This window comes from Brevundimonas sp. TWP2-3-4b2 (genome assembly GCF_049897345.1).
Taxonomy (GTDB): Bacteria; Pseudomonadota; Alphaproteobacteria; order Caulobacterales; family Caulobacteraceae; genus Brevundimonas.
The window spans coordinates 449,592-504,135 of sequence record NZ_JAFCWB010000001.1; the positions used below are offsets into that span (position 1 = coordinate 449,592).

Here is a 54,544-nt window from a genome sequence, read left to right on the forward strand (position 1 = left end):
TTGGTGACGGTGGAGCTGGCGCGGCAGGGGCGGGTGCCGTTCTTTTTCCGCCCGCTGCAGTTCCTCGTCTTCGATCCGCTGTCGCTGTTCGCCTTCGCCGGATTGACGGTCGCGGCGATCGTGCTGCGTCGCTCGACCGAATGGCATCGACGCCTGCATTTCTGCGCCATGGCGATCCTGCTGGGGCCCGGCTTCGGGCGGCTGCTGCCGCTGCCGCTGCTTCAGCCCTGGGCCTGGGAGGCCACGTTCGCGGCGTGCATGATCTTCCCGCTGATCGGTGTCGTGGCCGACCTCCGCCGCAGCGGTCGCGTCCACCCGGCCTGGGGCTGGGGCATCGCGGCCATGCTCGGCATGGCCCTGGCCACCGAGGCGATCACCTACAGTCCGGTGGGAGACCAGATCTATCGCGCGGTCGTCGCCGGATCACCCGGTGCCGGGGTGCCGCCGCTTGCCTTCGCCCCGCCGCCCGGCGGTCCGCCGGTCCCGCCGCCGCAGTAAAGGCCCTGCCCCGCTTCGCGAGGGCGGGTCAGGTCCCCGCCGGTGTCGCCGCCTGCGCCAGCCCTTGCGCAAACGTGCGCAGCATCTGCAGCCAGATCACCGTCGGCTCCTGCAGGGGCTGGGTGCCCGTCGCCGTCAGCACCACGTCATACTGGACCACCGCCCCGGCCTCGGCGGGCGTGGCACCCGGCACGAAGAAGGCCTTCAGATAGCGGTTCTCGCGGTTCCAGGCGTTGACCTGATCGAGCGTGATCGGACCCGAGAAGACGGCGCTGTACTGGACGTCGTCGCACAGACCGGCCCCGGGGCAGTTGTAGAAGGTCAGGGTCCAGGGCAGCGGCTCGTCCGCGATCGTCAGCACCTGGGCCGTGCCGTTCTCGACCGGCTCGGCCACCGTTCCGCCCAGGCCGATCAGCCAGGCCCGGGCGTCGGCGACGGCGACGCCCTTGGGGAGGGCGGCGACCGCGGCGGCGGGTGCGGCCGGGACCGGCGTCTGGGCCAGGGCGGGCGACGTGGCCCCGAGGGCGAGAACGGCGAACAGGACGGGCAGGCGCATGGGGGAAGATCTCCGGGATCGCGAACTCTGGCCTGAGCGGCCCAGCGGAATTATGGCGGCGAGCCTACACCGGTCTTTCGCGGGCCAGCCATTCGGCCCCCGACATTTCATTCAGCCGCGACACCGTCCGCTCGAACTCGAACGCGCCCACGCCCCGCACATACAGCGCCTCCGGTCCCGCCTCCGCGAGGACCACCAGCCGCGTCCCGGCCTCGTAGAGCGCATCGATCAGGGTCACGAACCGCCGCGCCTCCTGCGGGTTGGCGGGGCCCAGCACCGGCACGTCCTCGATGAACAGGGTGTGGAACCGCGCGGCGACGGCCAGATAGTCCTGCGGCCCCAGCGCCGTGCCGCACAGCTGCGCGAACGTCGCCCGCGCCAGCCCGCCGTCGGTGCGCGCGATGACCACATCGCGGCCCGCGACCGACAGATGCGCCGGACATTCCGCCTGCTCGCCCTTGAGATCGGACCACAGCGTCTCGAACGCCGCCCGGTTGGCCGCGTCGACGGGCGTGAACCAGACCCGGTCGCCCATCAGCCGGTCCAGCCGCCAGTCGCGCGATCCCGAGACGCTGACCACCGCGCATTTCTGCTCGATCAGCGCGATGAAGGGCACGAACAGGTCGCGGTTGATCCCGTTCAGATACAGCTGGTCCGGGGCCCGGTTGGAGGTGACCGCCAGCACCACATTCTGCTCGAACAGGGCCTCGAACAGCCGGCCGAGGATCAGGGCGTCGGCGATGTCGGTGACCTGAAGTTCGTCGAAACACAGCAGCCGCGCCTCCGAGGCGATCAGCTCGGCGATCGGCCGGATGGGATCGTCACCGCGATACTGGCCGAACACCGCCTTGCGCGTCTTCGCGTCGCCCTCGCGCCACTGGCGGATCAGGCCGTGCACCCGGGCCATGAAAGCGTGGAAATGCGCCCGCGTCTTCCGCTTCTCGGGCACGCAGGCAAAGAACAGGTCCATCAGGATGGACTTGCCCCGTCCCGGCGGCCCCCACAGATAGACGCCGCGCACCTCGGGCCCGCCGCCGAACAGGCCGCCCAGCGGGGCCTTTTTCCGCAGATCCTTCTCCAGCCGCGACAGGGCCTCGACCACCGGAACCTGCGACGGATCGGGCGTCAGACGGCCATCGGTCAAACGACGGTCATAAGCGGTGCGTATGCGTGAGGGCATCGTCCCCGGGCTTAGCCGGGCAGGCTCTCGCTGAAAAGCGATTGCTTCGCGCCCGCGAAAGCCCACATAGGGCGAACCGTCACAACTCTGCGCTCAAGCAGCGAGCCGCCGCGCGGCGAGCGATAGCGCAACAAGGAAACACTTCATGGGCTATCGCGTCGCCGTCATAGGCGCCACCGGCAACGTCGGTCGGGAAATGCTGAACATCCTCGAGGAACTGAACTTCCCCGTCGAAAAAATGCACGCCGTCGCCTCGCGCAAGTCCAAGGGCGTCGAGGTCTCCTGGGGCGACAAGACGATCAAATGCGAGGACATCGAACTGTTCGATTTCTCGACCGTCGATCTGGTGCTGATGAGCGCCGGCGGCGACGCCTCGCGCCTGTGGTCGGAGAAGATCGGCGCGGCCGGCCCCATCGTCATCGACAACTCCTCGGCCTTCCGCATGGACCCGGACGTGCCCCTGATCGTGCCCGAGGTGAACCCGGACGCCATCAAGCTGGCGACGCGGAAGAACATCATCGCCAACCCCAACTGCTCGACCGCCCAGCTGGTCGTGGCCCTCAAGCCCCTGCATGACGCCGCGAAGATCAAGCGTGCCGTGGTCTCGACCTATCAATCGGTCTCGGGCGCCGGCAAGGCGGGCATGGACGAGCTGTGGAACCAGACCAAGGCCATCTACGGCCTCGGCGACGCCCGGCCGAAACTGTTCCCCAAACAGATCGCCTTCAACGTCATCCCCTATATCGGCTCCTTCCTCGACGACGGCTCGACCGACGAGGAAGCCAAGATGTGGAAGGAGACGCACAAGATCCTGGATCCCGACATCAAGCTGACCGTCACCTGCGTGCGCGTGCCCGTCTTCGTCGGCCATTCGGAATCCGTGAACCTCGAGTTCGACCGCCCCATCAGCCCCGACGAGGCCCGCGCCATCCTGCGCGACGCCCCCGGCGTCATGGTCATCGATAAGCAGGAGCACGACGGCTACATCACCCCCGTCGACGCCGCCGGCGAACACGCCGTCTATGTCAGCCGGATCCGCAAGGACCCGACCGTCGAGAACGGCCTGAACCTTTGGATCGTGTCCGACAACCTGCGCAAGGGCGCCGCGCTGAACGCCGTCCAGATCGCCCAGCTTCTGGACGAGACGGGGATGATCAAACCGGCCTCGGGGTATCGCTCGATTACCGTCTGATCTTCCACCAACCGCGTCACCCTCGGGCTTGACCCGAGGGCCGGACGTTCCGCCGCTCGGTCGACAGTCCGATCCACAACCGCGGAGCCGTCCCGACCACCCTGCCCGCGCCACCTCTGATCCTCGGGTCAAGCCCGAGGATGACGGACGAAAAGCATGACCACCCCGTCCGCCGCCCCCCGCGCCGCCCTCGTCTCCGCCTTCGGCTGCTATGTCATCTGGGGCTTCATGCCCCTGCTGTTCATGGGTCAGGCCGCGGTCGGCTTCGACTCATTCGAAATCCTCGCCCACCGCGCCCTGTGGGCGGTGGCGGTCGCCGGTCTGCTGGTCTTCCTCGCCGGTCAGGGGGGCCAGGTCCGCGCCGTCCTGACCTCGCCCAGGACCCTCGGCTGGCTGTGCCTCTCGACCCTGCTGATCGCGGTCAACTGGGGCCTCTACGTCTGGGCCACCACCCATCATTCGACGCTGGAAGCCAGCCTCGGCTACTACATCAACCCCCTGCTCAACATGATCGTGGGGCTGTGGCTGTTTCGCGAGAAGATCGACAAATGGGGCTGGGTCGCGATCGGCCTGGCCGCCGTCGGCGTGGTCTTCCAGGCCTTGGCCCTGGGCCGGCCGCCGTGGATCTCGCTGGTGCTCGCCTTCAGCTTCGCCAGCTATGGCGTGATCCGCAAACGCGTCCCCATCGACGCCCAGGCCGGGCTGCTGGTCGAATGCCTGCTGCTGGTGCCGTTCGGCCTGGCCTGGGTGCTCTGGCTTCAGCACACCGGGGCGGGCGTGGCCTTCGACAGCCCGGTCAACACCGCCTGGGCCCTGCTGAACGGGCCGGCCACCGTCCTGCCGCTGGCCCTGTTCGCCTGGTCCGCCCGTCGCCTGCCGCTGTCGACCATCGGCTTCATCCAGTTCCTCGCGCCCACCATCCAGTTCGCCATCGGCGTCTGGGCCGGCGAAGCCCTGACGCCCCTGCGCATCCTCAGCTTCGTCTTCATCTGGGGCGGTGCCGCCGTCTTCGCCGCCGCCGCCTTCCTGCGCCACCGCGCCGCCCGCGAGGCCCTGAAGCGGTGCGCAGAGCCGGTCTAGGTCCAACAGGCCCTTCGTCCCTTGTCATCCCGGATCACCGCTTCGCGGCGTCCGGGATGACAAGCTACACCACCCCGTAAAACGCCTCGATCAACCGTTGCGCCCGCGGGTCGCCGATCAGGTGCGGTGACTGGCGCGTCATCACATAGGCTCCTGACACCCGCGCGTCGGGATCGGCGAAGGCGCAGCTTCCGCCCCAGCCGCAATGGCCGACCGCGGTGGGATTGGGCCCGAAGATATGCAGGCCTTCATTGCGCATCAGGCCCGCCGCCCAGCTGACGTCGAACGGCACGACCTTGTCGCGCCCGTGAATCCGCTCGCGCAGCATCTCGGCCAGCACCCCGGGCGATAGCACCGGCTGGCCGTCCAGGTGTCCGCCGTTGGCCAGCCCCCCCATGATGCGCGCCAGGTCCCGCGCGGTGCCGTGCAGATTGGCCGAGGGGATCTCGATCGTCCGCCACTCGGTCGAGCCGCGCCCGCCGGGGGCCGAACCCTTGTCGAGGAAGGCCGCCGTCTTGACCGCATCGAGGGTCCCCAGATCGGGGGCCGAGGCGGGTTTGCGCAACGACGCCACCCGGCCGTGCTCGGCCTCGGGCAGGCCGATCCACAGGTCCAGACCGAACGGCGCGGCGAAATCCTCGCGCAGGGCCGTGCCCATGCTGCGCCCGTCCGCCAGCCGGAACAGCTCGCCGGCCAGAAAGCCGATGGTGATGGGGTGATAGCCCGACGCCGTCCCCGGCGGCCACATCGGGGCCTGGGCCGCCAGCCGGTCCAGAACCGCCTGACGGTCGAACCAGAGGGTCGGATCGACCGTCTCCGAAAACCCCGGCAGGCCGGCCTGATGGCTCATCATCTGCGCCACCGTGATCCGCTCCTTGCCCGCCTGGCCGAACGCCGGCCAGGCCGTCGCGACCGCCTCGTCATAGGCCAGCAGACCGCGCTCGACCGCCGTCGCGATCAACAGGGCCATGACCGCCTTGCCGGTCGAGAACACCGGCGTCAGCGTCGTCTCGCCATAGGCCACCGTCCGGGCCGCATCGGCCCAGCCGCCCCACAGATCGATCACGACCTCGCCCTCGACGCAGACGCTGAAACGCGCCGCCTGCTCGTTCAGCCCCTCGGGGGCGTCGATGAAATTGGCCGCGAAGGCGTCCTTCACGGCGGCGAAACGCGCCGGACAGACGCCGTGGATGTCGGGGAGGGAGGTCATGGGGATGTCCTACCGGTGCCTGACCGGTCCGTCACCCTGCCGTGTTTGCCCGCTCCGCTCAGCGAACCGGCGTGTCCGGCTCGTCCGGCCCGGTATGAGCTTCGGTCTTCGCGGGTCGGTTCTCGACCGTCATTCGGTAGAGGGCGCTGCGCCCGAGATCGACATGCGGGAAAGGCTGACGCGGCGTTCCCGGAACTTTCAGCCACAGACTGGCCCCCAGGGCGACGAAGCATATCACGGCGATGGTCGCGAAGACGCAGATGACCGGATCGAGCTGAAACCCCACTCAGGATTGTCCGAACCCGCGCCTGAACCAGGCCATGAAAAGTCGATAGAGCAAACTGCCCCGGCTCTCCGACGGCCGCACACACGCCTTTCGACCGCGGCCTTTGTAGTCATCACCAACATCAGAAAAACCCCGATTTCCAATGCTTCAATCCGGAACAGTCAACGCGGTTCCTGTGTCCGGTGTCGGACACGCATTGATCTGCGGAACCCAAGCCGTCAAAGAACGCTCCCGGCATCGGAGGTGGTTGATGCTGAAGATGTCCCGGTTATTGCGGCAGGTATCCTGTCGCCACGCGTTTCGATACAGCCAGAGCCGGCCCGGCACGCTCGTCTGCGAACGCTGCGGTCATCGCCGGCATGACTGACGGCCATGCTCCAGCATCCTATCGCGGCTCCCAGACCGCGGAGGAATTCTTGCGCCAGATCGGCAATGTCTGGATTGGCCTGATCGAGACGATCGCCGCGGAACCGAACCAGGAAGCCGCATTGGCCGGCTATTTCGGAGTCTCGCCTCAGGTGATCCGTCACTGGGTCGACGCCCGGGGCCGGACGCGATGCTTCGGCCAACGCCCGGACGGGCGTCGCTGCGCCACCCTGGTCGGTCACAAGGTCCAGTATGACCCCAAGGTCTGGGCGGATGAGCGACAGCGCTGTTCCGCGCACGGAGCCAGTGCCGCTCGTCCGTGATCCGTCGGAAACGGTCACCCAAAACGCGCCATCCGCCGTGGTGGCCCCGGACATGCTTCCTTTAGTGCTTCAGCACAGCAAGCGTCTCACCGTGGTGCAATATGGCTCAGCTTTCCCAGGGACTCGTCGGCGGCTCGGCCGGACGCGCGCCCGAGCGTGCGTCCTTCCTCGACCGGTCGGCTGCGGACCGTGACCTAGAGGACCTGATTCACTCCTGGGAGCGGCTCGAAGATCCCGCGCTCCGTCGGCTGGCGGTTCGCCTCATTCGGACGCTGGGCGAAGACCGCCGCGGCTAGCGACCGGTTCGCCATGACGGGCGACGTCCCCAGATCGGCGACGACCTCGCCTTCGATATAGACGTGAACCAGTGCGCCCTGTTCGTTCAGCCCGGCGGGCGCGTCGATCACATTGGCGGCGAAGGCGTCCTCGACCGGGTCCCGGGCCGAAAACGGACGCGTTCAATGTAGGCTACGGGTGGAAAGCGGACATGGCCTCCGTCGGCTGTCAGAGCGGGAACGCGACCTCGACAACAAGCCCTGTTGGCTCCCAGGTTCGGGAAATTGTGCCCTCGATTTGACGAACAACGCTGGCCTTTAGAGACGAGCCAAAGCCTTCTCGCGTGGGTGCGACGACTTGTGGTCCCCCCGTCTCCCGCCATTGAAGCACCACCCTGCGCCCTTCGAGCGTCCAGGTGACCGACACACGCCCGTCGACACGGCTGCACGCCCCATACTTGTTGGCATTGGTGGCGAGTTCATGGAGCAGCATGCTGATCGGCTGCACCTTCTCTGGCGCAAGAGCGACCTCTGGACCTCTGACGTCGATGGAATCCTTGGTGCAAAGGGCTTCCAATTCCTCTCTGACCACATCTTCCAACCGCCCTCCCTCCCAACGACGATTGGCCAATGACGTCTGAGCGCGAGCAAGGGCGCTAATCCTGCCCGTGAGAACTTCCTTGTAGGTCTCCAAATCGTCGGCACGGGTAAGGCGTGTGAGCGAATGCACAATTGAGAGGACGTTGCGCGCGCGGTGATCCACCTCATGCATCAATAGCTTGCGGGCTTCCTCGTTGCGTTTTTCATCACTTAATGTCGCGCGCCTCGATGATTGTTCCAACGACCTGCGCCTCGTCATTTCGGATCGGGCTGGCGGTGAAAGCAACGGGGTAAAAGGAACCGTTCCTATGAACAAAAACCTCTTCCCCCTGCGTCCCGGAATTTTCCGGGAAAGCTCGGTCAATGGCGCATTCTGAAAGGGGAAAAGGGCGGCCGTCCGGGTAGGTGTGATGGATCACATCATGAAGCGGGCGTCCGGTCGTTTCATGAAAGGCGTAGCCGGTGAGTGTCTCGGCGGCCTTATTCATGAACGTGCACTGTTGCCTCTCATCCATGACGAACACGGCCATCGAGGTGTTGTCCAAAATCGTATCAAGGCGCCCGGCAAGCTCGCGCGTTTCTTGCTCCAGACGCCGGTGAGCGGTGATGTCCTGAATGGCTGCATAAAAAACGCAATCGCCGTCCTCCTCAAACAATTGAAGCTGGACCGCCACGTTGTAGTCGGTGCCGTTCTTGCGCCGATGGACCGTCTGAAAATCGAGTCGCTCGATATCTCCCGCGAGTAGCGGTCGAACCAAGGATAGAAATTCGTTCTTGCTAAACTCCGGTTTTAAGTCCCAAGGCGTTAGCTCGGCAATTTCAGAAGCTGAATAGCCGAGATTTTCTCGAGCACCCTTGTTGACTAGACGGAACCTGAAATCTTCAGCCGAAAAAACGTATACTTCGCTGGCAGCTTCTTCAACGATACGCCCCAGTCGTTCGTTGGTCACGCCGTTATTCTGGTTCATGGTCTGACAATCCGGTCTGGAATACTTCGCAGGCAGCTTCTCGTATGTTTCGGATTAAACCGAAGCGGAGACGATGGATATCGGCGCGCGGTGGGAAGGGAACCTGGTGCCTCCCGCCCGCCCGGCGGGCTCAGAGGTGCAACTCGACTCCGGTCGGGATGGTCGCGGTCCAACGCAGACCGTCGCGGCCGAACTCCATATCCACCTCGCCGCCTGTCGCGCCTTCAAAGACCTTTGTCAGCAACAGCGAGCCGAAGCCCCGATTGCGACCCGTCGCAAAGGCGGGCTCTGCTGCCGGGGCAGGACCGCCCCGTTCCCGCCACGACAGGCGCAATTGGTCAGGGCGGGTTTGAGCCCAGCTCACCGCTACCTTTCCGGCCCGCGCGCGGAGGCTGCCGTGTTTGAGCGCATTTGTGCCGAGCTCGTGCACGGCCAAGGAGAGATAAGGAGCAAACTTGCCCGGGAGCAGCACTTCGGGCCCGTCCAGTTCCACGCCTTCCAGATGCGATAATTGCCGAGCCAACAGGCCTTGCAGGGAAAACCTGTCGTCCGACATCGTCAGCAGTGAGTCCTGGGCGTCCGCCAGAGCGACGAGCCGGGCTTCTACAGCGTTGATGAAGGCGTCTGGCACCGGTGTTGCACGCGCGGACTGCCGAACGATGGCCTGAACGACGGCGAATACGTTCTTGACCCGGTGTCCCAGTTCCTTCGCCAGAATTTCCAGCTTTGCTTCGTTCAATCTGCGTGCGGTGACGTCCAGCGCACTGGCGACCACACCCGGCCGCCCGTCCGGCAGTGTCGAGGGCGACGCCTGAATATCCCACCACGTCCTCCCGTCGCCGATAAGGACCGAAATCTCCTCGGTCTGCATATGACCAGTCTCGATGGTCCGGCGCAGGATGACCTCGAGAGGTGCTCCAACCTCCGGCCCGACGAATTCCGAAGGGGTTCTGCCGAGGCACTCCGCCGGTACATTGTGCGCCCAAACATACTTCAGCGTTTCGTCATGCTCAGACATGGCCAGACCTGAGATGTTCGTCGCCAGCGCGAACCGATCTGCAGTCGATCGCAGTTGAACGAGGCTGTCATCCAACTGGCGATTGCGAGCCAGAAGCGCCTCGTCAGCACGGCGGAGTTCGGTCATGTCCTCATTCACTCCGACCATGCCGGCGAAGACTCCGTCTTCATTGTAATAGGGTCGGGCGCGCGTTTTCAGGATCCGCACTTCTCCGTCCGCTCGCCGGTATCGCCCTTCACAGGTGAATGCGCGCTGTGCCGCCATCGCGGCTGCAAACGGCTCGAAAACCACGGCCTGATCCTCGGCGAGCAGACTGGAGCTCCAGTCGAAGACGCCGCACTCATCGGGTTGCAAGCCCCAGAACTCACGCATTGCGCGGCTCAGAAAAACGCAACGGCCGTTGCAGTCTCCGCGCCACAACATGGCGGGAGACTCCTCAGCAAGCATGGCCAGGCTCAAGGTATCAAGCGCCGACGCAGTCAAAGGGCGGCCTTGGCAAAGCCAGCAGTGGCGTCAGGTACACTTGGCATCTTTACCCCCGTGATACAGTCAAGCTACTCGAATCTGCCAAACGCCTTTTGAGGAGAATAGTTCACAACACCATGTTGCCGGGGCTTCCGGTATCAACCGTCAACGTCCGCAGCGGGTCGGGAACAGAAAGCCTTATCGGGTCGAAAAGCGGACCCTCTGACGCCCCCTCCTACTGCCGCCGCCCCGCCGAAGCCTGCCGCGCCGCCTCGAACTCCGCGCCTGCATTCCACTCCGGCCAGTCGCCGCTGTCGGCCAAGTCGCGGCCCACGGCGTACAGCAGGTCCACGTCCACCGCTGCGGCGTCCATCACCCAGTCCGGCGTCCATTCATCCGACGGCTGGTGATAGCGGTGGGCGACATAGTCGCGGCTGGCGGCGTTGTGGCCGGTAAAGCCGGCCGCGCCGAACAGGGCCGGCACGCCCTTTTTGGCCAGGGGGAAATGGTCCGAGCGATAGAAGCCGCCGGCCTGCGGGGCCGGGTCGGGGATCAGGGTGCGGCCCTGTTCGGTCGCGCGCCGCTCCAGCCACCGGTCGGTCTGGCTCTTGCCGGCGCCCATGACCACGATCTGCGGCGAGACCTCGGTGCCGGGCAGGAAGGAATCCATGTTGATGTTGACCACCGTCGTCTCCAGCGGCCAGACCGGGTTGGCGGCATAGTATTCCGAGCCCAGCAGGCCCGCCTCCTCGGCCGTCCAGGCCGCGAACAGCACCGACCGCTCGGGCGGCGTCCCCGCCCTGAACAGCCGCGCCAGTTCGATCAGCCCGGCCACGCCCGTCGCATTGTCGACGGCCCCGTTATAGATGTCGTCGCCGTCCTTCGGCGTCGCCCGGCCGAAGGCGTCCCAGTGGGCCCCGTACATCACCGTCTCTTCGGGATGCAGGGCACCGGGGATGCGGGCCAGGATGTTGCGGCTCTCGATCCGGTCGGCGATCTGGCCGAAATCGATCGACATCGTCACCCCGTCCAGCGTCACCGGCGTGAATTCCGGCGTCCGCGCCGCCTCGCGCAGGGCCGCATAGTCCAGCCCCGCATCCCGGAACAGGGCCTGCGCCTCCGCCCCCTGGATCCAGCCCTGGGCCGCGACCCGCTCGGCCTCGGGATCGGCGCGCACAATGTCGAACTTGGGCGCGGTCGACGAACTCTCCAGCGTGCCCCAGCCATAGCCGGCCCCCGCCGTATCGTGGATCACCAGCACCGCCGCCCCCCCCTGCCGCGCCGCCTCCTGGAATTTGTAGGTCCAGCGGCCGTAGAAGGTCATGGCATTGCCGTCGAACCGCCCGGCCACCGGATGACCCTCGGGCGCGCCGAAATCGGGGTCGTTGACGATGACCAGCAGGACCTTGCCCTTCAGGTCCACGCCCTTGAAGTCGTCCCACTGCCGCTCGGGCGCGTCGACGCCATAGCCGGCGAAGACGATCGGCGCGTCGGTCAGGGTGATGTGGTTCACCGGCCGGTCGCTGGACAGCAGCACCTGCGGGCCCCGCTCCAGCGTCCGCGTCTGGCCACCGGCACGGACCGTGACCGTCGCCGGCCCGTCCTGCCGCGTCCGGCCCAGCTGCGCCGCCTGCACCCACGAGCCGTCCGGCCCGCCCGGCTCCAGCCCCAGGGCCTGGAACTGGCCGACGACATAGTCGACCGTCTTCTGCTCACCCGGCGTCGCCACGCCCCGGCCCTCGAATTCGTCCGAGGCCAGCACCCGCACGATCTCGTTCAACCGGGTGCCTTCGGCGTGCTGGGCGAGGGCGGGGGTGGCCGACAGGAAGGCCGCAACGGCGGCGGCGAGGAGAAGGCGGTGCTGGGTCATGCGACGGTTCTAGACCCTTCGATCAGAGACCGTCACTCCCTACAGGCCGTCACCCTCGGGCTTGACGCGAGGGCCGGATTTTCCGGTGCGCCGTCGACGCCGATGGTTCGCTTTCCGCGAGGCCATCCCTGCCAGCGCGTCCGCCTCCGCATCTGATCCTCGGGTCAAGCCCGAGGATGACGGCGGAGAAGAGGGAGCGTCACCGCCCCGCCAGCCACCGCACCACCCCGTCCGCCGCCACAGCCCCCGAGGCCATCGACGCCTGCAGCAGATAGCCGCCCGTCGGGGCCTCCCAGTCCAGCATCTCTCCGGCCGCGAACACGCCCGGCATCGCCGTGATCATCAACCCCTCGTCCAGCTGGTCCAGCCGCACCCCCCCCGCCGACGAGATCGCCCACGCCAGCCCTTGCACCCCGGTCAGGGTCAGCCGCACCGCCTTGATCCGCCTCGCCAGCTTGTCCGCGCCCGCCGGCAGCTCGCCGGGAATCTCGCGCAGCAGCCCGACGGCCGGGGCCGACAGCCCCCCCGCCTTGCGCAGCCAGTTGGTGACACTGTCCTTGCCGCGCGCCTTCGCCAGCCGCCCGGCCAGCGCCTCGACCGACAGGTCCGGCCGCAGGTCCACAGTCAGGGTCGCCGTCCCGTCCCGTTCGATCGCATCCCTCAGCCCCGCCGACAGCGCATAGACCGCCCCGCCCTCGATGCCGTAGCGCGTCAGCATGGCCTCGCCGCGCACCGTCTGATCCTCGTGGGTCAGGGCGACCGGCTTCAGGGGCTGACCGGCGAACCGCCCGGCGAACACCTCCGACCAGCTTACATCGAAGCCGACGTTGGACGGCCGGAACGGTGCGACCGCCACACCCTCCAGCCTCTCCGCCCAGGCTCCGTCCGAGCCCAGCCGCGGCCAGCTGGCCCCGCCCATGGCCAGCACCACGGCGTCGGGCCGCTCGACCCGCTCGCCTTCCGGCGTCTCGAACACCCACGCGCCGTCCCGACGTCCGGCCCATTTCGACCGCGTCCGCACCTCGACGCCCAGAGCGGCCAGCCGCGCCAGCCACGCCCGCAACAGCGGCGAGGCCTTCATCGCCCGCGGGAACACCCGGCCCGACGAGCCCGTGAAGGTCGCCTGCCCCAGCCCCTCGGCCCAGCCGATCAAATGCGTCGGTGAAAACTGCTCCAGCCAGGCCGCGACCGCCGCGCCCGCTGCGCCATAGCGTCCGACGAACCCCGCCATGGGCTCGGCGTGGGTCAGGTTCAGCCCGCCCCGCCCCGCCATCAGGAATTTGCGCCCGACCGACGGCATGGCGTCGTGCACCACCACCGTCAGCCCCGCCTGCGCCAGCCGCTCGGCCGCCATCAGGCCCGCGGGCCCGGCCCCGATGATGTGGACAGTCTTCGGTGAGTCACTCATGGCCGACCCACTACCCCCTTCCGGCCGCCCCGTCTCTCCGTGCATCCCGGGAGAAAAGTGAGACGGGAACACCCACATCGCGCATACGCTCATCCCCCATGAGCGTCGCCTTCACCCGCGAGGAGGATCTGGAGGCCACGGCCGCCGATCTTCCCGACCGTCCGATCTCCCCGCACCCCAATCTGGTCACGCCCCCGGGCCTGGCCGCGATCGAGGCCGCCCTGGCCTCGGCGCGCGCGGCGTACAGCGCCGCCCAGGCCCACGGCTCGATCGAGGCCGACCGCACCGCCATGGCCCGCGCCACCCGCGACCTGCGCTACTGGGCGGCCCGCCGCGCCACCGCCCAGCGGGTCGAGACCGAACCCGAAGGCCGCGTCCGGTTCGGCGGCTCGGTCACCCTCCTGCGCGAGGACGGCCGCCGCCAGACCTGGCGCATCACCGGCGAGGACGAGGCCGACCCCGCCGCCGGTTCCGTCAGCCACGTCTCGCCCCTGGCCGTCGCCCTGATGAACAAACAGGTCGGTGACGAAGCCGTCGTCGCCGGCCAGACGGTGGAGATCATCGCCGTCGATTGAGCGTCAACGGTTGCCCCCGCCCCCCGCTTGCCCCACCTTGTGGCGGACGGCGCTGGTGCAGCGCCCCCGGCGCTCAAGTAGCGCGAAGCGCGGTAGCGCAACCAAGAAGGAAGAAGCCGCCGATGGCCCGTAAGCCCAACTACAGTTTCGAGCGTCAGGAACGCGATCGCGCCGACGCCAAGAAGGCCGCCGAAAAAGCCGCCGCCAAGGCCGAGAAAAAAGCCGCCGCCGCTGCCCGCAAGGAAGCCGGCCTGCCGCCGCTCGAGGACGACTGACGCCCCAAGCCTCGCAGCTGGTTTGCCGCGAGGGAATAGGATGGCCGGTTTTCGCTGGACCGCAATGAAAAAGGGCGGCCCCATCGCCGGGGCCGCCCTCTTGATTTCAGCCGGTGACTGAAGGATTGACCCCCGCCTTACCTTGCCGAGCCTGTCGAGGGTGACGGTCTCGAGCTTGATGCCCAGGTCTTCCGAGATGACCTGGCCGTCGGTCAGGACGGCGATGTCTTCCAGCATCGACTTGCGGCGGTCGCCGAAGCCCGGGGCCTTGACGGCCGCGACGTAGAGGAAAACGGATGTGCGCCTTCATTTCGTGATGTGGATGAGTGGGCTTGAAGAATGAGGGATAACGCTTTCGCGCTATCCCTCTTAACTCATATCGCCCGTTTGATTTCTACCGACAGACTTCATTAGAGACGACGCGACCCGTTTCGGAATTCGTCGTGCTCGTCGCTACACAATCATCCGAGTTAATGTTCGCAATCGAAGAGCCTGCCGACCAACCCAAAACTCCCAACAAGAATGTAATAACGACAGCAGGGAGCCAAGGCACCCGATTAAAGCCCTCGGACTGAAAGGATTTCATCGGGAAATTCTCCACTAGGTGCAACGCTTGCTTTCCGTCACCGTGTTTCCGTTGGTCGTCGTTGTCGTAACGCAATCGTCGGAACTGAGGTGACTAACAGCGGCAATTGTCGCGACTGCAACCGTCGCTACTCCCGCCACGATGTGCGGAATGAACGGCACCAAAGCAACAAAAATTGGCCCGCCTGCCACGTCCTCGACCTCGTCAAACGTCAGTTCACGCACGTCCATTGCCAAAGCCGTCATGGCTTCCTCCTTCGGTTAGAAGTTGATGTGTGTGCAATCCGGCCAAAAAGAGCGAGATTCCAGCAGATTGGGAAGTTATGCGGGGATGTTCGGCTGCGTATCGCCGCCGTATGGACCCGTTCCGGTCGGGACAGGCTGCCCGGGAACCCACGGCCCTACGGGCGGGACCACAATATCCTCGATACCGCCGCCTGCGACGGCCTCGATCTCAGTTCGACAAAGTTCACGCACGTCCAAAGCCAGAGCCGTCATGGCTCCCTCCTTCAGCTAGAAGTTGATGTGCGCGATCCGGATCGCAACTACAGGATTGCATCCGCCCCTCCGGATGAGTCAAGCCGGAGACCGTCATTTTTCCCGCCAAGGGTGCGTCAGATTGCCCGACCTGTTTCGCAAGGAAGCCGTCACCCACGCCACCCGCCGGCTGGCGGGCGAGGTCTTGCTGGCCTCGTCCGTCCCGTCCCGCGTGCTCGCCGGGCTGATGGTCGCCGTCGTTCCAAGCGGCGCGGCTTTCGCCGCCACTGGCTCATATGCCAGGAAGGAGACTGTGGTGGGCTGGCTGACGCCCGAGGCAGGCATGATCCGGCTGGCCGCGCGCCAGGGCGGGATCGTCTCCTCCCTCCATGTGCGTGAGGGCGACACGGTCACCGTCGGCCAGCCCATCGCCACACTGACACTGTCCTCGGCGCTGGAAGGCGGTGATCGTTTCGCGGCCCTGTCGCGCAGCCTGGACGTGCAAGGCTCCGCGGCCCGGGCGCGCGCCGCCGCAGGTCTGGCTACCCTGGCCGCAGAGCAGCGCCAGATGGCCGATCGCCGCGCGGCGCTCAACCGGGAGATGTCGGAGACCCGCCGCCGTATCGGGCCGCAGGACGAGCGCCTCGCCCTCGTGCGCGCCGAAGTCGTCCGCGCCGGGACCATCGCCGCCCAGGGCTTCCTGACCCGCCGGGACCTGGAGGCACGGCGCGGTGCCGAGTTGGCTGTGCAGCAGGATGGGTTGATGAGGTGCGAGTGCGCCCAACTCAAATGGTGACCTTCTTGGCCTTGCCGAGCATGTCGATCGTGACGTTCTCCAGCTTGATACCCAGGTCTTCCGAGTTGACCTGGCCGCCGGTCAGGACAGCGATGCCTTCCAGCATCGGCTTGCGGCGGTCGCCGAAGCCGGGGGCCTTGACGGCAGCGACGCGCAGGCCGCCGTGCAGCCTGTTACTGCTGCGGCTGCGGCTGCGCACTGCCGCTCAGGCTCGCGCGAAACAGCTCATCCACCGAACCGCCATTTGCTTCGAGCTCCCGCTCTATTCGCTGACTCCGCTCGTAGAAAAACAGCCCCTGGGTCCGCCGGCCTTCAGCGATCAACTGCGACGCCGTCTCATCGGACATGCTGCGCCAGCCTGACACATAATCGGCGTAACCTTCCACAACCCAGGTGGGGTAGTAGTGATGGCTGAGAGACCCGAAGCGCTGGCGGATCAAAGTATGGGTCCGCTCGTGGGCGATGACACCGGACAGGTCCCGCGCCGGAACGGGGTCCCCACTGTACCAAACCTGGTCCTTCAAAACGTTCGATCGATTGACCACAATGGTTTCGACCACCGGCCGCGAAAGGGCCAGCGCCGTTGAGCCGAGAGTCAGCAGCCGCCAGCGGACGCCCCCGTTTGTGAGATAGACCGGCCGCTTCAGGACATCGGGCGTGAACAGCGGGCTCGTCCGCACGAGAGTGTCCGCGCGACCGACGACGCCCTCAATCTCGTCGGGGATCGGGCTTTCCGAAAAGACCGGCGTGGCACCGACCATCCTCTTATGGGGGAACAGCAGCAGAGGCGGATGAAACACGCTGGCGATCAGGTAAATGCCGGTAACTGAAGCCGTGACCGCCAGCGAAAGAATGACCGCAAACCGTATCGACACCTGGGTCTGTTCCCTACGATCTACACGAATCCAGGCCAGGACCCGGGATCCTGAGGCGAACGACAACCAAATCGCATCTCCGATCAATCATCCGGAGATTGGTTTTTCCTGCACCGCAAAACTACCGCCGCCAGCGCGCAACCAGTCTGACCAGAAAACCAGCGCCGGAATACCCCGCCGCGCCAGCCAGCGCCGCCAGGAGAAGCAAAAAGACCAACTCCGTCGTGGGCCTTTGGCCAGTTTCCAGCAGGAACTTTCCGGCATAAAGGGCCGAGCCGACTACAGCCCCTATGACCAGATCGACCTTGAGGCTTCCTCGGAACACAGATTCCACTGCCGCTTCCCCCATTCTGAAAGCCAAGGGTCATCACCAATGGACATCGCCTTCAAGCCCAAGGTGATGACCCGATAGCTGGCGTCGAGTCAGGTTTCCATCTCACTATTGGGGTTTGGTTCCGCCCCCTTCGACGCGGTCCGAACCTTCGCCGGCAGGGGTCGCCGACAACGCCAGCATGCACAGGGCGAGGAAGCCCACTGGCGTAAAGGCCATCCTCACAGCGAAAGTGACCAGTGAGCTGCCCACAGCCTCTCTGACATCATCCCACGTTATCTCCCCGCCACTAACCAGATCAATCTCTGCGAAACTCAACTCACGCACGTCCAAAGCCAGAGCCGTCATGGCTCCCTCCTTTAGCTAAAGTTGATGTGCGCGATCCGGATTGCAACCTGAGGATTGTAAGCCCCCACCGCCTCTGTCAAGGTGAATTCGTATTCCAGATTGTAGAGGGCGCAATCCATCCGTGTCCGACATGTTTCGCAAGGAAGCCGTCACCCACGCCACCCGCCGCCTCAACGGCGAAGTGGTGCTGGCCACGCCGGTGTCGTTTCGCCTGATCGCCGCCGTGGCCGTGGTGGTGGTGGTCGGGGCCGCGTTGTTCGTGGCCACCGCCTCCTATGCCCGCAAGCAGACCGTGGTCGGCTGGCTGACGCCCGACGCCGGCATGATCCGGTTGTCCGCCCGCCAGGGCGGGGTGGTCGAGACCGTGCATGTGCGGGAAGGCGACACGGTCGTGGTCGGCCAACCGGTCGCCACCCTCAAACTGTCCTCGGCCCTGACCAGCGGTGACGCGTCCGCCGCCCTGATGCAAAGCTTGGCCGCCCAGACAGCCGCCGCCGGATCACGCGCCGCCGCCGCCCGTTCAACCCTGGCCGCTGAACAGCGCCAGCTGACCGCCCGCCGCGCCGCCCTGGGGCGCGAACTGGCGGAGACCCGGCGGCGAATCGCCCTGCAAAGCGAGCGTGTGACCCTGGCCCAGGCAGAGGTCGAACGGGCGGAAACCATTGCGGCGCAAGGCTTTCTACCCCGGCGCGAGCTGGACGCCCGCCGCTCCGCCGCGCTCGGCGCCGCACAGGCCCTGTCGGAACTCGACTCCTCGGCCCTGTCGTTCGAACGTGAAACAGGCGAGGTGACGGCGCGGCTGGCGGCCATCCCCATCGATCTGCAGGCCGCCGGGGCTGAGGCCCGCGCCGCCGGGGCCGGCCTGGACCAGCAGCGCACCCAGACCGAGGCCCAGTCCACCTATGTGGTCGTCGCCACCGTGGCGGGCCGGGTCGTCGCCCTGCCGGTGCAGCGCGGCCAGACCGTGGCGCCGGGGGCCTCACTGGCGGTGGTGACGCCGCAGGGCTCGACCCTGGAAGCCGAGCTCTACGCCCCCTCCCGCGCCGCCGGCTTCGTGCGAGAAGGGCAGGAGGTGCGGCTGCTGTATCAAGCCTTCCCGCATCAGAAATTCGGTACGGGCGCGGGCACGGTGACCTCGGTCTCGCGCACCGTTCTCGCTCCGGCCGAGGTCGCGATCCCCGGTCTTCAGGTCCAGGAGCCGGTGTTCCGGGTGCGCGTGGCCCTGGCCCGCGACAGCGTCTCCGCCTATGGCGAGACCCTGCCGCTTCAACCCGGCATGCTGTTGTCGGCCGATGTGGTTATCGACCGGCGCAGCCTGCTGGAGTGGCTGCTCGACCCCCTCTATGCGGCGGGGCGGCGCTAGTGAACCTGCCGGCTGAACTGAATTTCGCCCGGCGTCGGCGACTGCCGGTCATCCAGGGGGCCGAGGCGGCGGAATGCGGCCTCGCCTGTATGGCCATGGTCGCCCGCTATCACGGGCACGATGTCGATCTGAACGGCATGCGCCAGCGGTTCTCATTGTCGATGTCGGGCGCGACCCTGCGCAGCCTGATGGGTCTGGCCGAACCGCTGGGGCTGGCCGCCCGCGCCCTGCGGGTCGAGATGTCCGCGCTCGACAAGGTGCGGCTGCCCGCCGTGCTGCACTGGGACCTCAACCATTTCGTGGTGCTGAAGAGCGTCGGCGGCGGCAAGGCCGTGATCCACGACCCGGCCATGGGCGCGCGCACCTACAGCCTGAAAGAATTCTCCAACCATTTCACAGGCGTGGTGCTGGAGCTCAGCCCGGCCGACGCCTTCGAGAAGATCACCGCCAAGGCACCGATCAAGCTGACCAGCCTGTGGTCGCGCATGACCGGGTTCTGGAGCGCCTTCTTCCAGATCTTGGGCCTGTCGCTGGCGCTACAGGTCGCGGTCTTCGCCCTGCCGTTCCAGATGCAGCTGGTGGTCGACGAGGCCATTTTCCGCGCCGACCGCGACCTGCTGACCGTGCTGGCCATCGGCTTCGGGGCGCTGGTGGTCATCCAGGCCTTGATCGAGGCCCTGCGCGGCTGGGCCTTGCAGGTGTTCGGCCATCTGCTGACCTTCCAGATGGTCGGCAATATCGTGCGCCATCTGATGCGTCTCCCGGCTGACTGGTTCGAGAAACGCCACGTCGGCGACATCCTGTCGCGCATCGGTTCGGCCGGGGCGATCCAGGACGTGCTGACCCGGGGGGTCATCGCGGCGATCATCGACGGCCTGATGGCGGTGATCGCAGTGGTGATCCTGTTCCTCTATTCGCCCATCCTGGCGGGCGTGGTGATCGGCGCGGTCGCCCTGAACCTCGCCATCGCCTTCGCCGTCTTCCCGGCGCTCAAGGCGCGGATGGAAGAGCAGATCGTCGAACGGGCGCGCGAACAGTCCCACCTCATGGAGACAGTGCGCGCCGCCAACACGATCAAGATCATGGGCCGCGAAAGCGAACGCGAAAGCTCCTGGCGCAACCTCTACGCCAATGTCACCAATGCGGCGGTGTCGGTGGGCAAATACAATATCTCGCTGGGGTTTACCCAAGGGGTGATCACTGGATTGCAGACCGTGCTGGTGATCTATCTGGGTGCCCGCACCATCATCGCCGGCGACGGCTTCTCCGTCGGCATGCTGTTCGCCTTCCTGTCGTTCCGCCAGACCTTCACCGACCGCGCCAATGCCCTGATAAATCAGGCGATGCAGTTCCGCTTCCTCAACCTGCATCTGGATCGGCTGTCCGACATCGTCACCGCCGAGCCTGAAGCGGGCCAATGGATGGCTCCGCCCATTCAGGTGCGCGGCGGGATGGAGGTGAAGGATCTGTCTTTCCGCTACGGCGCGGCCGACCCGCTCGTCCTGAACGAGATCAATCTCACCATTCTGCCGGGCGAGTTTGTCGCTATCACCGGCCCGTCGGGCGGCGGCAAGACCACCCTTATGAAGCTGATGCTGGGCCTGCGGACGCCCGGCACGGGGACCATCACCCTGGACGGCCAGCCCGCGACGCCCGAGCTGTGGCGGGCCTGGCGCGAGCGCGTCGGGGTGGTGTCCCAGGATGATCGGCTGCTGTCGGGCACCATCGCTGACAACATCGCCTTCTTCGACTCGGACCTGGACATGGAGCGCGTCCAGCAAGCCGCCATGGCGGCCCAGATTCATGGCGATATCGCCCGGATGCCGATGCAGTATCTGTCGCTGGTCGGCGACATGGGCTCGACCCTTTCGGGCGGTCAGAAGCAGCGGGTTCTCTTGGCCCGCGCCCTGTATCGCCAGCCGGCGATTCTGGTTCTGGACGAAGGCACGGCCAATCTCGATGTCGAGACCGAGGAGCTGATCGCCGAACTGGTCGCGGCCCTGCCGGTCACCCGGATTGTGGTCGCGCACCGGCCAGCGTTGCTGCGCCGGGCTGATCGGGTTCTGACCGTAAGCCAGAACCGCCTGGTCGAAATCAGGCTTGAGGCCGAAGCGGCATAGAAAAAGGGCGGGCCCGTCTCCGGACCCGCCCTCCTTGTTCGTTCAGCCTGGGCTGAGTGTGGACTAGAAGTCCATGTCGCCCATGCCGCCCATGCCGCCGCCCATGCCGCCACCGGCACCGCCGGCAGAGCCCTTCTTGGGCGCGTCGGCCACGGCCGCTTCGGTCGTGATCAGGATGCCGGCCACGGAGGCGGCGTCCTGAAGAGCCGTGCGCACGACCTTGGCGGGGTCGATGACGCCGGCCTGGATCATGTCGACATACTCTTCCGTCTGGGCGTTGAAGCCGTAGGTGGCCGAGGCGTTTTCCAGCACCTTGCCGACGACGATGGAGCCTTCGACGCCCGCGTTCTCGACGATCTGACGGATCGGGGCCTGGATGGCGCGGCGGATGATGGCGATGCCGGCGGTCTGGTCGGCGTTGTCGCCTTTCAGACCTTCCAGCGCCTTGGTCGCCTTCAGCAGGGCGATGCCGCCGCCGGGGACGATGCCTTCTTCAACGGCTGCACGCGTGGCGTTCAGGGCGTCGTCGACGCGGTCCTTCTTCTCTTTCACTTCGACTTCGGTCGAGCCGCCGACGCGGATGACCGCGACGCCGCCGGCCAGTTTGGCCAGACGTTCCTGCAGCTTTTCCTTGTCGTAGTCCGAGGTGGTGTCCTCGATCTGCTTCTTAATCTGGCCGATGCGGGCCTCGATCGCGTCCTTCTCACCGACGCCGTCCACGATGGTGGTGTCGTCCTTGGTGATGGTGACCTTCTTGGCCTTGCCGAGCATGTCGATCGTGACGTTCTCGAGCTTGATGCCCAGGTCTTCCGAGATGACCTGGCCGCCGGTCAGGACGGCGATGTCTTCCAGCATAGACTTGCGGCGGTCGCCGAAGCCCGGGGCCTTGACGGCGGCGACGCGCAGGCCGCCACGCAGCTTGTTGACGACGAGCGTGGCCAGGGCCTCGCCCTCGATGTCCTCGGCGATGATCAGGAGGGGGCGACCCGACTGGACCACGGCTTCCAGGATCGGCAGCATCGACTGCAGCGACGACAGCTTCTTCTCGTGCAGCATGATGAGGGGCTCTTCGAGTTGAACCTCCATCTTGTCGGCGTTGGTGATGAAGTAGGGCGACAGGTAGCCGCGGTCGAACTGCATGCCTTCGACGACGTCGAGTTCGGTTTCGGCGGTCTTGGCTTCTTCAACCGTGATGACGCCTTCGTTGCCGACCTTTTCCATGGCCTTGGCGATCATGTCGCCGACTTCCTGGTCGCCGTTGGCCGAGATGGTGCCAACCTGGGCGATCTCGGAGTTGGCGGAGACCTTGCGGCTCGAGGCCTTGATGTCGGCCAGGACGGCGGTGACCGCCTTGTCGATGCCGCGCTTCAGATCCATCGGGTTCATGCCGGCGGCCACGGCCTTGAGGCCTTCCTGGACGATCGACTGGGCCAGGACGGTGGCGGTGGTGGTGCCGTCGCCGGCCTTGTCATTGGTCTTGGAGGCGACTTCCCGGATCATCTGGGCGCCCATGTTCTCGAAGGGATCCTCGAGCTCGATCTCTTTGGCGACCGAGACGCCGTCCTTGGTCGAGCGCGGCGCGCCGAAGGACTTCTGGATCACGACGTTGCGGCCCTTGGGACCGAGGGTGACCTTGACCGCATTGGCTAGGACGTTGACGCCGCGCAGCATCTTTTCGCGCGCGTCGGTGGAGAACATCACTTGTTTGGCAGCCATCTGGCAGCTCCTAATTCTATTGTTTCGAAAAGAAATTCAGACGCGGGTGCTTACGACAGCACGCCCAGGACGTCCGATTCCTTCATGATGATCAGGTCTTCGCCTTCCAGCTTAACCTCGGTGCCCGACCATTTGCCGAACAGGATGCGATCGCCGGCCTTCAGCTCCAGCGCATTGACCTTGCCGCTCTCGTCGCGGAGGCCGGGGCCGACCGAGACGACTTCGCCTTCCTGGGGCTTTTCCTTGGCCGAGTCGGGGATGATGATCCCGCCCTTGGTTTTGGATTCTTCTTCCACGCGCTTCACGAGCACGCGGTCGCCGAGCGGACGAAACGCCATCTGTGTGTTCTCCCTGAGACTGTATGGGCTCCCGCGGGCTTTGGCAGCCGAAGCGCGGGAGTGCTAACGGCGGGCAGATAGGGCTGGCGAGGGGGACCGTCAAGGCGAGGCCCCGGGATCGCTTGACGTAATGTACTTTGCATTATAAAGAACTCTAACGGTTGGACGGAACCCCGCCCGGCGTTATCACCCAAGGAGAAGACCCATGCTCAAATCCCTGTCCCTGGCCGTTCTGGCCACCGCCTGCCTCGCCGGCCCGGCCCTCGCCGGTGACGTCACCGTGACCCTCACCGGCGTCCAGGCCCGCGGCGGAAACCTGCTCGCCGCCCTGCAGACGCAGGACCAGTTTCTGCAGCCCGCCGGCGCCTATGGCGACCGGGTGCGCGACCCCCGGGCCGGCACGGTCCGCGTCACCTTCCGCAATGTCACGCCGGGCGACTATTCCTTCTCGGCGCTGCACGACGCCGACGGGGACGGCCAGATGAAGATGGAGGGTGCGATGCCGGCCGAGGGCTGGGGCATGGTCAACGGCGACACCCTGCGCGCCGCCCCCACCTGGGACCAGGTCAAATTCACCGTCCCCGCCTCCGGCGACGTCGCCCTGACCGTGCCCATGTCCTACGGGCGCTGAGGCCCGCGCGGGTTCGCCAGATAATGTTATCCCGGACGCTGCGTCAGCAGCGATCCGGGAGACCGGTCCGGACTTCGCGGAACACCACCCTGTGCCCTCGCCGGACCACTTGCTGCGCGTCAGGGGAACGTCCGCTATCGGGCCAGATGCCATCGTCGGCTCCCGACCCAAAGGCGACCTTGGGGACTTTCACGGATCGGCCTTTGAGGCGGCGAACGACGACGTAGCAGTCTCGAAGGTTAGTAGACCTCCAGGGCAACATACCGATGTTCAGCCTTGCTCATCAGGTCCAATAGAATTCCCGTCACCTGTGCCCCACTTCCGTTCTCGGTGACAATCCGAAAGGACTGCTCGCTCAATGGCGTAGGGTCGGGTCGAGCCATGGCCCATCCTCTAAACAGCCGGGTCTGAACCTCCCATTCGCCCAGAACGGTCACGTCCTCATGCCGGCTATCGGCGCGGATGCGCATCATGAGCAGCCCAATATTATGCCTATCACCTTCGATAACTTGAACGAATTTTCCGTCAGGTAACGCCAGTGCGCCGGTGAGGCCGTCACGCTTGTTGTTGCGGAGCGACGTTTTAAATATTGCGTCCAGACCTGATACGTCATCATGGGAAATGCAGGAGTCGCTCCGGTAAACCATCCGGATCAGGTTCTTTTCCATAGACAGCGATTTCCCTGGGGCTCGAACCCCTCGCCCTGGAAACGCCGCACTGTTTCAGAAGTTTCGGGCAGTCCGGAAAAACTGCGGAACATCGTTCGTGCGCATATAACAAACGGAGTCCGCTTTCCCCCCGTAGCGGACATCAAGCGCGTCCGCTTCCCGCCCCGCCTCACACCATCAGCCGCTTCATCAGCTCGCTGGTCGACGGATCGAGCTCGGCCGACGGCTCGCCCGCCGCGACGTCGGCGAGAATGGCCCGGGCCAGCACCTTGCCCAGCTCCACGCCCCACTGGTCGAAGCTGTTGATGTCCCAGATCACACCCTCGACGAAGGTCTTGTGCTCATACAGGGCCAGCAGCGCCCCGACCGCCTCGGGCGTCAGGGCGTCCATCAGGATGGTGGTCGAGGGCCGGTCGCCGGGGAAGGTCTTGTGCGGGGCCAGACGGTCCGCCTCTTCAGCGCTCACACCCGACGCCAGCAGGTCCGCCCGCGCCTGCGACTCGGTCTGGCCGACCATCAGGGCCTGGGCCTGGGCCAGGGCGTTGGCCCACAGCGGCGCATCGCCCTGGCGCGCGTCCATCTCGGACTCGGAGGTGTGTCCCACGACCACGAACTCCGCCGGCACCACCTGCGGCCCCTGATGGATCTGCTGGAAGAAGGCATGCTGGCCGTTGGTGCCGGGCTCGCCGAAAACCACCGGCCCGGTCGCCGTATCGACCGGTGAGCCGTCGCGCTTCACCCGCTTGCCGTTGGACTCCATCTCCAGCTGCTGCAGGAAGGCAGGCAGGCCGCGCAGGCCGTGGGCATAGGGGGCCACCGTCCGCGCCGGCCGTCCCAGACCCTCGACATTGAACACCTGGGCCATGGCCAGCAGCACCGGCGCATTGACCTCCAGCGAGGCCTCGAGGAAATGGGCGTCCATGGCCCGGGCCCCGGCCAGCACCCGTTCGAACACGTCCCAGCCCAGCGCCACTGCCACCGACAGGCTGACCGCCGACCACAGCGAATACCGGCCCCCGACCCAGTCGCGGAACCCGAAGGTCCGGCCACAGCCCCAGGCCTCGGCCTTGTCCGGCGCGGCCGTCACCCCGACCAGATGTTTACCCAGACGCCTGGGCGACACGCTCTCGGCCAGCCACGCCTTGGCCAGGGCGGCATTGGCCAGGGTCTCCTGGGTGGTGAAGGTCTTGGACACCACCACCACCAGCGTCGTCTCGGGGTCCAGCCCGGCCAGGGCCTCGCCCATGTCGCGCGGATCGATATTGGCCACGAACCTCAGCTCGATGACCGGCTCCAGCGGGCGCAGCGCGTCCCACAGCAGGCGCGGGCCCAGATCGGAGCCGCCGATGCCGATGTGGACGATGGCCGTGAACGGCTGTTTGGCCCCGCCCGTCTCGGCCCCCGAGCCGATGTCGGTGGCGAAGGCGGCCATGGCCGCGCGCACCGCGTCGACCTCGGCCGACACCGGCTCGCCCAAGGCGTGGAAGCCGGCCCCGTCGGCCGCCCGCAGGGCCGGGTGCAGCACGGCCCTGCCCTCGGTGTTGTTGACGGCCTCGCCGGCGAACAGGGCGTCGCGGCGGCCCTCGATGTCGCAGGTCCGCGCCAGATCCAGCGCCGCCTCGAAGCCCTCGGCGCTCCACGACTGTTTCGACAGGTCCAGATAGAGGCCCGCCGCCTCGACCCCCATGCGATCGATACGGCCGGGATCGGTCGCGAACTGATGGACGATGCGTCCACCGGCGTCCTTGCGGGCCACGGCACGGAGCATGGTCAGGGCCTGTGAACGGGCGGTCATCGGCGGGACTCTGGGATCAGGAAGGTAAACCCTCGTTTACGGGTGTGGCGTAAGCCGGTTCAACGCCGGATTTCCGATTCGGCCAAGATAATGAGTTCGCCGAGAGGTTTCCCATGTCCTGCGGCATCGCCCTGGTCGTTTCCCTGCTTCTCTCCGACCCCAATGTGGCGCTGGCCGCGGCCCAGCCGCCTGCGCCCGCCTCGGCCCCCGTCTCGGTCGCAGCCGAGCCCCTGTTCGCCGACATCGTGACCCGCTCGGGCGCGCTGAAGGGCGTGGTCCAGGGCTGGATCGACTCCGGCGTCATGAACCAGGCCGATTTCGCCGCCAGCCCCGCCTTCACCGGCTTCAAGGCCCTGGCCGCCGATCTCGCCGCCCGCGACATGCAGGGCCATCTGATCCTCAAGGAACGCGGCACCGACGGCGACCTGAAATGCATCCTGCGCGGCATTTCCGAAGACATGCCCAAAAAGGTCGAGGCCGTCGCCACCGCCGCCACCCCCGCCGCCCGCCGCGTCGCCCTGGAAGATCTGGCCTATCTGCTCAACGACAACGTCGAAGTCATCACGGCTCCCCCGCAGCCGGAGGTGTGAATCCCTGATCCGGGCATCCCCGCGAAGGCGGGGACCCAGGTTTGAGCGACAACGAGACTGGCTGAACGAACCAACCCCTAGCCAAACACCGGCGGCGAGGCCAAAGCTTGCGTCCCCGCCTTCGCGGGGATGCACGGTGAGGGAAGGCCGTCAGCCCCCCACATCCCCCAAAGCCTCGATCACCACCCCTTCGGTCAGCAGCTGCGGCAACACCCGGGGCTCCGTGACGCCCGGCGCGTACAGCAGATACAGGGGCACGCCCGACCGCCCGTGACGCTGCAGTTCGGCGTTGATGGCGTCGTCACGCCGCGTCCAGTCACCGACCAGATAGACCGCACGGGTCCGCTCCATCGCCGCCTTGACGCCCGCGGACGTCAGCGACGTCCGCTCATTGATCTTGCAGGTCACGCACCAGTCGGCGGTGAAGTTGACCAGCACCGGCCGCCCCCCGGCCAGCGCCGCCTCGACCGCCGCGCTCGACCAGGGCGCGCTCGCCGGGCCCGCGCCCTGCCCCGTCGCCGTGCCTTCGACCTCTGACACCGGAACCCGCGCCGCCATCACCAGCGCGCCGCCCGCCAGCAGCAGGGCCACGACCCCTGCCGCCAGCGGCAGCAGGGCCCGTCTTCCGTCCATCCGCTCGGCCTGACCGCCCCCGATCAGCCACGCGCCCAGCGCCACCAGCAGGCCGGCCACGAACAGCAGGCCCAGGGCCTCGGCCCCGGTCTGGCGGCTGAACACCCAGGCCAGCCACAGCGCGGTCGCATACATGGGGAAGGCCAGCAGCCCCTTGAGCCGCTCCATCCACGGACCCGGCCGCGGCAGTTTCGTCAGCAGACCGGGCGTCAGGCTGACCACCACAAAGGGCAGGGCCAGACCCAGACCCAGGCCGAGGAAGACCGCCATCGCCATCGGCCACGGCATCACCAGGGCCGCCCCCAAAGCGAAGGCCATGAAGGGCGCGGTACAGGGGGCGGCGACCACCACGGCCAGGGCCCCGGTGAAGAAAGCCCCCAGCCCGCCCGGCAGACGGGCCAGCGGCCCGGACCCGGCCCCCTGCAGGCCCGCGCCGACATGGAAGACGCCGGACAGGTTCAGCGCCACGGCCAGCATCAGCAGGGCCAGTCCCGCCGTCACCGGCGGCGACTGCAGCTGAAAGCCCCAGCCGATCGCCTGGCCGCCCGCCCGCAGCGCCAGCAGCACGCCCGCCAGCAGCAGGAAGGTGGCCAGCACGCCGGCGAGGAAGGCCAGCCCGTCGCGCCGCGCATGCCGGGCGTCGTGGGCCGAGGCGGCCAGCGCCGCCGCCTTCATCGCCAGAATGGGGAAGACGCAGGGCATCAGGTTCAGGATCAGCCCGCCCAGAATCGCGAACAGCAGGGCCCGGGCGAAGACCGCAAGGCTTGTCGGGTCGGTCGATGCGGCCGCCGGGCCGGCGTCTGCCGCCGCCGCCAACGCGCCGGACCCTGACGTTCCCGCCAGCGTCGCGCCCGGTTCGGCGCGGATCTCGAACGCGCCTTGGGCCGTGGCCAGCACGCCGGCCACCGGGCCGGTCAGGCCGTCCGCCGTCGTCGCCCCGCCCGGCTGCAGCCGCAGCGTCAGCCCCTGTGGGCCCCAGCTGCCGGTCTGGGCCACCGGATGATCGATGACTCCCCCCTCGAACGGGAAGAAATAGGTCGGACCCGGATCGCGCCCGGCCAGTGGCCCGCCGGCGGCGCTCAGCACCAGCACGCCGTTTTCGAGCGAGACCCGCGCCTCGATCCCCGCCGGTCGCGGTGCCGTCTCCAGCACCCGCGTGATCGCCGCCCCATGGCGGGCATCCAGCGGTGCCGCGCCCTCGCGCACCGGAACGTCCAGCCTCAGCGTCAGCTCGTCCGGCACACACATCTCGGCGCTGCACACCAGAAACAGCGCCTTGACCGTCAGCGGCAGGACCGCCCCGGCCTTCGCCGTCGCCGGAATCTCCACCGGGACGGGCAGGTAGACCTCGCCCTCATAGCCATAGTTCATCAGCCCCGACAGGCGCTGGCGTTGCGGCAGGGGCCAGACGATCTCGCCGGGTTTGACGCCGGGCGGCACCGTCCAGCTCAGGCTGGTCGCTCCCCCGGAATCGCCCGGATTGCGCCAGTAAGTGTGCCAGCCGGGCTGAATGCTCTGTCTGACCGCCACCACGGCCGTCGAGCCGGGCGCGGCCCAGGCTGACATCGGCACCAGTTCGGCCGCGATCCGCTCGGTCCGCTGCGGACCCGGGACCGGTTGCGCCATGGCCGCGCCCGCGGCCAGCCAAAGGACGGCGATCAGAATTCTGGAGAACAGGGACACGCGGGCTCCACGGCAGGTCGCCGCGACCTTAGCCGTCCCGACCCCATTCCGTCACTGGCCCGCCAACATCGTTCGCAGCGTCGCGTCGTCTCAACTGCGCGGTGCGGCGTCGATCAGCACCTCGGTGCGGCGGCGCATGGGTTCGCGCACGCCGCTGTCGGCCACCGCCCCCGTATCACCCACGGCATCGACATCGAAAACCGGTGCGGGCCAGCCCGCCGCCGTCAGGGCCTCGGCCACCGCCACCGCCCGGCGCTCCGACAGGCTCTGGTTGGCCTCGGCCCCGCCGCGCGCGTCAGACAGGCCGACGACCTGGACCTTGCGGATCTCGCAGCCCTGCAGCTGCGCCGCCGTCATGCCGATGGCCTGCCGCGCCGACTCCGTCAGCCGCGCCTCGCTGTCCGCGAAATAAACCTCGAACCGCTTGGCCGTGCACGCCGACGGCTCCGCCACCAGATCGCTCCGGTTCTTGAACCCCGTCATGGCACAGCCCGACACGGCCACCGCCGCCAGCCCCAGCAGCACAATCGATCGCTTCATTCTGAACCCCTCCGTCGAACCCTGGAATACGGGTCGCCGCACCCGTGAAAAAGGCGGTCCGCCAGTCGACGAACCGCCCTTTTTATTCAAGCGAAAACAGTCGCCTAGTAGCGACGCTGACCGTTTTCCCAATAACATTCGTCCTGACGGCCGTCGTAGCAGTAGTAGTAGCGGTTCGAGCTGTCGCGGTAGCGTTGCTGGTTGTTGCGGTCCTGTTGCGAGCCACGGATGGCACCGGCGGTGCCGCCGATGACAGCACCAATGGCTGCACCCCGGCCAGCGTTGCCGCCGCCGACGTTATTGCCGATGATCGCTCCGGCGACAGCGCCGATGCCGGCACCGATGGCACCCTGACGGACTGTCTCATTGGTACCGCCGTAGCCGTCGCTGGCACAGGCGCTGGCCAGCAGGCCCGCTGCCGCGATCGCGATGATTGCCTTGTTCATGGGTATGTCCTTCATCCCTTGGGTTCGCCCCTGCGGTGAGAACGCTGGATAAGCGTGACGGTTCCCCTTCTATCATGAAGACCCGGCCTGTGTCAGGTTGGGACGGCGGCGCGCGGGACGCGTGCGCCGATGCTTCATGAGTAGAGACGGGGGTCTTGTATGCGTTTTTCTGAGCCGGTCCGCATGGCGGACGATGCAGAACACAGCCCGGTGTGGGCCCGTACCAAACGTCGCAGCGGCAATCCGCTCGTGGGGATCATCGTGACCCTTCTGGCGCTGTTCGGTGTCCTGACGGCCGTGCTTGGCATCAAGGAGAAGTCCTTGGCCGAGGGTGGAGCCATGATGGACGGCTGGATCAGCCAGGCTGTGGCCACCGTCAAGGGCAAGGCACCCGAAGCCGCTGACCAGGCGGCTGACGCCACGGTGGCCGCCGCTGAAAAGGCCGGCGACGCCGCCCAGGCCGGTGCGGCCGCCGCTTCGGACTCGTTGAAGAAGCAATAGCTCCGCCTGGAGCCAGATCGCCGGAACATCACTCTGATCGGGGCGTTCGGGCGGCATGACAGACGCCTTGAACCCGACCGTTGACCCCACGGCCGCGTCCCACGACGCGGTCGTGGAATCGCGCACGCTCACGCCCCACGTGACGCTCGGGCGCATCATCATGCTGGTCAATCCGCACTCTGGCGGCGTTGGACCCAACGCCGCACAGGAGGCCGAAGCCATACTGGCGGAATACGCCTGTGAAGCTTCGGTCGTCGCGCTGGATTCGGGACAGTTCGACACCCAGGTCCAGGCAGCCCTCGACGCTCGGCCTGATGTCCTGTTCGTCCTGGCCGGCGACGGTACGGCAGGGACCATCGCCTCCCGTGCGGGCCCTGACGGTCCCCTGATCGCACCCCTGCCGGGCGGCACCATGAACATGTTGCCCAAGGCGCTGTACGGCACGGCTGACTGGAAAGCCGCGCTGAAACTCGCGCTGGAGCAAGGCGCGCCCCAGTGTGTGGCCGGTGGCGAGATTTCCGACGGGCAGGTGACAAAGGCCTTCTATTGCGCCGCCATTCTGGGCTCGCCCGCCCTTTGGGCCCCGGCGCGCGAGGCCGTGCGCGACGGCAAGCTGAAGCTCGCCTGGATGTATGGCCGCAGGGCGCTGCGCCGCGCCTTCTCCGGCAAGATGCGGTTCTCGCTCGACGGCAAGGCCGATCGCAAGGCCGAGGCCCTGGTTCTGATCAGCCCGATGATCTCCAGGGTGATGGACGGAAACACAGGACTGGAGGCTGCAGCCATGAACCCCGCCGATGCGACCCAGGCTTTTCGGCTTGCGGCCCATGCGGTTTTCAATGACTGGCGTCAGGATCCAGCCGTGACCACCAAGGCGATACAGCGGGCCACGATCCACGGCCGCTCGCGCATTCCCGCCGTGATCGACGGCGAGCCCATCCTGCTGACACACCAGGCGAAGGTGAAATTCATCGCCAAGGCCTTCCAGGCGCTGGCCCCTGCCCCGACCGCGACTGGGGATGCCGTCTAGTGGGGCGTATCCTTCAGTTCTCGGACATCCATTTCGGCTGCGAACACAAGCACGCCTGCGCCGCAGCCCTCGAATACGCCCACACGATCCGGCCCGACCTGGTCCTGATCACCGGCGACATCACCCAGCAGGGTTTTCCTGACGAGTTCGAGGCCGCCGGGCGCTGGATCAACGCAATGCCCGACCCGCGTTTCGTCATCGTCGGCAATCACGACGTGCCCTACTGGAGTCTGTTCGCCCGTCTGTTCAGTCCGTGGAAAGCCTTCGAGCGGGCCACCGGCCATCCGGCCCACGATCACCAGTTCCTGAGCCCTGACATGATGGTGCGCGGCGTGGTCACGGCACGCGGCTGGCAGGCGCGGACCAACTGGTCCAAGGGCGTGATCGATCTGATGCAGACCCACAAGGCCGCCGAAGCCCTGCGTCAGGCCCCCGTGGGCGCGCTGCGTGTGCTGGCCTGCCACCATCCGCTGGTCGAGATGATCGGCACGCCCATGACCGGCGACGTCAAGCGCGGCGACGCCGCCGCCCTGATCTTCGCCGAGGCCGGCGTCGACATCATCGCCACCGGCCACGTCCATGTGCCCTTCGCCCTGCCGATCAGCCTGGGCGATCACTGTTCCTATGCCATCGGCTGCGGGACGCTTTCGCACCGGGAGCGCGGGGCACCGCCCAGCTTCAACCAGATCGACTGGGACGCACACCACATCACCGTCACCGCCATCGCCTGGAACGGAGAGCGGCTGGAGCCCAGCCAGACATGGAAGCTGCCGCGCCGTCAGGACACCCGTAATACGTCGACAGCGCCCGATCCGAACGCCGCCGGGGAAAAGGAAAAGGCCGCGGTCTGAGCGACCACGGCCTCTTGTCTTCTGTTCCGGCGAGAGCGGGCCTAAATTCGGCGTCCCTTGCCCGTGATGAAGTGCACGATCAGCAGGATGATGAAGACGACGAACAGAACATAGGCGATGTTCATCGACAGGCCGGCCACGCCACCGGCACCGAGCGCGCCGGCGACCAGCGCGAGCACGAGAAATATAAGAGCCCAACGAAGCATCAGCGGTTCCTTCCAAAACGGTTGATCCAGGAGCAGCCTCCGCCGCGCCACAAGAACAACGTTCGGAACGCCGCTACTGTTCCGCTTCAGCGGCGGCGGCTGCGACCGTGGGGCTTTTCGGTGAATGCGGCCGCGACCATGGTGGCCAGGGCCGGGTTCCTCAGGAAGATCCAGCCGCCGGCCAGCGCCGCTACCGTGCCCAGGATCGGACGCTGTTTGAACAGGCTGTAGGCCCGTTGGCCGAGGCCGGACGGCTCGTCCTCCTCCAGCTCATCCTCGGCCTCGCTGCGGGCGACGAACATCATCGCCACAACAACGGCGACCAGGGCGAACAGCAGGAAGGTGATCGCTGCGGCCGCCAGCGGCACGACGACCAGCTGCAGGGCAAAGAAAATCGTCGCCCCCAGCGCCAGAACGGCCACAAGGCCGGCGCCCGCCGCGACCGAAGCCGCGACGGCCTTCTTGACCAGATCCCTGGCCAGCCCCCCGCCGAACATCAGCGGCGGCGACCGGCGAGCAGCAGACCCAGCACGACGCCGACGCCGAGGGCGATGGCAGTCGATTGCACGGGACGTTCCTGCACCCGCTCGGTGATGTAGCGCTGGGCTTCGTCGAAACGCTCCTGCGCCTCGTCATAGTATTCCTGACCGCGCACGCGGGCGGTGTCGTAATAGCCGCGGGCCCGCTCGCGCATAACCTCGGACTGCTCGCGCAGGCGAGCCTCCGCATCAGCGGCCTTGGCCCGCACGCGCGCTTCGGCGGCGGTCGCCTTCTCGCGCAGTCGCGCCTTTTCTTCGGCACCGAGGACCTTCAGGTCGTCCTTCAGCGTATTGAGGTCGTTTTTCACGGCAGTCCGTGCCGCCTTGGTCGTGGCCATGATGCGCGCTCCGATGTTCAAGCTTGACTGTTAGATAGAGAATTCAAAGCGGGAACGCCACTGCGTCGCGGCGGTTCCGCATCGCACCATTCCCGGAGCACCATTCCCGGGCGCTGGCGAAGTGTCGCATCCCGGCATGGACAGGCCTCATAACCGAATGGCTGTTTGATCCCGCCCCCACCCCCTCCCTGCCGGTCCTCGGGCATCTCGCGCGGTTTCCAGCGCGGCGCATCCTGTGCGTCGGCCAGAGCCAGGCCGCTCATCCCGGGAAAATGGGCCACAAACGCGCCGAGCCCTTCTTTTTCAACAAGCCCGCCGACGCCGCCCACGCGGACGTTCAGCCCGACGCGGACCAGACTGTTTTTGTTTCAGGTCGAAACAACCTCAATCCCAAAATCTGTTCCAGACTCTGTCTGGAACGAAATCCGAGCCTCGATGCAGCGCGTCCATCGCGCCCGATTTCGCTAGGCCAGGAACCGCTCGACCGCCGCCAGAAACCGGCGCGGCTGGTCGATCATGACCATATGCTCCGCCCCCTCGATCCGCTCAAATGTCGCGGGCCGGCGCAGGCGGGCGTAGGCCCCGCGAAACAGGCTGTCGGCCCGGGCGCGCGGCGAACTCTGGTCGGCGCTCCAGCCATAGACCACCGTCACGGGTGACACGATGTCGGGCAGGCGGCGGCGCAGATCGACCGTCATCACTTCATACAGCGACTGGGCCAGGACGTGGCGGTCTCCCCCTTGCCAACCCATCGAACTAAATACGGCATCGGTCGCCCCGCCGAGCTCGAGTCCCATCGACCGGCCACGGGTCCGCAGGGCCTCGTCGCCGAGAAACTGGATCGCCTGGAAGGCCAGCTGGGCGATCGGCTCGACATCACCGACTGTTGCCGACGGGCTGATCAGGGCGGCGAAGAACGGCGAGGAGTCGACCACCATCACCCGCCCGACCCGCGCGCCCGCGTCCGCGGCCACCCGGATACTCACCTGTCCACCCATGGAATGGCCGATCAAGGCGGGACGGTTGAGCCGCTGTTCGGAGATGTAGCGGCGAACCTCATTGGCCACGCCGGGCATGACCGAGCCGTCGGCGTTGCCCTGGGCCGCCAGATCGCCGAAACCGCGGACCGAGACCAGATGCAGCCGCCGTCGGCGTTGCAGCCGGGTCGCCAGGCCGTTCCATACCTCGGCCGTGGACGCCAGCCCGGGGATCAGGACCATGTCGGGCCCACTGCCTCGCGTCGTCACGGTGATGCGGGACGAGCGAAACGGAGTCTGCGCCCATGCGCCCGAACCCGCGCTCCACAGCGCGGCTCCGGCGACCAGTCCCTTCAGAATGTTTCGTCTTTGTTCCATGTTGTCTTCGGTCTAGCGTGCCCCGGCAAAACGCCAGGGAGGATCGAATGAACCAGCCATCCGACGAGATCGTCTTCTATACCAACCCCATGTCGCGCGGCCGTATCGTGCGATGGATGCTGGAAGAGGTCGGCCAACCCTATCGCACCGTGGTTCTGGATTACGGCACGACGATGAAGGCACCGGAGTATCTGGCCGTCAATCCGATGGGCAAGGTGCCTGCCGTCACCCACCGGGGTGTGACCGTGACCGAATGTGCCGCGATCTGCACCTGGCTGGCCGACGCCTGGCCCGCGGCCGGGCTGGCACCCGCGCTCAACGACCCGAAACGCGGGACCTATCTGCGATGGATGTTCTTCGGTGCCGGACCGCTGGAGGCGGCGGTGACGGCAAAATCCCTGAACCTGCTGGCTCCGGCCGACAAGGCGGGCATGGCGGGGTACGGCAGTTTCGAACAGGTCGTCGATGCGCTGGAGACCGCCGTCACCGACAGCGGCGGGCCCTGGCTGCTGGGCGACCGGTTCAGCGCGCTGGACGTTTATCTGGGCAGCCAGATCGGCTGGGGCCTGCAGTTCAAATCCCTGCCCGAGCGTGAGGCGTTCAAGGTCTATGCCGGGCGTCTGTTCCAGCGAGAGGCGGCCGTCCGCGCGCGCGGCATTGACGACGCCCTGATCGCGGCGGCCGGGACGACCGGCTGAAGTCGGCGGGGACTAGCCCTGGGCGGGACGCAGGCCGGACTGTGCGGTCTGGACCTGGGGACGGCGTTCGCCGCCGGCGGCGCGGATACGGTCGATCCGGGCCTTTTCAGCCTTGAACGCAGCCAGATCGGCACCGGCCAGGACCGTGCCCTCTTGGGTTCGGACACCCGCCGGATTGATCCGCTGGCCGCCGCGCCAGATCTCATAGTGCAGGTGCGGACCGGTCGAAGCACCCGTTGTGCCGACGAAAGCGACGACTTCACCCTGACGGACGCGCTGGCCGGCGCGGATACCGGACGCATAGCGCGACAGGTGGCCATAACCGCTTTCCAGCCCGTTCGAATGGCGGATGCGCAGCCAGTTGCCGTAACCGCCCCAGCGGCGAGCTTCGACGACGACGCCGTCCGCGGGGGCCACAACCGGCGTGCCGCTGCCGGCCGCGAAGTCGATGCCCTGGTGCATCTTGCGATAACCGGCAATCGGGTGCCGGCGGAAGCCGAATGACGACGAAACGCGGAAGCCCCGCTCCAGCGGCGTGCGCATGAAGGCAGAACGGGTGTTCTTGCCGCTGGCGTCGAAATACTGGGCTTCCTTCGCACCATCAGGCCGGAAACGATAGAAGGCCACGCCCTTAAGTTCGGCGTACAGCAGGCCATCCGTGCCGATGGTGCGGCCGTTTTCGGTGATGGTGCGACCGAAGACGTAGGTGAACTGGTCATCAGACCGGATGTCCCGGTCCATGTCGAACTTGTGCGAGAACAGGCGGCCGGCGGCACGGGCCACATCGGCGGGAGCCCCTTCGCGGCGCGCGGCACGCGAAAGCGAGCCTTCGACCTTGCCGGTCAGGACCACCGTCTCATGCGTGACCTTCTCTTCCAGCGCCCGCAGTCGCAGGGCACCGTCGAAGCTGCGCGAGACGGTCAGCTGGGTCGCCGGACCCGTGCGCATCGTCAGGCCGATCAGGCGCGGATTGCCCCGACCGCCGCGCGGCTGCGAAATAGCCGTCTCGAACTTCTGGCCGGCCCGCATCGACGTGACGTCCATGGCGTTCGAGAGGGTTGCGGCGACGGCGGAGGCTTCTTCCGGCGCGATGCCGGTGCGGCGCACGGCTTGCTCGAAGGTTTCGCCACGGCGAATCTGGACCGGAATGGCTTCCGGCGTGGTCAGTCCGGCCGGGGTTGCGGCGGCGGCGAAGGCCCGGTCCGCCAGGGCCGCAATCTGAAATTGAGTCAGAGGCGGAGCCTCTTCCGCTTTCGCGGGTTGATAGACGCGACCGGCAAGCAGGGCCACCGAGATCGCCGCCACAGCCGTCAGGGCATGAGGCGCGATACGCATCGGTTGGCGACGTGGATCGAACTGAGCCATCGGTCCCCGAAAAACAACGACGCCACCCGGCGCCAAAGCCACTAGAAGCAAGGAACACGCCGGAGCTGCCCCCCGTCGCGAGACAGGCCCTATAGCCCGTCAGTCCCATCATGGGAAGCGGGTTCGTTACAGACCGTTAACCGGAGCCGTTGCGGCTGGTAAAGCTTGCGTGAGCCAAGAGAAGATCGGGCAAGTTGAGCAGTGTATTCGTGACCGTGCGAGCAGGAGTCGTCCGCAACGTGTGTGATCCATCGCCGCATGACTCTCGGTGCATTCAAGGTGGCCGATCCGCCACTCATATGTGCTTCAAGAGACACGTATTCAGTATTGGAGCCGTCGTACCCATTGTTCAGTCCCGATTTCGAACGGGCTCGCGTCCCGGTATGACCCGCCGATGAGCGTCGACGCCTCCCCTGTTCCTCGACCCTCTCCGGGCGGTCGCCGCCTGCTCATTGCAGCGGGCGCGGTCCTTGCCGTCCTGCTGGTCCTTGTTGCCCTGCTCTACCTGAACCGTCGCGCCGCAACGCGTCAGGTGCTGACCGGCTGGCTGGAGCAGCAGGGCATCGATGCCGACATGGAGGTGGAACGCGTCGAACTGGACGGGATCGTGGCCCGGGTCCGCATCGGTGACCCCGCCCATCCCGACGTCACCATCGAGCGGGTCGAGGTGGACTATGCGATCGGCGCGCCCTGGTCGAAGGGCGGCGTCGGCCTGACCCCCAGCCGCATCCGACTTGTCCGTCCCGTGCTCCGCGCCAGCCTGCGCGGGGGCAGACTGACGCTCGGCTCGCTGGACCCCTTGGTCGAGAAATTCACCGGGCGACCGCCGCGCCCTGACAGCCGCAGCCCGCTGGTGATCGTTGAAGGCGCGCGCGTCCGGCTCGACACGGACTACGGGCCGGCCAACATTCTGGGGGACGCCCGGATTGATAACGGCAAGCTTATGCGGCTGATCGCGCACATGCCGGCCACCGCCTTCAAGAGCGGGCAGGCCGAGGCCCGTGGGTTGCAGGCCGCCGTCGACCTGACCACGACCGGCGATCGCATTGCCGTCCGCCTCGACGCCGCGGCCGACAGCGCGACCCTGCCCGGCCTTCAGAGCCAGACCGCGAAACTCATTGTCACCGGCAACCTGCCCTATCCCGACCTCAAGGGCCGGCGCGGAGGCGGACGCGCTGCGCTCAACGCGGCCTTCACCGCCGCCCGCCTGTCTTCCGGCGGGACAACCGCGCGCGACACAAATGCCCGCCTGACCTTCGCCGGTCAGACCGCCGGCTGGATCGAGTCCTTCAATATCGATGGCAGCGGAGACCTCGACGTCCGCGCGGCCCGTATCGACGGCGCCGGGACGACGGCGGCGGGCCCCCGCCTTCGCCTGGACCGGGCGCAGGCCACCATCCGCCGCGACGCCGGGGAGCTGGGCTGGCGACTGGCGGGCCCCGCGACCGTCACCGCCGCTCGCGCCTCCGGTGCCGGCCTTGACAGCACCGGCGTCACACTGCGATCCGCCAACATGGTTCTGGGCGGGCGGGGCGGAACGGTGGACGCCGCCGGCCCGATGGCGCTGTCCGCAGAACGGCTGGCCTGGGGCGAGATGGTCCTGAACGGCGTACGCGGCGACGGCCAGGTCGATCTGGGGGCAGGGCAGGGCGTGCGCATCGCGGCCACCGCCTCCCTCGCGGCAACCCGGGGAAGCTGGCCGCTGTTCGGCCCGGTCGGTCGCGACGACGTGCCGGAACTCGCCGGCATGAAACAGGCCCTCTCTGCCTTCGCGGTCGAGATACCGGCCTTCAGCCTGGCCAGCGGCGCGTCAGGCACCCGCGTGTCGCTGACCCGGCCCGCGACCCTGCGTCCTGCCAACGGCGGTGTTCTGACGCTGCGCCCCGCCTCGACCCCGATCTTCGCCGCCGCGCGCGGACAGGCCGGAGGGGGTGCCCTCAGCCTCGTCGCCTCCCGCGGCAAAGGCCTGCCGGACGCCACCTTCGCCATCCCCGCATGGCGGCTCACGCCCACCGGCTTTACCGCGACGCTGGACGGTCGCGCCGCCCTCGACTTCGGTCTCGCCCGGGGCATCGCCGTACAGACCCGCGGCCAGCTGACCTCGTCCGGTGGCCGGGTCACCTATTTCGCCGCCGGCTGCGGACCGGTCAGCATCGAGCGGCTGGAACTCGATGCCAACGACCTCACCGCCCTGTCCGGCCAGATATGTCCGGCCGATCGCCCATTGGCCAGCATCGCCGACGGCCGCTGGCGTTCGGACGGCGCGGTGCGGGGCTTCAGCGCCGACGCCCCCTTCCTCGCCCTGTGGTTCCGCGACGTGCAAGGGGGTTTCGCCGCCACCGGCGGCCCGTCGGGCATCGGTCTGGACGCCCGTGTCGCCAGCGCCTCGGTCGTGGACGGCACGACGCCACTGCGCTTCAATCCCCTGTCCGCCAAAGGCTCCGCCCGCCTGACCGGTCAGGACTGGACCGGCGGCTTCGACCTCAGCCGCAACGGCACCGCACTCGGACGACTGACACTGGCCCACGATGGAGCCACGGGCCTGGGCGGCGTGATGATCGATGCGCCCTCCATCGTCTTCGCCGCGGGCGGGCTGCAACCCGGCGACCTGAGTCCGCTCGCCGGACCGTTCGCCGGCTCGCCGGCGACCGGGTCCGTCAGTTTCGCGGGGCGGATCGACTGGCGACCCGACGCGGAGGGAACCAGCTCGGGCCGGCTGACCATACCGGGCCTCGACTTCGTCAGCCCGGCCGGCCCCGTGAGGGGACTGCGCGGGACGGTCGACTTCATCAACCTCGCCCCCCTGACCGCCGCGCCTGGCCAGCGTCTGACGGCGGACCGGCTGGAATCGATCACCCCCCTGACCGACGTGGCCGTAACCTTCAGTCTCGACAAGGCGGCGGTGACGATCGAGGGCGGCGACCTGACCGTGGGGAGTGGCCGCATCAGCCTCGAGCCCTTCGCCGTCCCGCTCGATCCGGCCCAGCCGATCACCGGCGTTATCGTCCTCGACAAGGTCCAGCTGGGTGAAGTCCTCGCCGGTTCGGGGTTCGGCGACAAGGTCACGCTGGACGCCGTGGTGTCCGGGCGGTTGCCGTTCACCTCGACGCGCGAGACCGGCGTGCGGATCACCGGCGGGACGCTGGCCGCGGTCCAGCCGGGCCGACTGTCCATCGCCCGCGAGGCGCTGAGCGGGCTCGAGGCCGGCGGCGGCGGCGAGGCCGTGCCGCCCGGCACCATCCAGGACCTCGCCTATCAGGCGATGGAAAATCTGTCGTTCGACCTGCTCTCGGCCGAGGTCAACAGTCTGGATCAAGGCCGGATCGGCGTCCTGTTCCGCATCCGCGGTCGCCATGATCCGCCCCAGCGTCAGGAGCTGCGCATCCCGCTCGCCGACTTCATCAGCCGCGAATTCCTCAAGCGCAAACTGCCCCTCCCGTCGGGTACCGGCATCGACCTGACGCTGGACACCACGCTGAACCTGAACCAGCTCGTCGGCGACCTGCTGGAGCTGAACCGCGCCCGCAACGGCCAGCCGGCACCGACGCCGGACCCCGGGCCAGTGACGCCGTGATCCCGCCGTCTTCACTGTTCAGAACCCATTCACCCGCTGGAGCGTTAGATCACTGCCAGCAAGACCGGAGACGACAGACCATGACCCGGACCCGTATTCGCCTCGCCCTCATCGGCCTCGTGGCCGGCCTCGGGGTCAGCGCCTGCACGCCCACGGTCCGGCTGCAGGTCGACCCGATCCAGATCTACGCCAAGCTCGACGCCGATGTTCGCATTCGTCTCGACAAGGAGCTTCAGGACCTCCTCGTCGCAAACCCCAACCTGTTCTGACGCGAAAGTTGACCCAGATGTCTTTCCGCAAGTTCTTCGTCGTCGCCGCGGCCGTCGCGGCGCTTGGCGTCGCCGCGGGCGCGGCCTTCGCCCAGACCTCGGCCCAGAAGTCCATGATCGACGCCGCCAAGGCGCAAGGCACGGTCGGCGAACAGTCGGACGGCTACCTTGGCTTTCGCGTCCCGTCCTCGGATGCCGCACTGACCGCAGCGGTCCAGACGACCAACGCCGCTCGCCGTGAGGCCTACGCCCGCGCCGCCCAGGCTTCGGATGATGGCGTGACAACCGAGGCCGCCGCCGCCCGGATGTTCCAGGCGCAGCTTCTGCCCCGCATCAGCACGGGCCAGTGGTACCGCAACGCGCAGGGCCAGTGGGTCCAGCGCTAGGGCGACCAGCGACCGTCCGGCAGGCCTGAGCGGCTTGCCGGACGTATTTCCCCCCAGCGCCCGATATTGCGCGTACAGAATTTCGGTTGGCCGCAGTTTCGCGCGTCCACTGGACCCGCGCGCTTTCCATGAACACGCCGATCCCCGGAATTGAGGACGCCCAGACGCTCGCCCAGGCGATCGTCGACACGATCCACGAACCCCTGCTCGTCCTCGACGCGCGCCTTCGCGTCCTGGCCGCCAGCCGCGCCTTCTACGATATCTTCAGGGTCGATCCCGAACACACCATGGGCTGCCTGCTCTATGATCTGGGCGACGGCCAGTGGAATATCCCCGCCCTGCGCCTGCTTCTTGAGACCATCATTCCCGAGAAGACGGCCATGGACGGATTCGAGGTCGACCACGACTTCCCCGGGGTCGGCCCCCGCACCATGCTGCTCAATGCCCGCAAGGTGATCTACGAGACCAGCGCCAACACCACCATCCTGCTGGCCTTCACCGACGTCACCGCTCGCCGCGCCATCGAGCGTGAGAAGGCCGAACTGCTTGAGCGGACCGAAGAGCTGCTGCGCCAGAAACAGATGCTGCTGCAGGAGATGCAGCACCGCGTCGCCAACAGTCTGCAGATCATTGCCAGCATCCTGCTGATCAAGGCGCGGGCCGTGACCTCGGAGGAGACGCGTCATCACCTGAAGGACGCGCACCAGCGGGTCCTCTCGGTCGCCGAGGTCCAGAGCCAGCTCCACGCCTCGGGCGGCGTCGACCAGATCGAGGTCGGCCCCTATCTGACCAAACTTTGCGACAGCCTGTCCGCCTCGATGATCGGCGAGACCCAGGCCATGCTGGTCCGCGTCGAGGCCGACCACGGCCTTATCGGCTCGGACAAGGCGGTCAGCATGGGCCTGATCGTCACCGAACTGGTCATCAACGCCATCAAATACGCCTTCCCGACCAACCGTGCCGACGCCCTGGTCCTCGTCCGCTACGAAAGCACAGGCGACGCCTGGGCCCTGATCGTTCAGGACAACGGCATCGGGGCCGACACGCCGGTTCCCTCGGCGCACGGCGGTCTGGGCGGCGCCATCGTCGAGGCCCTGGTCAAACAGCTCGACGCCCACATGACGCTGTCGACCAGCCCCGGCATGACCGTGTCGATCCGCCACACCGGAGAGGGCGTGCTCGGCTCCGCCACAAGCCCGGCACAGGCTATGTCTTGACCATGGCGTCGCGCTTCCTTCTGAACCTGTTGATCGCCGGCCTGATCTCGGCCGTTTGCACAGGCCTGATCAGCCTGTTCTGGAAAGTGATCGGCGGGGGCGACCTGCCGCTTCACGGCTGGATCGCCCTGTCGCTCGGCGTTCTCGGCACGATCAGCCTGGCCTGGCTGCTGATGGGCCTGGCCTTCAAGTCGAGCCGCGAGGGCTGGGACGAGGGCGTCGACAACTCCCTGGACCCGGGACGCGACCAGGCCGAAGACGACGGACGCTGAGACCCCCAGTTCAGCACCCCTCTTGAGCCGTGACCTCGCCCGCGCGATAGGTCACTCATGACCGACACCTCCGGGCCCCACCATCCGTCCGACATCACCTACGCCGGCTACCTGGCGCTGGACGATCTTTTGGCCGCCCAGCACCCGATCTCGGACCAGCACGACGAAATGCTGTTCGTCGTCATCCACCAGACCAAGGAGCTGTGGCTCAAACAGATTCTGCATGAAGTGACCCTGGCCCAGACGCTGGTCCGCGCCGGCGATCTGGTTCCCGCCTACAAGATCCTGGCCCGCGTCAGCCGCATCCAGGCCGTCATGACCATGAGCTGGGACATCCTGGCCACCATGACCCCCGCCGACTATCTGCGCTTCCGGGGCGTTCTCGGGTCATCCTCGGGCTTCCAGAGCGACCAGTTCCGCCGTTTCGAATATATGATGGGCCTCAAGGACGACCGGTTCCTGCGCTTTCACGTGGACCGCCCCGCCGCCCATGCGGCGCTGAAGTCTGCCCTCGTCGCGCCCAGCCTCTATGACGACGCCCTGGCCCAGATGGCCGCCGCCGGCCTGCCGATCCCCGCCGAGGTGCTGAACCGGGACGTCAGCAAACCGTGGGAGCCGTCCGAGGGCGTGGAAGCCGCATGGCTGGAGGTCTATCGCGACACGACCCGCTGGTGGCCTTTCTACCAGTTGGCCGAAAAACTGGTAGACCTGGACGATGCCCTGCTGACCTGGCGGCACAAGCACGTCGTCACGGTCGAGCGCATCATCGGGCGCCGCCGCGGCACCGGCGGTACCGCCGGCGTGGCCTATCTGACCGAGACCCTGCAGCGCCGCTGTTTCCCCGAGCTCTGGTCGCTGCGCACGAAATTGTAGAACGGCGAAGCTGAAACCTTTTCCGCCCGGTCCGCGCTTTGACTGTCTCTCCCCGAGAAACAGCAGAGGCCAATCCCATGAGCACCCCCAACCATCACGACATCCACGTTCTGAACAGCCTGATCGAAACCACCATCGACAGCGTCGACGGCTACCGCGAGGCCGCCAAGGAAACCGACAAGGCGACCTACCGGACCCTGTTCGAGGCCCGCAGCTTCGAGCGCCAGCAGGTCACGGCCGACCTCCAGGGCGCGGTCCGCACCCTGGGTGGCGAGCCCGAGGACGACGGCACCATCCTGGCCAAGGCCCACCGCGCCTTCCTGGACGTCAAACACGCCCTGCTGCGCGATGAACAGGCGGTGGTGAACTCGGTGGAAACCGGCGAGGACTTCATCAAGGGCAAGTTCGAGGCCGCCCTGGAGGATTCCGCCGTGTCGGCCACGACCCGCGAGACCATCCGCAGGGCCTACACCACGGTGAAGGACGGCCACGACCAGATGCGCGACCTCAAGCACAGCCTGGAAGGCCAGAAAGACGCCGACGGCCGCCTGTATCCGAACTGACCCTGAAACAAAAACGGCGGGGCCAAGGCCCCGCCGTCAGAGTTTTATCAGACCAGCCCTAGAATTTGGCGGTCAGACCGACCGAGTAGCGACGACCCAGGGTGTCATAGGTCGAAGGGTCGGTGTTGGCCTGAACGCCGGGCGAGTAGACGATCGGATCCTCATTGGTCAGGTTGTTCACCGTGAACCGGAGGCTGACGCTCTCGGTCAGATCCACGCTTCCGTTAAGGTCGAAATAGTTGACGGAATCGAGTTGAACCGCGGTGCCGAACTGATCCAGTTCGCCAACGTGCCGCCAACGGGCACCCAGGGCGTAACGCCCCATGCTCCAGTTCACAGAACTCAGCGACTTCCATTCCGGGAAGGTGTTGCCGAAGACGCTGTCGATCGTGCCCGTACGGTTGATGAACGGACCGCCCGGCGCGTCCTGACGCTCCCGGTTCTCGAGCCAGCCAAGAACAAGGTTGAAGCTGACGTTGCCCCAGTCCGGCATGCCGATGTCAGCGAGCACGAAGTTCCAGTCAACTTGGGCGTCGACGCCGGACGTCTTCAGCGTCGCCAGGTTGGCGTTCACTTCACGCGCCTGGTTGACGTTGCCCGACAGCGGATCACGGTCAAACAGCGAGCAATAGCCATTGGTCGGGCTATAGGTGGGGTTCTGGCCCTGGGCGTTGAAACAGCCCTGCAGCTGAGCCGAGGCCCCGATGGTGCCGATGACGTTCTCGATCTCGATATTGTAGTAGTCGATCGACGCCGACAGGCCCGAAATCCAGGGATTGGTGTAGGGCGAGGTGATGACCAGACCGGCGGTGAAGGAGTCCGAAGTCTCCTCCTCGAGGTTCGGATTTCCGCCCGTGATGCCCGGCACCTGGTTGTTGGTGAACACATAGGCGTCGATGGCAGCCGCGGAGATGCCCTGCGCCAGGCAAAGCGCACGGACCTGAGCGGCGTTCGGCCCCAGGCGATAGCTCGACCGGATGTCGCAGGGGTCGCCGGAACGCCCGGTGCCCGACACGGCGCCGACGCTGGGGAAGCTGGTGTTGACGGGCGCGAACAGTTCACCGATCGACGGCGCCCGCACCGCGCGCTGAACGCCACCGCGCGCCCTCAGGTTGTCGAAGATCTCCCAATCCACATCCGCCTTGTAGGCGCTGACCCAGCCGACCGTCGAATAGTCAGACGTCCGATAGCCCAGGTTCAGGTCCAGCTGCTGGATGAACGGCAGGTCGGACAGAAGCGGAACGAGAAGTTCGAGGAAGAACTCTGTCGAATTCGTCTCACCGCGCAGGGGTTGGCTGGGGTTGAAGCCGGCGATTTCAGAACCGCCGATGTTGCCGCCGTCGGCCAGACCGCCGGCCCCGAGGTGAGGCGTGACCGGATTGGTCTGGGCGAGGGAGGCGTCAGGCCGGAAGGCGAACGTGTCCTGACGGTACTGGATGCCGCCGGCAAAGCGCAGATCACCGGCCGGAAGCTCCAGCAGGCTGCCCTGAAGCGAGGCTTCCACGACCGTCTGCTCCTGCTCGGTCACGTTCTGGGCCGTCCGGCCGATATAGGTGACGCAGGCCGGCGACAGTGCGGTTTCACCGAAGGGATCGAAGCCGCCGGCGCAGAGCGACGCGCCGCCGTCCGGTGCGTCGAGGAGCCGCTGGACAGACGAACGCGAGACGTTGCCGGTCTGCACGCTGGTGCGAAGGTCGCGGCCATACTGGGCGTAGGCGTCATAGCTCCAGTCACGCAGACCGACCAGGTCGCCACGCACGCCGACCGTGCCCTGATAGACGTTGTAGTTCTCAGTGGCGCGACGGCCGCCCAGGGCGTTGAAGCGCTTGTTGAGCAGGAACGAGCCGGTCGGGTTGGGGCGCGAGAGCAGGAAGCTGCGCAGGTCGGCGGGAATGAACGGGTTGGTCGACGGCACGCGGAAACCGGTCGCCGGAACGTTGCCGGCCGCCGGGCTGGCCGCCAGTTCATTGGCCGACTCATACTCCGTGAACAGCAGGCTGCCATAGACTTCGGCAGCGGCATTTAGCTCAAAATTTCCGCCGGCGTAGGCGTTCCAGCGGTCAAGACCCAACTGCAGCAGGTTCAGCGGACCCGTGTTGTAGACGTAGTCGCCCACGCCGGGTCTGGCGAAGCCATCATAGTCGATGCCGCCGGGGCTGACGAAGTTCCGCGTCCTGACGTAGCTGAACAAGGTGTTGTTGTTGTTGAAACCGAACGCACCCGTGTTGGTCAGGGTCGCGTCGCTGAAATAGGAGCGAACCAGTGTCAGGGACGGCAGATTGGTGGAATCGAAAACCGTGCTGCCGAGCGGCGAGGTACCGGACGGCCCGGAAATCGACGAGAAGGCGCGGTCGCGGTTGAAGATCTGCTCGCGCGTCGAGCGGCCCAGCGACAGCACCACATTGCCTCGACCGTCAGCGACATCGCCGCCCAGGGTGAGGGAGTAGCTTTCGGTCGCGCCGTCGCCTTCCTCGGTGACGCCGTATTGGGCGTCGATCTGAACGCCCGTGAAGCTGTCATTGAGAATGAAGTTGGCGACGCCGGCGAGGGCGTCGGAGCCGTAGGCGGCCGATGCGCCGCCCGAGATGACTTCAACGTTCTTGATCAGGGACGTCGGGATGATGTTGATGTCGACCGTGCCGTCAGAGTTCGACGGAATAACCCGACGTCCGTTCATCAGCACGAGCGTGCGCTGTGTGCCCAGGCCGCGCAGGTTGATGTTCGCCTGACCGCCGTTGGACGGGTTATTTGAGGTCGAGTTGATCGACGGAACGAACTGCGGAAGGTCGTTGATAAGCGTATCGAGCGTCACCGAGCCGGTCGCCTGAAAGTCTTCGGCGTTGACGGTCACGATCGGGCTGGTCGAGGCGTAGTCCTGGCGCGCGATCCGCGAGCCGGTCACCACGATGTCGTCAATCGTGGTCGCTTCTTCCTGCGATTGGCTTTGCGGCGCGCTCTGGGCCTGGGCGGCGGAAGCCAAGGCCAGCGACGCTGCGGCGACGGTCAGGCCTGCGATCATGGTCGACCCAAGCAGGCCATTGCGGAATTTGTGAACGTTCAAGTGCTTTTTCCCCTCTTTGAGACCGCCGCGCGCGATGCGGACGAGTCTGCCCCGATTGTGACAGTGACTAGTAGACCACCGTTCGGCATACGGCCAGGCGGGTCAATGCATGTTGTAATACTTCCGTCTCAATTGTGTCGTCACTGTGCCTGGTTGAACACGGGTTGGCGACCCGGTGGCACGCAGGTGTCGCCCAACAGCGACGGTTGGCGCTTGCTGAACAGCAAGGGGCCTGGCCCGGCGACTGACGTGCGGCCCGAGCCCTGGATCGACCCTCAACCGGGACCTCCAGGCCATGAAAAAGGCCCCGGCGTTTCCGCCGGGGCCTTTGTAGTTCAAGCCGAAAAACGGCCTATGCTTCGGTTTCGTCGGCCTTCTGGGCGGTGCCGGTTTCCGGCACCACCGCGCCCTTGACCGGGCGGATGGTCTGCTTCTCGGCGATCCGGGCCGACTTGCCGCGACGGTCGCGCAGGTAATAGAGCTTGGCGCGCCGCACGACGCCGCGACGCTTGACTTCAATGGCGTCGATGTTCGGCGACATCAGCGGGAAGACGCGCTCGACGCCCTCGCCGAAGCTGATCTTGCGCACGGTGAAATTCTCGTTGATCCCCCCGCCGGCGCGGGCGATGCAGACGCCCTCGAAGGCCTGGATGCGTTCGCGCTCGCCTTCCTTGATTTTGACCATGACGCGCAGCGTGTCGCCGGGCTGGAAGTCAGGGATGGCGCGCGTGGCGACCAGGCGGGCTTTTTCTTCGGCTGCGATCGTCTGCAGGATGTTCATTCTACTCTCCTCGGGCTTTTGCGCCCTTTAGCTGTGATTTGGCGGGCCCAGGTCCCGCATTTGTCTTGTCCGGATACGCCGCCCAGAGGTCTGGCCGCCGCTCCCGGGTCGTCTCTCGCCGCTGCTCTTCGCGCCATGCGGCGACCTTTTTATGGTCACCCGACAGAAGCACCTCGGGTATCTCCAGCCCCTCGAACGTCCGCGGTCGCGTGTACTGCGGATGCTCCAGAAGACCGTCCTCGAAACTCTCGGAACTGAGACTGTCCGCCTGGCCGAGGACGCCGGGCAGCAGTCGTACGCACGCCTCGATCACCACCATGGCCGCCGCCTCGCCGCCAGCGAGCACCGCGTCCCCGACGGAGACCTCCTCGAACCCGCGCGCGTCGAGCACACGCTGGTCCACCCCCTCGAACCGGCCGCACAGCACCGTAATGCCGTCGGCCTTGGCCCATTCCTTGACACGCGCCTGGGTCAGGGGCCGACCCCGGGCACTCATGTACAAAAGCGGCCGCCCTGACCCCGCAACGCTGTCGAGCGCCCGGGCCACCACGTCCGCCTTGAGCACGGCTCCCGGGCCGCCACCCGCGGGGGTGTCGTCCAGGAAGCCGCGCGTATCTGTGGAAAAGGCCCGAATGTCAACCGTATCAAGGCTCCAGAGCCCGCGCTCACGCCACGCCGTGCCGATCAGCGACACGCCGAGCGGGCCGGGAAACGCTTCCGGAAACATGGTCAGGACGGTGGCGGTGAAGGGCATGAGGAGGGCTTAGGGCTTAGGGCTTAGGGCTTAGGGCTTAGGGCTTAGGGCTTAGGGCTTAGGGCTTAGGGCTTAGGGCTTAGGGCTTGGGGCTTGAGGCTTGGGGCTTGGGGCTTGGGGCTTAGGGCTTGGGGCTTAGGGCTTGGGGCTTAGGGCTTGGGGCTTAGGGCTTGGGGCTTAGGGCTTGGGGCTTAGGGCTTGGAGGGAGTAGGGACGGCTGAAGAGCGGGGCAAGGATCGGGGCAGACGGCGAGACCAGGACACTCCCCTAAGCCCCAAGCCCTAAGCCCTACTCCCTCCCCTAGCACACCTGCCCCGCCGCCCACCCCGACGACCAGGCCCACTGGAAATTGTAGCCGCCCAGCCAGCCGGTGACGTCGGCGGCCTCGCCGATGACGTAGAGGCCGGGGACGGAGGTCGCGGCCATGGTCTGCTGGTCCAGCTGGTCCGTGGCGATGCCGCCCAGCGTCACCTCGGCGGTGCGGTAGCCTTCGGAGCCCACCGGCTTGACGGTCCAGCCGTTCACGGCGGCGTCGAGGCGGCGCAGGGTCTTGTCGCCGACCTCGGCCAGCTTGCCCTTGACGCCCTCGCGCTCGCAGACGCTCTCGGCCAGGCGGCGGGGGATGATGTGGCCCAGGGCCGTATGCACCATCTGTTTGCCGTTCTCCTCCTTGGCGGCCTTGAGGCGGGCATGGAGGTCCTCGCCGGGGGCCATGGCCACGGTGATGGCCTCGCCCTCGCGCCAGTAGGAGCTGATCTGGAGGATGGCGGGGCCGCTAAGGCCGCGGTGCGTAAAGAGCATCGCCTCGGCAAAGGAGGTCCCGCCGCCCTTGACCACCGCATCCACCGCCACCCCGGCCAGCGGCGTCAGCGTCTCCAGCAGGCCGGCCTCGAAGGTCAGGGGGACCAGGGCCGGGCGGGTGTCGGTGACGCGCAGGCCGAACTGGCGCGCGGCGTCATAGGCCCAGCCGGTGGCCCCCATCTTCGGGATCGACTTGCCGCCGGTGGCCAGCACCAGCGAGCGGCTGCGCACCACCGAGCCGTCCGACAGGGCGGCCTCAAACCCGTCGCCCACACGGTCCACCCGCTCGACCGAGACGCCCAGCGACAGGACCACCCCCGCCGCCCGCAGGTCGTCGGTCAGCATGCGGATGATCTGTTTGGCGCTGTCGTCGCAGAACAGCTGGCCCAGGGTCTTTTCGTGCCAGGCGATGCCGGCGCGGTCGACGCGTTTGACGAAGTCGTGCTGGGTGAACCGCTTCAAGGCCGAGGTGGCGAAGCGCGGGTTCTCGCCGAGGAAGTTCGCGGGACTGGTCCCGGTGTTGGTGAAATTGCAGCGCCCCCCGCCCGAGATGCGGATCTTCTCGCCCGGCGCCCGGGCGTGGTCGAGGAGGCGCACCGAGCGCCCGCGCCGCCCGGCCTCGCCGGCGCACATCATCCCGGCCGCGCCGGCGCCGACGATCAGGACATCCACAGGCTGGGGGGTCATGGCGGGGCCTTAGCACGGGCGGCGTCCAGGCCGCCATTGGAGGGGTTCAGACGAAAACCGGGTCTGAATCGTCTGAAGCGTCTGAAATCGACCCGCCGCTCTGGGGCGTGCTCTGGGGCGCGCTCCGGGGCGCGCGCGGAGGCTCAGGGGTCGGCGGGTTCGGGGATGGGACGGGCGCGGGCGCATGGGCGCGAGTCTGGCACCGCCCGGACCCTCGGCGGGCAGAAACCCGCAAACCCTGTGGGGACGTGGGAAAGAGCGCGGGTTGGCGCGGGATGGTGAGCAGATCACCCTCCCTTTCGTCATCCTCCGACAAGCCGCGCAGCGGCGCAGATCGGGGGACCCAGCGGCGCCGAAGGCGATCTGTGCAGGCACCGTGTCCGCGACAGGGTCGCGCTCTCGCGCGCCTCCCCCGGTCCGAGCTTCGCTCGGCCGACGGATGACGAAGGGTCCCCCGGTCTCGCTGCGCTCGCCGGAGGATGACGAAGGGAGGGGGTGAGCTCTCCCCTGGGGTTAAAAAGAACAAAACACGAACGCAGAGATTGACTCCGGCCGCGCCAGGCGGCTGGATCAGACCGGGTCGGTGGTTTGAGGATGAGGGATACAGACGATGCCGGCCGAACAGAGCCAACCCTCGGCCCCCGAGGCCCCCGAGGCCCCAGCGGCCCCCGACGCCCGCCGCCTGGCCGACCGGCTGCTGGCCGCCTTGGCCGGCCTCGACCTGACCAGCGCCGACGGCCGCGCCGGCATCGGCACGCTGCTGTCCGAGATCGAACGCGCCTGCCCGGGCGCCATCCTGCAACAGGCGGCAGGGATACAGCTGCGGGCGCTGGGGTGGAGGAGAGACGCATCGCGTCTCGACGACGGGCGGGACGCATCGCGTCCCGACGACGCCCTGACCCTTCCGGACCTGCATGACGCGGCGTAATTTCGACCGCTACACCGCCGACGACTGGAGAGAGGCCGGCCGCACGGTCGGCGCCATCCTGACCAACCGCTGGCTGGTCTATACCGAGTGCGACCTGTGCGAACTGCGCATCCGCGCCGACCTGAAACGCATCGCCCGCGAGCGCGGGGCGAGCTTCGTCCTGTCGGGCCGGGCCACGACCTGCCGCAGGATGGGCTGCCCGGGCCGGGTCACCTTCTGGGTGCGGCCGCATGGGGCGAGCGGGGATGTGGCAATGACGTGAGGGAGCGGCCAATGCGGGTTCCGCCTTCCGAGGGAAGCTCATATCGTGCGCTGGGCCGCGAGCTCGCTAAGCGCGGCTCCAGGCAGGTTGCCCTCATCAGCACGCATGGCGAGTCGTTAGCATGCCTTGCCAGCTTCGCTCAGTCGTTGACCACGTCTTCCTCCTCGGAAATGATGCAGTGGTAATTTCTTCTCAGGCTGCCGACAATCAAGACCACTATTCTCGTTTGGCGGCGGCCTATTGATAAATAGGCAAGATGTCAGCATGAAATCGATCGTGTGCGTCAACGTCCAGATACCAACGATTCAAAATGAAATAGAATACGGATCTAACGACTCTTTGCGTGACCACGATATCGTGGTCTTTGATCCAGCGCTGCCTTGGTATGAGCGGATTGAGTTCTCCGCAGGCGGGTCCTGCATGTCGATTGAATCGACTGCTCGGTTTGCAAAAACGTCAACCCATTGGTCGCATGAACTGAGCGGCGCGCTCGCTGCCGGAAAGACGATCTTCGTTGTTCTGAGCGATTACAAGGAAGATCAGGCCGCTACTGGCAGTACGATGTCTTCAAAAACGAGCAGGAACTATAATACTACAAAGATCAATAACTACAGTCTTATTCCTGGCGGGCTAAAAGTTAGAAACGCGCGCGGCCGCACAATTGTTGTTAAGGACTCCGCGTATAAGAATCTTTACGATACAATCAAAGAGATTTCCGAATACCGTGTAGTGTTCGAAGCTCCGACGTCAATGCATACAGTCTTTGTCGCAAAGGATGGAACTGCCGTCGGCGGAGTGGCAAAATTCAAGGAGCACCCAGGCTCGCTGGTGCTGCTTCCCCATTTTGACTTCCAAGCCGACGAGTTCACCGAGACTTCTGACGCTGGTGAAGAGATTTGGAACGATAAAGCGCTCAAGGTCTCTAGTGCGCTCGTCGGCCAACTGGTGGCGATCGATCGTATGTTGAAGAGCTCAGCGGAGCTGACTCCACCGCCGGGTTGGGTAAGCGACTTCGCTAAGCCTAAGAGCGTCGATGAGATTGAAAGCGCCATTGCCGAAATCGACTCGCGGATAGAGGAGCTGCGAGGGCAGAGGAATAGGGAGGCGCTCCGAAGGGCAGGCCTCTTGGAGTACTCGCATCTACTCTATGAGACCGGTAAACCGCTGGAGCACGCAATCGAAAAGGTACTGAGGCTGCTGGGTTACAAGGTGGAGACACTCCGCATTGGCGATCTCGAGATTGACCACGTGATCGTGGGGCCGACTGGACGGCGGATGATCGGAGAATCCGAAGGCAAGGACACTAGCGCCATCGACATCTCCAAGTTCCGCCAGCTGGAATCGAACATTGGAGAGGATTTTGAGCGTGAGGATGTCGATCAGCCCGCCAAGGGCCTTCTGTTCAGTAACGGATTTCGTCTGTCATCTCCCGAGGCCCGGGCAGAACAGTTCACGCAAAAGAGCCTCACGAACGCCAGACGGCTCGGCTCCGCGCTCATTCGAACTGCGGACCTATATGCGGTCGCAGTCCATCTCCTGGATCACCCCGAGGACGACGCTTTTCGGATTGCGTGTCGGACATCGATCGAGGAGACCCACGGCGGCGTTGTTGTCTTCCCAAACGGGCGAAACGAGCTGCAAGCTAGCCGCTAGACCCGCTACCGCGCCCCAAACTCTGTGAGCGCCTTAGGGATGGGGTCCGCGTAGCGGAGGCCTCGGCAGCCCTCGACCTGACTAACGCCAACGGTAGCGCCGGCATAGGCACGCTTCTCGTCGAGATCGAGCCCCCGCCAGCACCAGCCTGCAAAACCTGCGGGGCTCAGTCTGCTAGGGTTGGAGCGCGCGATGGGACAACAGGGTCCGTTCGGGGCGTCGATGTAGGGGCTGACCCGCGACCGCTAAACGGCTCACGAGGTCCTTAGGCTGTCGTTCCTCTTGAACCGCTCCCCCTCGATTGAGACTCCGCTAGCGATCGACCGACGAGTCCTGCGAGAACCTCGATCTCTCTGGCGTCGAGAGACTTAAGCGTAAGGTCTGCCGTTGATTCTCCCCTCTTCAAGATAAAATTCCGCTCCACGGCGAGAAAGGAAGAAATCACTGACTTAACATCTACAGATTTGTTAGATTTTGATATGGATGAAGCTATGAGTTTTGATTCAATGTTTGTTAATTCATTCTGAAAATACTTTATTTCAGTAAGATTGCGCCGATAGGTGGCTAGAAAAAAGAATGCAAAAGTATTAGCCGTTACAGCTAGATCTATTTTCGAGGCCATCGCGCCCCAATAGAGCATTGCATTAGGTGTCTCTGAACTAATAACTCCCATTTTCTGGCTAGCCTCGACTGCGAGCCATACTAGAAATCCAGCGCCCATCGCAGCAAGTGCTGCCCCAACTGCAAGATTTGTGTTTGCTTTCCTGCCCTGTGCGGCCACTTCAGACATAAGGCGATTGCACAAACCCCGAGCAATTTCGTCCTCTGGTAATATTTGATGAGCGATCTGCGTAGTCTGTGATTTCGCACTCCCCGGCGACGAGGACTCGGTCTGAATGGAAATATCAGTTATTGCCGAACCATGACGATAAATAGCCGTGACTGATCCGCCATAGTCCAGAAAAAGCCGTGTTGCAGCGATTGCTGCCAGCATTACGCTTACAGTACCGCCAATCGGTGCATAGAAAGCCAAAAGAACCGAATCTAATGACAATACATAAGAAAATTCTCTGCTACGACCCAAGCTAAAAGCAAGTACGGCAAATCCCAAGCCAGCAACAATCTGGAATACAAACCAATTTATGCGCTCTCGATCATTAGTGGGCCGCAAGAATTTTGCAGCAGTCGACACAAAACTGTATGTCGAAGAAGTTATGGTATCCATGAAGTCCCCCTGCAGTATTTCTAATGCGCCTCGTCCCAGTTCCCCGCCGCCCTTGCATCCACCACCAGCTGCACCGTCAGCGCCACGGCCGGTTCCGCCGCTCCCTCCATCGTCCGCTTGATCACGGCGATGGCGCGGTCGGCCTCGGCGTCGGGGGCCTCGAAGACCAGTTCGTCGTGGACCTGGAGCAGCATGCGGGTGGAGAGGCCGGCGTCTGACAGGGCCCCCGGCATGCGGATCATGGCGCGGCGGATGATGTCGGCGGCGGCACCCTGGAT

57 protein-coding genes and 2 pseudogenes (2 of these 59 only partly in view) are annotated in these 54,544 nt (G+C 66.3%); 26 read left to right on the forward strand and 33 right to left on the reverse strand.

Features of this window, described 5'->3' with window-relative positions; genetic code table 11:
- Positions 1-498: the 3' portion of a hypothetical protein gene (locus ACP7AS_RS02105; protein WP_426027169.1), read on the forward strand. The gene continues 297 nt to the left of window position 1, outside the view; only the last 498 of its 795 coding nucleotides appear in the window; the start codon falls outside the window, past its left edge; the stop codon is at positions 496-498.
- A 28-nt stretch (positions 499-526) separates the two neighbouring features.
- On the opposite strand, the gene ACP7AS_RS02110 is transcribed toward ACP7AS_RS02105, so the two are convergent.
- Both ACP7AS_RS02110 and zapE read right to left on the reverse strand, forming a co-directional pair.
- Positions 527-1,054 carry a hypothetical protein gene (locus ACP7AS_RS02110; RefSeq protein WP_426027170.1) on the reverse strand — a complete coding sequence of 176 codons (528 nt, stop codon included), beginning with the start codon at positions 1,052-1,054 and terminating at the stop codon, positions 527-529.
- Between the two features lie 64 nt (positions 1,055-1,118).
- The gene (gene zapE, locus ACP7AS_RS02115) at positions 1,119-2,234 is read right to left on the reverse strand and encodes a cell division protein ZapE (protein WP_426027171.1); all 1,116 of its coding nucleotides are present in this window, start codon (positions 2,232-2,234) and stop codon (positions 1,119-1,121) included.
- A 145-nt stretch (positions 2,235-2,379) separates the two neighbouring features.
- On the opposite strand from zapE, the gene ACP7AS_RS02120 reads away from it, so the two are divergent.
- Positions 2,380-3,426, forward strand: coding sequence for an aspartate-semialdehyde dehydrogenase (locus ACP7AS_RS02120; RefSeq protein ID WP_426027172.1), 1,047 nt, complete (start codon positions 2,380-2,382; stop codon positions 3,424-3,426).
- 156 nt (positions 3,427-3,582) lie between these two features.
- Positions 3,583-4,506 (forward strand): EamA family transporter RarD, encoded by a 924-nt coding sequence (rarD, locus tag ACP7AS_RS02125; protein ID WP_426027173.1) that lies wholly within the window; start codon positions 3,583-3,585, stop codon positions 4,504-4,506.
- Positions 4,507-4,570: 64 nt separating this feature from the next.
- Here the strand turns inward: rarD and ACP7AS_RS02130 are convergent, their stop codons facing one another.
- Positions 4,571-5,716 (reverse strand): serine hydrolase domain-containing protein, encoded by a 1,146-nt coding sequence (locus tag ACP7AS_RS02130; protein WP_426027174.1) that lies wholly within the window; start codon positions 5,714-5,716, stop codon positions 4,571-4,573.
- Between the two features lie 58 nt (positions 5,717-5,774).
- Positions 5,775-6,002 (reverse strand): hypothetical protein, encoded by a 228-nt coding sequence (locus tag ACP7AS_RS02135; protein ID WP_426027175.1) that lies wholly within the window; start codon positions 6,000-6,002, stop codon positions 5,775-5,777.
- A 416-nt stretch (positions 6,003-6,418) separates the two neighbouring features.
- Here ACP7AS_RS02135 and ACP7AS_RS02140 point away from each other — a divergent pair, with 416 nt between their 5' ends.
- Positions 6,419-6,691, forward strand: a complete 273-nt coding sequence (locus ACP7AS_RS02140; protein ID WP_426027176.1) for a hypothetical protein — start codon at positions 6,419-6,421, stop codon at positions 6,689-6,691.
- 194 nt (positions 6,692-6,885) lie between these two features.
- Here ACP7AS_RS02140 and ACP7AS_RS02145 read toward each other — a convergent pair whose 3' ends face one another.
- The 6 genes from ACP7AS_RS02145 to ACP7AS_RS02170 all read right to left on the reverse strand — a co-directional run bounded on the left by ACP7AS_RS02145 (position 6,886) and on the right by ACP7AS_RS02170 (position 13,295).
- The gene (locus ACP7AS_RS02145; RefSeq protein WP_426027177.1) at positions 6,886-7,098 is read right to left on the reverse strand and encodes a hypothetical protein; all 213 of its coding nucleotides are present in this window, start codon (positions 7,096-7,098) and stop codon (positions 6,886-6,888) included.
- 97 nt (positions 7,099-7,195) lie between these two features.
- A complete protein-coding gene (locus ACP7AS_RS02150) occupies positions 7,196-7,807 on the reverse strand; it encodes an HWE histidine kinase domain-containing protein (RefSeq protein ID WP_426027178.1) in 612 nt (203 codons plus the stop codon).
- The gene (locus ACP7AS_RS02155; RefSeq protein ID WP_426027179.1) at positions 7,773-8,534 is read right to left on the reverse strand and encodes a PAS domain-containing protein; all 762 of its coding nucleotides are present in this window, start codon (positions 8,532-8,534) and stop codon (positions 7,773-7,775) included. Before ACP7AS_RS02155 ends, ACP7AS_RS02150 begins: the two co-directional genes overlap by 35 nt.
- A gap of 130 nt (positions 8,535-8,664) precedes the next feature.
- On the reverse strand, positions 8,665-9,999 hold the full coding sequence (locus tag ACP7AS_RS02160) for a sensor histidine kinase (protein ID WP_426027493.1): 1,335 nt from the start codon (positions 9,997-9,999) through the stop codon (positions 8,665-8,667).
- A 253-nt stretch (positions 10,000-10,252) separates the two neighbouring features.
- Positions 10,253-11,887 carry a M28 family peptidase gene (locus ACP7AS_RS02165; RefSeq protein WP_426027180.1) on the reverse strand — a complete coding sequence of 545 codons (1,635 nt, stop codon included), beginning with the start codon at positions 11,885-11,887 and terminating at the stop codon, positions 10,253-10,255.
- A gap of 199 nt (positions 11,888-12,086) precedes the next feature.
- A complete protein-coding gene (locus tag ACP7AS_RS02170) occupies positions 12,087-13,295 on the reverse strand; it encodes an NAD(P)/FAD-dependent oxidoreductase (RefSeq protein ID WP_426027181.1) in 1,209 nt (402 codons plus the stop codon).
- Positions 13,296-13,393: 98 nt separating this feature from the next.
- On the opposite strand from ACP7AS_RS02170, the gene greA reads away from it, so the two are divergent.
- On the forward strand, positions 13,394-13,870 hold the full coding sequence (gene greA / locus ACP7AS_RS02175) for a transcription elongation factor GreA (protein ID WP_426027182.1): 477 nt from the start codon (positions 13,394-13,396) through the stop codon (positions 13,868-13,870).
- Positions 13,871-13,992: 122 nt separating this feature from the next.
- A complete protein-coding gene (locus ACP7AS_RS02180) occupies positions 13,993-14,145 on the forward strand; it encodes a hypothetical protein (RefSeq protein ID WP_305305119.1) in 153 nt (50 codons plus the stop codon).
- A 102-nt stretch (positions 14,146-14,247) separates the two neighbouring features.
- Here ACP7AS_RS02180 and groEL read toward each other — a convergent pair.
- Both groEL and ACP7AS_RS02190 read right to left on the reverse strand, forming a co-directional pair.
- Positions 14,248-14,433, reverse strand: a pseudogene (gene groEL, locus ACP7AS_RS02185) (chaperonin GroEL); the annotation flags it as partial.
- A 312-nt stretch (positions 14,434-14,745) separates the two neighbouring features.
- Positions 14,746-14,976: a hypothetical protein gene (locus tag ACP7AS_RS02190; protein WP_426027183.1), complete on the reverse strand. Its 231-nt coding sequence runs from the start codon at positions 14,974-14,976 to the stop codon at positions 14,746-14,748.
- A 373-nt stretch (positions 14,977-15,349) separates the two neighbouring features.
- Between ACP7AS_RS02190 and ACP7AS_RS02195 the strand changes: the two are divergent.
- Positions 15,350-15,964, forward strand: a pseudogene (locus tag ACP7AS_RS02195) (biotin/lipoyl-binding protein); the annotation flags it as partial.
- A 28-nt stretch (positions 15,965-15,992) separates the two neighbouring features.
- On the opposite strand, the gene ACP7AS_RS02200 reads toward ACP7AS_RS02195, so the two are convergent.
- Together ACP7AS_RS02200 and ACP7AS_RS02205 are read right to left on the reverse strand one after the other, a co-directional pair.
- The gene (locus ACP7AS_RS02200) at positions 15,993-16,202 is read right to left on the reverse strand and encodes a hypothetical protein (RefSeq protein WP_426027184.1); all 210 of its coding nucleotides are present in this window, start codon (positions 16,200-16,202) and stop codon (positions 15,993-15,995) included.
- A complete protein-coding gene (locus ACP7AS_RS02205; protein WP_426027185.1) occupies positions 16,177-16,878 on the reverse strand; it encodes a hypothetical protein in 702 nt (233 codons plus the stop codon). Before ACP7AS_RS02205 ends, ACP7AS_RS02200 begins: the two co-directional genes overlap by 26 nt.
- Here ACP7AS_RS02205 and ACP7AS_RS02210 point away from each other — a divergent pair.
- Positions 16,856-17,290, forward strand: a complete 435-nt coding sequence (locus ACP7AS_RS02210; RefSeq protein WP_426027186.1) for a hypothetical protein — start codon at positions 16,856-16,858, stop codon at positions 17,288-17,290. The two genes, ACP7AS_RS02205 and ACP7AS_RS02210, sit on opposite strands and share 23 nt — an antisense overlap.
- A gap of 27 nt (positions 17,291-17,317) precedes the next feature.
- On the opposite strand, the gene ACP7AS_RS02215 is transcribed toward ACP7AS_RS02210, so the two are convergent.
- Positions 17,318-17,557 carry a hypothetical protein gene (locus tag ACP7AS_RS02215; protein ID WP_426027187.1) on the reverse strand — a complete coding sequence of 80 codons (240 nt, stop codon included), beginning with the start codon at positions 17,555-17,557 and terminating at the stop codon, positions 17,318-17,320.
- A 121-nt stretch (positions 17,558-17,678) separates the two neighbouring features.
- Between ACP7AS_RS02215 and ACP7AS_RS02220 the strand changes: the two genes are divergently transcribed.
- Together ACP7AS_RS02220 and ACP7AS_RS02225 are read left to right on the forward strand one after the other, a co-directional pair.
- On the forward strand, positions 17,679-18,920 hold the full coding sequence (locus tag ACP7AS_RS02220) for an HlyD family secretion protein (RefSeq protein ID WP_426027188.1): 1,242 nt from the start codon (positions 17,679-17,681) through the stop codon (positions 18,918-18,920).
- Positions 18,881-21,040: a peptidase domain-containing ABC transporter gene (locus ACP7AS_RS02225; RefSeq protein WP_426027189.1), complete on the forward strand. Its 2,160-nt coding sequence runs from the start codon at positions 18,881-18,883 to the stop codon at positions 21,038-21,040. The genes ACP7AS_RS02220 and ACP7AS_RS02225 overlap by 40 nt, the downstream gene beginning before the upstream one ends.
- A 63-nt stretch (positions 21,041-21,103) precedes the next feature.
- On the opposite strand, the gene groL is transcribed toward ACP7AS_RS02225, so the two are convergent.
- Together groL and groES are read right to left on the reverse strand one after the other, a co-directional pair.
- Positions 21,104-22,756, reverse strand: coding sequence for a chaperonin GroEL (groL, locus tag ACP7AS_RS02230; protein WP_426027190.1), 1,653 nt, complete (start codon positions 22,754-22,756; stop codon positions 21,104-21,106).
- Positions 22,757-22,806: 50 nt separating this feature from the next.
- Positions 22,807-23,094: a co-chaperone GroES gene (gene groES / locus ACP7AS_RS02235; protein WP_426027191.1), complete on the reverse strand. Its 288-nt coding sequence runs from the start codon at positions 23,092-23,094 to the stop codon at positions 22,807-22,809.
- Between the two features lie 205 nt (positions 23,095-23,299).
- On the opposite strand from groES, the gene ACP7AS_RS02240 reads away from it, so the two are divergent.
- On the forward strand, positions 23,300-23,725 hold the full coding sequence (locus tag ACP7AS_RS02240) for a DUF2141 domain-containing protein (protein ID WP_426027192.1): 426 nt from the start codon (positions 23,300-23,302) through the stop codon (positions 23,723-23,725).
- Positions 23,726-23,964: 239 nt separating this feature from the next.
- Here ACP7AS_RS02240 and ACP7AS_RS02245 read toward each other — a convergent pair whose 3' ends face one another.
- Together ACP7AS_RS02245 and pgi are read right to left on the reverse strand one after the other, a co-directional pair.
- Complete coding sequence (locus tag ACP7AS_RS02245; protein WP_426027193.1) at positions 23,965-24,393, reverse strand: BLUF domain-containing protein; 429 nt, start codon at positions 24,391-24,393, stop codon at positions 23,965-23,967.
- Positions 24,394-24,562: 169 nt separating this feature from the next.
- On the reverse strand, positions 24,563-26,188 hold the full coding sequence (gene pgi / locus ACP7AS_RS02250; RefSeq protein ID WP_426027194.1) for a glucose-6-phosphate isomerase: 1,626 nt from the start codon (positions 26,186-26,188) through the stop codon (positions 24,563-24,565).
- Positions 26,189-26,301: 113 nt separating this feature from the next.
- Between pgi and ACP7AS_RS02255 the strand changes: the two genes are divergently transcribed.
- Positions 26,302-26,778, forward strand: coding sequence for a hypothetical protein (locus ACP7AS_RS02255; RefSeq protein ID WP_426027195.1), 477 nt, complete (start codon positions 26,302-26,304; stop codon positions 26,776-26,778).
- 150 nt (positions 26,779-26,928) lie between these two features.
- Here ACP7AS_RS02255 and ACP7AS_RS02260 read toward each other — a convergent pair whose 3' ends face one another.
- The 3 genes from ACP7AS_RS02260 to ACP7AS_RS02270 form a co-directional block, all read right to left on the reverse strand.
- Positions 26,929-29,094, reverse strand: a complete 2,166-nt coding sequence (locus tag ACP7AS_RS02260) for a protein-disulfide reductase DsbD family protein (RefSeq protein ID WP_426027196.1) — start codon at positions 29,092-29,094, stop codon at positions 26,929-26,931.
- A gap of 90 nt (positions 29,095-29,184) precedes the next feature.
- On the reverse strand, positions 29,185-29,634 hold the full coding sequence (locus ACP7AS_RS02265) for an OmpA family protein (protein ID WP_426027197.1): 450 nt from the start codon (positions 29,632-29,634) through the stop codon (positions 29,185-29,187).
- 104 nt (positions 29,635-29,738) lie between these two features.
- Positions 29,739-30,080, reverse strand: coding sequence for a YMGG-like glycine zipper-containing protein (locus tag ACP7AS_RS02270; RefSeq protein WP_426027198.1), 342 nt, complete (start codon positions 30,078-30,080; stop codon positions 29,739-29,741).
- Between the two features lie 159 nt (positions 30,081-30,239).
- On the opposite strand from ACP7AS_RS02270, the gene ACP7AS_RS02275 reads away from it, so the two are divergent.
- The 3 genes from ACP7AS_RS02275 to ACP7AS_RS02285 all read left to right on the forward strand — a co-directional run bounded on the left by ACP7AS_RS02275 (position 30,240) and on the right by ACP7AS_RS02285 (position 32,459).
- Complete coding sequence (locus ACP7AS_RS02275; protein WP_426027199.1) at positions 30,240-30,581, forward strand: hypothetical protein; 342 nt, start codon at positions 30,240-30,242, stop codon at positions 30,579-30,581.
- A 67-nt stretch (positions 30,582-30,648) separates the two neighbouring features.
- On the forward strand, positions 30,649-31,608 hold the full coding sequence (locus tag ACP7AS_RS02280) for a diacylglycerol/lipid kinase family protein (protein ID WP_426027200.1): 960 nt from the start codon (positions 30,649-30,651) through the stop codon (positions 31,606-31,608).
- Positions 31,608-32,459, forward strand: coding sequence for a metallophosphoesterase family protein (locus ACP7AS_RS02285; protein ID WP_426027201.1), 852 nt, complete (start codon positions 31,608-31,610; stop codon positions 32,457-32,459). The genes ACP7AS_RS02280 and ACP7AS_RS02285 overlap by 1 nt, the downstream gene beginning before the upstream one ends.
- Positions 32,460-32,500: 41 nt before the next feature.
- Here the strand turns inward: ACP7AS_RS02285 and ACP7AS_RS02290 are convergent, their stop codons facing one another.
- The 4 genes from ACP7AS_RS02290 to ACP7AS_RS02305 form a co-directional block, all read right to left on the reverse strand.
- Positions 32,501-32,665 (reverse strand): DUF1328 family protein, encoded by a 165-nt coding sequence (locus tag ACP7AS_RS02290; RefSeq protein ID WP_426027202.1) that lies wholly within the window; start codon positions 32,663-32,665, stop codon positions 32,501-32,503.
- Between the two features lie 86 nt (positions 32,666-32,751).
- Entirely contained in the window at positions 32,752-33,162 is a 411-nt protein-coding gene (locus tag ACP7AS_RS02295) for a hypothetical protein (protein WP_426027203.1), read from the reverse strand.
- Entirely contained in the window at positions 33,162-33,542 is a 381-nt protein-coding gene (locus tag ACP7AS_RS02300) for a glycine zipper domain-containing protein (protein ID WP_426027204.1), read from the reverse strand. The genes ACP7AS_RS02295 and ACP7AS_RS02300 overlap by 1 nt, the downstream gene beginning before the upstream one ends.
- Before the next feature lie 464 nt (positions 33,543-34,006).
- The gene (locus ACP7AS_RS02305; protein WP_426027205.1) at positions 34,007-34,897 is read right to left on the reverse strand and encodes an alpha/beta fold hydrolase; all 891 of its coding nucleotides are present in this window, start codon (positions 34,895-34,897) and stop codon (positions 34,007-34,009) included.
- Positions 34,898-34,944: 47 nt separating this feature from the next.
- Here ACP7AS_RS02305 and ACP7AS_RS02310 point away from each other — a divergent pair, with 47 nt between their 5' ends.
- Positions 34,945-35,595: a glutathione S-transferase family protein gene (locus ACP7AS_RS02310; RefSeq protein ID WP_426027206.1), complete on the forward strand. Its 651-nt coding sequence runs from the start codon at positions 34,945-34,947 to the stop codon at positions 35,593-35,595.
- A gap of 12 nt (positions 35,596-35,607) precedes the next feature.
- On the opposite strand, the gene ACP7AS_RS02315 is transcribed toward ACP7AS_RS02310, so the two are convergent.
- Entirely contained in the window at positions 35,608-36,930 is a 1,323-nt protein-coding gene (locus ACP7AS_RS02315) for a peptidoglycan DD-metalloendopeptidase family protein (RefSeq protein WP_426027207.1), read from the reverse strand.
- A gap of 424 nt (positions 36,931-37,354) precedes the next feature.
- On the opposite strand from ACP7AS_RS02315, the gene ACP7AS_RS02320 reads away from it, so the two are divergent.
- From ACP7AS_RS02320 to ACP7AS_RS02350, 7 genes are all read left to right on the forward strand, one after another.
- On the forward strand, positions 37,355-40,534 hold the full coding sequence (locus ACP7AS_RS02320; RefSeq protein ID WP_426027208.1) for an intermembrane phospholipid transport protein YdbH family protein: 3,180 nt from the start codon (positions 37,355-37,357) through the stop codon (positions 40,532-40,534).
- 80 nt (positions 40,535-40,614) lie between these two features.
- On the forward strand, positions 40,615-40,803 hold the full coding sequence (locus ACP7AS_RS02325) for a YnbE family lipoprotein (RefSeq protein ID WP_426027209.1): 189 nt from the start codon (positions 40,615-40,617) through the stop codon (positions 40,801-40,803).
- 17 nt (positions 40,804-40,820) lie between these two features.
- Positions 40,821-41,189, forward strand: a complete 369-nt coding sequence (locus ACP7AS_RS02330; protein WP_426027494.1) for a DUF1318 domain-containing protein — start codon at positions 40,821-40,823, stop codon at positions 41,187-41,189.
- Positions 41,190-41,317: 128 nt separating this feature from the next.
- Positions 41,318-42,406: a sensor histidine kinase gene (locus ACP7AS_RS02335; RefSeq protein ID WP_426027210.1), complete on the forward strand. Its 1,089-nt coding sequence runs from the start codon at positions 41,318-41,320 to the stop codon at positions 42,404-42,406.
- Between the two features lie 2 nt (positions 42,407-42,408).
- Positions 42,409-42,678 carry a hypothetical protein gene (locus ACP7AS_RS02340; RefSeq protein WP_426027211.1) on the forward strand — a complete coding sequence of 90 codons (270 nt, stop codon included), beginning with the start codon at positions 42,409-42,411 and terminating at the stop codon, positions 42,676-42,678.
- 57 nt (positions 42,679-42,735) lie between these two features.
- A complete protein-coding gene (locus ACP7AS_RS02345; RefSeq protein WP_426027212.1) occupies positions 42,736-43,551 on the forward strand; it encodes a tryptophan 2,3-dioxygenase in 816 nt (271 codons plus the stop codon).
- A gap of 77 nt (positions 43,552-43,628) precedes the next feature.
- Positions 43,629-44,114: a PA2169 family four-helix-bundle protein gene (locus tag ACP7AS_RS02350; protein ID WP_426027213.1), complete on the forward strand. Its 486-nt coding sequence runs from the start codon at positions 43,629-43,631 to the stop codon at positions 44,112-44,114.
- Between the two features lie 58 nt (positions 44,115-44,172).
- Here the strand turns inward: ACP7AS_RS02350 and ACP7AS_RS02355 are convergent, their stop codons facing one another.
- The 4 genes from ACP7AS_RS02355 to ACP7AS_RS02370 all read right to left on the reverse strand — a co-directional run bounded on the left by ACP7AS_RS02355 (position 44,173) and on the right by ACP7AS_RS02370 (position 50,198).
- Entirely contained in the window at positions 44,173-47,175 is a 3,003-nt protein-coding gene (locus tag ACP7AS_RS02355; RefSeq protein WP_426027214.1) for a TonB-dependent receptor domain-containing protein, read from the reverse strand.
- A gap of 352 nt (positions 47,176-47,527) precedes the next feature.
- The gene (gene rplS / locus ACP7AS_RS02360) at positions 47,528-47,956 is read right to left on the reverse strand and encodes a 50S ribosomal protein L19 (RefSeq protein ID WP_426027215.1); all 429 of its coding nucleotides are present in this window, start codon (positions 47,954-47,956) and stop codon (positions 47,528-47,530) included.
- 1 nt (position 47,957) lies between these two features.
- Entirely contained in the window at positions 47,958-48,710 is a 753-nt protein-coding gene (gene trmD / locus ACP7AS_RS02365) for a tRNA (guanosine(37)-N1)-methyltransferase TrmD (RefSeq protein ID WP_426027216.1), read from the reverse strand.
- A gap of 300 nt (positions 48,711-49,010) precedes the next feature.
- Entirely contained in the window at positions 49,011-50,198 is a 1,188-nt protein-coding gene (locus tag ACP7AS_RS02370) for an NAD(P)/FAD-dependent oxidoreductase (protein WP_426027217.1), read from the reverse strand.
- Positions 50,199-50,808: 610 nt separating this feature from the next.
- On the opposite strand from ACP7AS_RS02370, the gene ACP7AS_RS02375 reads away from it, so the two are divergent.
- The 3 genes from ACP7AS_RS02375 to ACP7AS_RS02385 all read left to right on the forward strand — a co-directional run bounded on the left by ACP7AS_RS02375 (position 50,809) and on the right by ACP7AS_RS02385 (position 53,041).
- Complete coding sequence (locus ACP7AS_RS02375) at positions 50,809-51,126, forward strand: hypothetical protein (protein ID WP_426027218.1); 318 nt, start codon at positions 50,809-50,811, stop codon at positions 51,124-51,126.
- Entirely contained in the window at positions 51,113-51,388 is a 276-nt protein-coding gene (locus tag ACP7AS_RS02380; RefSeq protein ID WP_426027219.1) for a hypothetical protein, read from the forward strand. The genes ACP7AS_RS02375 and ACP7AS_RS02380 overlap by 14 nt, the downstream gene beginning before the upstream one ends.
- 264 nt (positions 51,389-51,652) lie before the next feature.
- Positions 51,653-53,041 (forward strand): hypothetical protein, encoded by a 1,389-nt coding sequence (locus tag ACP7AS_RS02385; RefSeq protein ID WP_426027220.1) that lies wholly within the window; start codon positions 51,653-51,655, stop codon positions 53,039-53,041.
- Between the two features lie 265 nt (positions 53,042-53,306).
- On the opposite strand, the gene ACP7AS_RS02390 is transcribed toward ACP7AS_RS02385, so the two are convergent.
- Complete coding sequence (locus ACP7AS_RS02390; protein ID WP_426027221.1) at positions 53,307-54,266, reverse strand: hypothetical protein; 960 nt, start codon at positions 54,264-54,266, stop codon at positions 53,307-53,309.
- A 20-nt stretch (positions 54,267-54,286) separates the two neighbouring features.
- Positions 54,287-54,544: the final stretch of a DNA polymerase I gene (gene polA / locus ACP7AS_RS02395; RefSeq protein WP_426027222.1), read on the reverse strand. The gene runs 2,646 nt beyond the window's last position; only the last 258 of its 2,904 coding nucleotides appear in the window; its start codon lies beyond the right edge, outside the window; its stop codon occupies positions 54,287-54,289.

Excerpts from the sequence above, each read along its gene's own strand:
- ACP7AS_RS02110 (WP_426027170.1), bottom strand. The coding sequence starts at position 1,054 with ATGCGCCTGCCCGTCCTGTTCGCCGTTCTCGCCCTCGGGGCCACGTCG.
- zapE (WP_426027171.1), bottom strand. The coding sequence starts at position 2,234 with ATGCCCTCACGCATACGCACCGCTTATGACCGTCGTTTGACCGATGGC.
- ACP7AS_RS02120 (WP_426027172.1), top strand. The coding sequence starts at position 2,380 with ATGGGCTATCGCGTCGCCGTCATAGGCGCCACCGGCAACGTCGGTCGG.
- rarD (WP_426027173.1), top strand. The coding sequence starts at position 3,583 with ATGACCACCCCGTCCGCCGCCCCCCGCGCCGCCCTCGTCTCCGCCTTC.
- ACP7AS_RS02130 (WP_426027174.1), bottom strand. The coding sequence starts at position 5,716 with ATGACCTCCCTCCCCGACATCCACGGCGTCTGTCCGGCGCGTTTCGCC.
- ACP7AS_RS02155 (WP_426027179.1), bottom strand. The coding sequence starts at position 8,534 with ATGAACCAGAATAACGGCGTGACCAACGAACGACTGGGGCGTATCGTT.
- ACP7AS_RS02160 (WP_426027493.1), bottom strand. The coding sequence starts at position 9,999 with ATGCTTGCTGAGGAGTCTCCCGCCATGTTGTGGCGCGGAGACTGCAAC.
- ACP7AS_RS02165 (WP_426027180.1), bottom strand. The coding sequence starts at position 11,887 with ATGACCCAGCACCGCCTTCTCCTCGCCGCCGCCGTTGCGGCCTTCCTG.
- ACP7AS_RS02170 (WP_426027181.1), bottom strand. The coding sequence starts at position 13,295 with ATGAGTGACTCACCGAAGACTGTCCACATCATCGGGGCCGGGCCCGCG.
- greA (WP_426027182.1), top strand. The coding sequence starts at position 13,394 with ATGAGCGTCGCCTTCACCCGCGAGGAGGATCTGGAGGCCACGGCCGCC.
- ACP7AS_RS02180 (WP_305305119.1), top strand. The coding sequence starts at position 13,993 with ATGGCCCGTAAGCCCAACTACAGTTTCGAGCGTCAGGAACGCGATCGC.
- ACP7AS_RS02190 (WP_426027183.1), bottom strand. The coding sequence starts at position 14,976 with ATGACGGCTTTGGCAATGGACGTGCGTGAACTGACGTTTGACGAGGTC.
- ACP7AS_RS02210 (WP_426027186.1), top strand. The coding sequence starts at position 16,856 with ATGACCGCAAACCGTATCGACACCTGGGTCTGTTCCCTACGATCTACA.
- ACP7AS_RS02215 (WP_426027187.1), bottom strand. The coding sequence starts at position 17,557 with ATGACGGCTCTGGCTTTGGACGTGCGTGAGTTGAGTTTCGCAGAGATT.
- groL (WP_426027190.1), bottom strand. The coding sequence starts at position 22,756 with ATGGCTGCCAAACAAGTGATGTTCTCCACCGACGCGCGCGAAAAGATG.
- groES (WP_426027191.1), bottom strand. The coding sequence starts at position 23,094 with ATGGCGTTTCGTCCGCTCGGCGACCGCGTGCTCGTGAAGCGCGTGGAA.
- ACP7AS_RS02240 (WP_426027192.1), top strand. The coding sequence starts at position 23,300 with ATGCTCAAATCCCTGTCCCTGGCCGTTCTGGCCACCGCCTGCCTCGCC.
- ACP7AS_RS02245 (WP_426027193.1), bottom strand. The coding sequence starts at position 24,393 with ATGGAAAAGAACCTGATCCGGATGGTTTACCGGAGCGACTCCTGCATT.
- pgi (WP_426027194.1), bottom strand. The coding sequence starts at position 26,188 with ATGACCGCCCGTTCACAGGCCCTGACCATGCTCCGTGCCGTGGCCCGC.
- ACP7AS_RS02255 (WP_426027195.1), top strand. The coding sequence starts at position 26,302 with ATGTCCTGCGGCATCGCCCTGGTCGTTTCCCTGCTTCTCTCCGACCCC.
- ACP7AS_RS02265 (WP_426027197.1), bottom strand. The coding sequence starts at position 29,634 with ATGAAGCGATCGATTGTGCTGCTGGGGCTGGCGGCGGTGGCCGTGTCG.
- ACP7AS_RS02270 (WP_426027198.1), bottom strand. The coding sequence starts at position 30,080 with ATGAACAAGGCAATCATCGCGATCGCGGCAGCGGGCCTGCTGGCCAGC.
- ACP7AS_RS02275 (WP_426027199.1), top strand. The coding sequence starts at position 30,240 with ATGCGTTTTTCTGAGCCGGTCCGCATGGCGGACGATGCAGAACACAGC.
- ACP7AS_RS02290 (WP_426027202.1), bottom strand. The coding sequence starts at position 32,665 with ATGCTTCGTTGGGCTCTTATATTTCTCGTGCTCGCGCTGGTCGCCGGC.
- ACP7AS_RS02295 (WP_426027203.1), bottom strand. The coding sequence starts at position 33,162 with ATGTTCGGCGGGGGGCTGGCCAGGGATCTGGTCAAGAAGGCCGTCGCG.
- ACP7AS_RS02300 (WP_426027204.1), bottom strand. The coding sequence starts at position 33,542 with ATGGCCACGACCAAGGCGGCACGGACTGCCGTGAAAAACGACCTCAAT.
- ACP7AS_RS02305 (WP_426027205.1), bottom strand. The coding sequence starts at position 34,897 with ATGGAACAAAGACGAAACATTCTGAAGGGACTGGTCGCCGGAGCCGCG.
- ACP7AS_RS02310 (WP_426027206.1), top strand. The coding sequence starts at position 34,945 with ATGAACCAGCCATCCGACGAGATCGTCTTCTATACCAACCCCATGTCG.
- ACP7AS_RS02315 (WP_426027207.1), bottom strand. The coding sequence starts at position 36,930 with ATGCGTATCGCGCCTCATGCCCTGACGGCTGTGGCGGCGATCTCGGTG.
- ACP7AS_RS02320 (WP_426027208.1), top strand. The coding sequence starts at position 37,355 with ATGAGCGTCGACGCCTCCCCTGTTCCTCGACCCTCTCCGGGCGGTCGC.
- ACP7AS_RS02325 (WP_426027209.1), top strand. The coding sequence starts at position 40,615 with ATGACCCGGACCCGTATTCGCCTCGCCCTCATCGGCCTCGTGGCCGGC.
- ACP7AS_RS02330 (WP_426027494.1), top strand. The coding sequence starts at position 40,821 with ATGTCTTTCCGCAAGTTCTTCGTCGTCGCCGCGGCCGTCGCGGCGCTT.
- ACP7AS_RS02335 (WP_426027210.1), top strand. The coding sequence starts at position 41,318 with ATGAACACGCCGATCCCCGGAATTGAGGACGCCCAGACGCTCGCCCAG.
- ACP7AS_RS02340 (WP_426027211.1), top strand. The coding sequence starts at position 42,409 with ATGGCGTCGCGCTTCCTTCTGAACCTGTTGATCGCCGGCCTGATCTCG.
- ACP7AS_RS02345 (WP_426027212.1), top strand. The coding sequence starts at position 42,736 with ATGACCGACACCTCCGGGCCCCACCATCCGTCCGACATCACCTACGCC.
- ACP7AS_RS02350 (WP_426027213.1), top strand. The coding sequence starts at position 43,629 with ATGAGCACCCCCAACCATCACGACATCCACGTTCTGAACAGCCTGATC.
- rplS (WP_426027215.1), bottom strand. The coding sequence starts at position 47,956 with ATGAACATCCTGCAGACGATCGCAGCCGAAGAAAAAGCCCGCCTGGTC.
- trmD (WP_426027216.1), bottom strand. The coding sequence starts at position 48,710 with ATGCCCTTCACCGCCACCGTCCTGACCATGTTTCCGGAAGCGTTTCCC.
- ACP7AS_RS02370 (WP_426027217.1), bottom strand. The coding sequence starts at position 50,198 with ATGACCCCCCAGCCTGTGGATGTCCTGATCGTCGGCGCCGGCGCGGCC.
- ACP7AS_RS02375 (WP_426027218.1), top strand. The coding sequence starts at position 50,809 with ATGCCGGCCGAACAGAGCCAACCCTCGGCCCCCGAGGCCCCCGAGGCC.
- ACP7AS_RS02380 (WP_426027219.1), top strand. The coding sequence starts at position 51,113 with ATGACGCGGCGTAATTTCGACCGCTACACCGCCGACGACTGGAGAGAG.
- ACP7AS_RS02385 (WP_426027220.1), top strand. The coding sequence starts at position 51,653 with ATGAAATCGATCGTGTGCGTCAACGTCCAGATACCAACGATTCAAAAT.
- ACP7AS_RS02390 (WP_426027221.1), bottom strand. The coding sequence starts at position 54,266 with ATGGATACCATAACTTCTTCGACATACAGTTTTGTGTCGACTGCTGCA.